At 66.8% G+C, this 57,671-nt stretch carries 49 protein-coding genes; 22 read left to right on the forward strand and 27 right to left on the reverse strand.

The window, feature by feature from the left end:
- Positions 1-235, forward strand: a 235-nt coding sequence (locus G8760_RS25205) for an IS30 family transposase (protein ID WP_166355612.1), incomplete at its 5' end; no start/stop codon positions are given.
- 440 nt (positions 236-675) lie between these two features.
- Positions 676-1,170 carry a GNAT family N-acetyltransferase gene (locus G8760_RS25215; RefSeq protein WP_166355613.1) on the forward strand — a complete coding sequence of 165 codons (495 nt, stop codon included), beginning with the start codon at positions 676-678 and terminating at the stop codon, positions 1,168-1,170.
- A 117-nt stretch (positions 1,171-1,287) separates the two neighbouring features.
- Here the strand turns inward: G8760_RS25215 and G8760_RS25220 are convergent, their stop codons facing one another.
- Together G8760_RS25220 and G8760_RS25225 are read right to left on the reverse strand one after the other, a co-directional pair.
- Positions 1,288-2,271: an MsnO8 family LLM class oxidoreductase gene (locus tag G8760_RS25220; RefSeq protein ID WP_166355686.1), complete on the reverse strand. Its 984-nt coding sequence runs from the start codon at positions 2,269-2,271 to the stop codon at positions 1,288-1,290.
- Between the two features lie 11 nt (positions 2,272-2,282).
- Positions 2,283-3,110, reverse strand: coding sequence for an LLM class F420-dependent oxidoreductase (locus G8760_RS25225; RefSeq protein ID WP_166355614.1), 828 nt, complete (start codon positions 3,108-3,110; stop codon positions 2,283-2,285).
- A 186-nt stretch (positions 3,111-3,296) separates the two neighbouring features.
- On the opposite strand from G8760_RS25225, the gene G8760_RS25230 reads away from it, so the two are divergent.
- Entirely contained in the window at positions 3,297-3,887 is a 591-nt protein-coding gene (locus G8760_RS25230; protein WP_166355615.1) for a hypothetical protein, read from the forward strand.
- 6 nt (positions 3,888-3,893) lie between these two features.
- On the opposite strand, the gene G8760_RS25235 is transcribed toward G8760_RS25230, so the two are convergent.
- Positions 3,894-4,358, reverse strand: a complete 465-nt coding sequence (locus G8760_RS25235) for a nitroreductase/quinone reductase family protein (protein ID WP_166355616.1) — start codon at positions 4,356-4,358, stop codon at positions 3,894-3,896.
- Positions 4,359-4,553: 195 nt separating this feature from the next.
- Here G8760_RS25235 and G8760_RS25240 point away from each other — a divergent pair, with 195 nt between their 5' ends.
- Positions 4,554-5,309: a 3-hydroxybutyrate dehydrogenase gene (locus G8760_RS25240; protein WP_166355617.1), complete on the forward strand. Its 756-nt coding sequence runs from the start codon at positions 4,554-4,556 to the stop codon at positions 5,307-5,309.
- A 32-nt stretch (positions 5,310-5,341) separates the two neighbouring features.
- On the opposite strand, the gene G8760_RS25245 is transcribed toward G8760_RS25240, so the two are convergent.
- Positions 5,342-5,764 carry a hypothetical protein gene (locus G8760_RS25245; protein ID WP_166355618.1) on the reverse strand — a complete coding sequence of 141 codons (423 nt, stop codon included), beginning with the start codon at positions 5,762-5,764 and terminating at the stop codon, positions 5,342-5,344.
- A gap of 93 nt (positions 5,765-5,857) precedes the next feature.
- On the opposite strand from G8760_RS25245, the gene G8760_RS25250 reads away from it, so the two are divergent.
- Complete coding sequence (locus tag G8760_RS25250) at positions 5,858-7,822, forward strand: helix-turn-helix domain-containing protein (RefSeq protein WP_166355619.1); 1,965 nt, start codon at positions 5,858-5,860, stop codon at positions 7,820-7,822.
- Here the strand turns inward: G8760_RS25250 and G8760_RS25255 are convergent.
- Both G8760_RS25255 and G8760_RS25260 read right to left on the reverse strand, forming a co-directional pair.
- A complete protein-coding gene (locus G8760_RS25255; protein WP_166355620.1) occupies positions 7,760-8,644 on the reverse strand; it encodes an alpha/beta fold hydrolase in 885 nt (294 codons plus the stop codon). The genes G8760_RS25250 and G8760_RS25255 overlap by 63 nt on opposite strands.
- Positions 8,641-9,714 carry an alpha/beta fold hydrolase gene (locus G8760_RS25260; protein WP_166355621.1) on the reverse strand — a complete coding sequence of 358 codons (1,074 nt, stop codon included), beginning with the start codon at positions 9,712-9,714 and terminating at the stop codon, positions 8,641-8,643. The genes G8760_RS25255 and G8760_RS25260 overlap by 4 nt, the downstream gene beginning before the upstream one ends.
- A 170-nt stretch (positions 9,715-9,884) precedes the next feature.
- On the opposite strand from G8760_RS25260, the gene G8760_RS25265 reads away from it, so the two are divergent.
- From G8760_RS25265 to G8760_RS25285, 5 genes are all read left to right on the forward strand, one after another.
- Complete coding sequence (locus G8760_RS25265; protein WP_166355622.1) at positions 9,885-11,543, forward strand: FAD-binding dehydrogenase; 1,659 nt, start codon at positions 9,885-9,887, stop codon at positions 11,541-11,543.
- Between the two features lie 17 nt (positions 11,544-11,560).
- On the forward strand, positions 11,561-12,403 hold the full coding sequence (locus G8760_RS25270; RefSeq protein WP_166355623.1) for a hypothetical protein: 843 nt from the start codon (positions 11,561-11,563) through the stop codon (positions 12,401-12,403).
- A 262-nt stretch (positions 12,404-12,665) separates the two neighbouring features.
- Positions 12,666-13,394: a class I SAM-dependent methyltransferase gene (locus G8760_RS25275; protein WP_166355624.1), complete on the forward strand. Its 729-nt coding sequence runs from the start codon at positions 12,666-12,668 to the stop codon at positions 13,392-13,394.
- A gap of 365 nt (positions 13,395-13,759) precedes the next feature.
- Complete coding sequence (locus G8760_RS25280; protein WP_166355625.1) at positions 13,760-14,236, forward strand: methylglyoxal synthase; 477 nt, start codon at positions 13,760-13,762, stop codon at positions 14,234-14,236.
- Between the two features lie 103 nt (positions 14,237-14,339).
- Positions 14,340-15,488, forward strand: a complete 1,149-nt coding sequence (locus tag G8760_RS25285; RefSeq protein WP_166355626.1) for an endonuclease/exonuclease/phosphatase family protein — start codon at positions 14,340-14,342, stop codon at positions 15,486-15,488.
- Here G8760_RS25285 and G8760_RS25290 read toward each other — a convergent pair.
- Positions 15,469-17,424 (reverse strand): hypothetical protein, encoded by a 1,956-nt coding sequence (locus tag G8760_RS25290; protein WP_166355627.1) that lies wholly within the window; start codon positions 17,422-17,424, stop codon positions 15,469-15,471. The genes G8760_RS25285 and G8760_RS25290 overlap by 20 nt on opposite strands.
- Before the next feature lie 97 nt (positions 17,425-17,521).
- Between G8760_RS25290 and G8760_RS25295 the strand changes: the two genes are divergently transcribed.
- A complete protein-coding gene (locus G8760_RS25295) occupies positions 17,522-18,526 on the forward strand; it encodes a LacI family DNA-binding transcriptional regulator (RefSeq protein WP_166355628.1) in 1,005 nt (334 codons plus the stop codon).
- Positions 18,527-18,651: 125 nt separating this feature from the next.
- On the opposite strand, the gene dgoD is transcribed toward G8760_RS25295, so the two are convergent.
- From dgoD to G8760_RS25325, 6 genes are all read right to left on the reverse strand, one after another.
- Entirely contained in the window at positions 18,652-19,803 is a 1,152-nt protein-coding gene (dgoD, locus tag G8760_RS25300; protein WP_246222683.1) for a galactonate dehydratase, read from the reverse strand.
- Positions 19,804-19,857: 54 nt separating this feature from the next.
- Positions 19,858-21,159, reverse strand: a complete 1,302-nt coding sequence (locus G8760_RS25305) for an enolase C-terminal domain-like protein (RefSeq protein ID WP_207782713.1) — start codon at positions 21,157-21,159, stop codon at positions 19,858-19,860.
- Positions 21,156-22,067: an NAD-dependent epimerase/dehydratase family protein gene (locus tag G8760_RS25310; RefSeq protein ID WP_166355629.1), complete on the reverse strand. Its 912-nt coding sequence runs from the start codon at positions 22,065-22,067 to the stop codon at positions 21,156-21,158. The genes G8760_RS25305 and G8760_RS25310 overlap by 4 nt, the downstream gene beginning before the upstream one ends.
- On the reverse strand, positions 22,064-23,062 hold the full coding sequence (locus G8760_RS25315) for a carbohydrate ABC transporter permease (RefSeq protein ID WP_166355630.1): 999 nt from the start codon (positions 23,060-23,062) through the stop codon (positions 22,064-22,066). Before G8760_RS25315 ends, G8760_RS25310 begins: the two co-directional genes overlap by 4 nt.
- On the reverse strand, positions 23,059-24,003 hold the full coding sequence (locus G8760_RS25320; RefSeq protein ID WP_166355689.1) for a carbohydrate ABC transporter permease: 945 nt from the start codon (positions 24,001-24,003) through the stop codon (positions 23,059-23,061). The genes G8760_RS25315 and G8760_RS25320 overlap by 4 nt, the downstream gene beginning before the upstream one ends.
- A 63-nt stretch (positions 24,004-24,066) precedes the next feature.
- Positions 24,067-25,464: an extracellular solute-binding protein gene (locus G8760_RS25325; protein ID WP_166355631.1), complete on the reverse strand. Its 1,398-nt coding sequence runs from the start codon at positions 25,462-25,464 to the stop codon at positions 24,067-24,069.
- Positions 25,465-25,786: 322 nt separating this feature from the next.
- Here G8760_RS25325 and G8760_RS25330 point away from each other — a divergent pair, with 322 nt between their 5' ends.
- From G8760_RS25330 to G8760_RS25350, 5 genes are all read left to right on the forward strand, one after another.
- Positions 25,787-26,884 carry a Gfo/Idh/MocA family protein gene (locus G8760_RS25330; protein ID WP_207782715.1) on the forward strand — a complete coding sequence of 366 codons (1,098 nt, stop codon included), beginning with the start codon at positions 25,787-25,789 and terminating at the stop codon, positions 26,882-26,884.
- Positions 26,881-27,840, forward strand: coding sequence for a DUF6807 domain-containing protein (locus tag G8760_RS25335; protein ID WP_166355632.1), 960 nt, complete (start codon positions 26,881-26,883; stop codon positions 27,838-27,840). Before G8760_RS25330 ends, G8760_RS25335 begins: the two co-directional genes overlap by 4 nt.
- Positions 27,834-28,715 (forward strand): polysaccharide deacetylase family protein, encoded by an 882-nt coding sequence (locus tag G8760_RS25340; RefSeq protein WP_166355633.1) that lies wholly within the window; start codon positions 27,834-27,836, stop codon positions 28,713-28,715. Before G8760_RS25335 ends, G8760_RS25340 begins: the two co-directional genes overlap by 7 nt.
- Positions 28,712-29,857, forward strand: a complete 1,146-nt coding sequence (locus tag G8760_RS25345; RefSeq protein ID WP_166355634.1) for a TolB-like translocation protein — start codon at positions 28,712-28,714, stop codon at positions 29,855-29,857. Before G8760_RS25340 ends, G8760_RS25345 begins: the two co-directional genes overlap by 4 nt.
- A gap of 379 nt (positions 29,858-30,236) precedes the next feature.
- The gene (locus G8760_RS25350; RefSeq protein ID WP_166355635.1) at positions 30,237-33,638 is read left to right on the forward strand and encodes a hypothetical protein; all 3,402 of its coding nucleotides are present in this window, start codon (positions 30,237-30,239) and stop codon (positions 33,636-33,638) included.
- A 91-nt stretch (positions 33,639-33,729) separates the two neighbouring features.
- On the opposite strand, the gene G8760_RS25355 is transcribed toward G8760_RS25350, so the two are convergent.
- The gene (locus tag G8760_RS25355; protein WP_166355636.1) at positions 33,730-33,990 is read right to left on the reverse strand and encodes a hypothetical protein; all 261 of its coding nucleotides are present in this window, start codon (positions 33,988-33,990) and stop codon (positions 33,730-33,732) included.
- 998 nt (positions 33,991-34,988) lie between these two features.
- Here G8760_RS25355 and G8760_RS30995 point away from each other — a divergent pair.
- Complete coding sequence (locus G8760_RS30995) at positions 34,989-35,237, forward strand: pentapeptide repeat-containing protein (RefSeq protein ID WP_343074460.1); 249 nt, start codon at positions 34,989-34,991, stop codon at positions 35,235-35,237.
- Here G8760_RS30995 and G8760_RS25365 read toward each other — a convergent pair.
- Positions 35,217-35,414: an IclR family transcriptional regulator domain-containing protein gene (locus tag G8760_RS25365; protein WP_166355637.1), complete on the reverse strand. Its 198-nt coding sequence runs from the start codon at positions 35,412-35,414 to the stop codon at positions 35,217-35,219. The genes G8760_RS30995 and G8760_RS25365 overlap by 21 nt on opposite strands.
- A 14-nt stretch (positions 35,415-35,428) precedes the next feature.
- On the opposite strand from G8760_RS25365, the gene G8760_RS25370 reads away from it, so the two are divergent.
- Complete coding sequence (locus G8760_RS25370; protein WP_281355185.1) at positions 35,429-35,839, forward strand: SDR family NAD(P)-dependent oxidoreductase; 411 nt, start codon at positions 35,429-35,431, stop codon at positions 35,837-35,839.
- Between the two features lie 30 nt (positions 35,840-35,869).
- Here the strand turns inward: G8760_RS25370 and G8760_RS25375 are convergent, their stop codons facing one another.
- On the reverse strand, positions 35,870-36,700 hold the full coding sequence (locus G8760_RS25375; protein ID WP_166355638.1) for an inositol monophosphatase family protein: 831 nt from the start codon (positions 36,698-36,700) through the stop codon (positions 35,870-35,872).
- 230 nt (positions 36,701-36,930) lie between these two features.
- Between G8760_RS25375 and G8760_RS25380 the strand changes: the two genes are divergently transcribed.
- Positions 36,931-37,665, forward strand: a complete 735-nt coding sequence (locus tag G8760_RS25380) for a GntR family transcriptional regulator (RefSeq protein WP_166355639.1) — start codon at positions 36,931-36,933, stop codon at positions 37,663-37,665.
- 57 nt (positions 37,666-37,722) lie between these two features.
- On the opposite strand, the gene G8760_RS25385 is transcribed toward G8760_RS25380, so the two are convergent.
- The 5 genes from G8760_RS25385 to G8760_RS25405 all read right to left on the reverse strand — a co-directional run bounded on the left by G8760_RS25385 (position 37,723) and on the right by G8760_RS25405 (position 44,252).
- The gene (locus G8760_RS25385; protein WP_166355640.1) at positions 37,723-39,144 is read right to left on the reverse strand and encodes a histidine-type phosphatase; all 1,422 of its coding nucleotides are present in this window, start codon (positions 39,142-39,144) and stop codon (positions 37,723-37,725) included.
- Positions 39,145-39,181: 37 nt separating this feature from the next.
- Positions 39,182-39,970 carry an HAD family hydrolase gene (locus G8760_RS25390; protein WP_207782716.1) on the reverse strand — a complete coding sequence of 263 codons (789 nt, stop codon included), beginning with the start codon at positions 39,968-39,970 and terminating at the stop codon, positions 39,182-39,184.
- A complete protein-coding gene (locus tag G8760_RS25395) occupies positions 39,967-41,112 on the reverse strand; it encodes an ABC transporter ATP-binding protein (protein WP_166355641.1) in 1,146 nt (381 codons plus the stop codon). The genes G8760_RS25390 and G8760_RS25395 overlap by 4 nt, the downstream gene beginning before the upstream one ends.
- Before the next feature lie 8 nt (positions 41,113-41,120).
- The gene (locus G8760_RS25400) at positions 41,121-42,932 is read right to left on the reverse strand and encodes an ABC transporter permease subunit (protein WP_166355692.1); all 1,812 of its coding nucleotides are present in this window, start codon (positions 42,930-42,932) and stop codon (positions 41,121-41,123) included.
- 99 nt (positions 42,933-43,031) lie between these two features.
- A complete protein-coding gene (locus tag G8760_RS25405) occupies positions 43,032-44,252 on the reverse strand; it encodes an ABC transporter substrate-binding protein (RefSeq protein WP_207782718.1) in 1,221 nt (406 codons plus the stop codon).
- Positions 44,253-44,533: 281 nt separating this feature from the next.
- Here G8760_RS25405 and G8760_RS25410 point away from each other — a divergent pair, with 281 nt between their 5' ends.
- Positions 44,534-44,953 carry a hypothetical protein gene (locus G8760_RS25410; protein WP_166355642.1) on the forward strand — a complete coding sequence of 140 codons (420 nt, stop codon included), beginning with the start codon at positions 44,534-44,536 and terminating at the stop codon, positions 44,951-44,953.
- 52 nt (positions 44,954-45,005) lie between these two features.
- On the opposite strand, the gene G8760_RS25415 is transcribed toward G8760_RS25410, so the two are convergent.
- Entirely contained in the window at positions 45,006-46,487 is a 1,482-nt protein-coding gene (locus G8760_RS25415; RefSeq protein WP_166355643.1) for an FAD-binding protein, read from the reverse strand.
- A 193-nt stretch (positions 46,488-46,680) separates the two neighbouring features.
- On the opposite strand from G8760_RS25415, the gene G8760_RS25420 reads away from it, so the two are divergent.
- Both G8760_RS25420 and manD read left to right on the forward strand, forming a co-directional pair.
- Complete coding sequence (locus G8760_RS25420) at positions 46,681-47,535, forward strand: alpha/beta fold hydrolase (protein WP_166355644.1); 855 nt, start codon at positions 46,681-46,683, stop codon at positions 47,533-47,535.
- 262 nt (positions 47,536-47,797) lie between these two features.
- Positions 47,798-49,024, forward strand: coding sequence for a D-mannonate dehydratase ManD (gene manD / locus G8760_RS25425; RefSeq protein WP_166355645.1), 1,227 nt, complete (start codon positions 47,798-47,800; stop codon positions 49,022-49,024).
- Here the strand turns inward: manD and G8760_RS25430 are convergent.
- The 5 genes from G8760_RS25430 to G8760_RS25450 form a co-directional block, all read right to left on the reverse strand.
- A complete protein-coding gene (locus tag G8760_RS25430) occupies positions 48,995-50,128 on the reverse strand; it encodes a LacI family DNA-binding transcriptional regulator (protein ID WP_166355646.1) in 1,134 nt (377 codons plus the stop codon). The genes manD and G8760_RS25430 overlap by 30 nt on opposite strands.
- Positions 50,125-51,624, reverse strand: a complete 1,500-nt coding sequence (locus G8760_RS25435; protein ID WP_207782719.1) for a mannitol dehydrogenase family protein — start codon at positions 51,622-51,624, stop codon at positions 50,125-50,127. Before G8760_RS25435 ends, G8760_RS25430 begins: the two co-directional genes overlap by 4 nt.
- The gene (gene uxaC, locus G8760_RS25440; RefSeq protein ID WP_166355647.1) at positions 51,621-53,033 is read right to left on the reverse strand and encodes a glucuronate isomerase; all 1,413 of its coding nucleotides are present in this window, start codon (positions 53,031-53,033) and stop codon (positions 51,621-51,623) included. The genes G8760_RS25435 and uxaC overlap by 4 nt, the downstream gene beginning before the upstream one ends.
- A gap of 344 nt (positions 53,034-53,377) precedes the next feature.
- Entirely contained in the window at positions 53,378-54,403 is a 1,026-nt protein-coding gene (locus tag G8760_RS25445) for a LacI family DNA-binding transcriptional regulator (RefSeq protein WP_207782720.1), read from the reverse strand.
- Positions 54,404-54,557: 154 nt separating this feature from the next.
- A complete protein-coding gene (locus G8760_RS25450; RefSeq protein ID WP_166355649.1) occupies positions 54,558-57,476 on the reverse strand; it encodes a carbohydrate binding domain-containing protein in 2,919 nt (972 codons plus the stop codon).
- Positions 57,477-57,671 lie beyond the last annotated feature (195 nt).

Consider the following 57,671-nt stretch of genomic DNA (forward strand, 5'->3'; position numbering starts at 1 on the left):
CGCCGTCCCGTACTCATCCTGGCAGCGTGGCACCAACGAGCACTTCAACGGCCGCATCCGCAAATACCTGCCCAAACGAACCCGCCTCGACACCATCACCGACGACGAACTGGCCGACATCATCACCGAGATCAACAACCGGCCACGCAAAGTCCTCGGCTGGCAGACCCCAGCCGAAGTGTTCAACCACCTATGCTCGACCCCAGCCACACCAACCGTTGCACTTCAGATTTGAATCCGGGATCGCGGTTCGAGTACCAGCACCACTATCGGCGCCGCAACCTGCCACAAGGGGGCTGTTCCTCGTTGAGGGGTGTAGGGATGGCTGGCGGGTGCGGTCTCAGCAGGTCGTGCGCAGTCGGTCTCATGACATCAGTGGTCCCTGAGAACCACGCGAGTAGGGCGCCGCGCCCGCGGTGCCGATCGGTGGAGGGGTTTTGGGGGGGGGGGGGGGGGGGGCGCCCCCCCCCCCCCCCCCCCCCCCCCCCCCCCCCCCCCCCCAAAACCCTCCACCGTTACCCTGCACTCCCACCCAGATACGGCAGCCCGCCGCGGGGCAGGAATGCCCACAGAACCCCCTTCTGACTTCTTGCACGACCGAGAAGATCGCAGCCCTCCGGTCCGCCCATCGGCGCCAGAGGCGGCGCGTCCGGCCAGGCGTGGCAGATTGGGACGGTGGTCGAACTGCGGAATCTGGAAGACGCGCACGTCGACGAGCTGTCCCATGTGTTCGCGGGCTGGCCGAAATCGCGCGCCCAATTTATCGAGTACGCCGAGATGGTACGGGCGGGCACCCGCGACGTGATTGTGGCGTGGTCCGATTCAGGCCCGATCGGCTACCTGACCATCGCGTGGGATTCGGCTTATCCACCGTTCGCAGCGGCGGGCATCCCGGAAGTCGTCGACTTTAATGTGCTCGCACTTCATCGTCGACGCGGCGTCGGCGCAACTTTGATGGACGAGGCGGAGCACCGGATCGCGCGTCGATCTGAACATGCCGGGATCGGCGTCGGGCTCAACTCCGACTACGGCAACGCGCAACGTATGTATGTCAAACGTGGCTACATCCCTGACGGCGCCGGGGTGGTCCTTGGAGGCCATCCGGTCGCGGCCGGCACAATCATCGCGCTCGACGATCGGCCGTCGCTCATGTTCACCAAACAGCTGTGACAGCGGGCGATATCGAGCATACGAATGGGTGCCGAGGTGGGTGCCAACGCTGCCGAGCCTTGAACCGGGGATTGCGCTTGCTGATCACGGACGTTCGGCAACGGCGCCCCACCCGCGTCAGCCGGTGATACCCATTGCGCGGGCCAGGATCTGGTAGGAGCGGATCCGGGACTCGACGTCAGGGGTATTCGTCACCACCATGATCTCGTCGGCCCCAGTGTGGGTGGCGAAGTCCCGCACACCCGCTCGGACGTCGTCGGCGTTCCCTACGGCGGTGTGCTGCAGCATGGACCGGACCTGCTGCCCCACCGGTGAAGCGAGCAGCGTCTCGTCGCTCACTTCGGGCACCGGCGAACCACTCCGGGTGACCAGGCTGCGGGCCATCCGGACCAGGTTGCCGGTGAGCAGGGTGTGCGCGGCCTCCTGCGTCTCCGCGGCGTAGACGTTCATCGCCACGATCACATACGGCTCGCTGAGCTGCTCGGAGGGCTGGAAGTTCTGCCGGTACGCCACCAGAGCGTCGTCGAGAGCGGCGGGCGCGAAGTGTGAGGCGAAAGCGTACGGCAGACCCAGCGACGCCGCCAGCTTCGCGCCGAACAGCGACGAGCCGAGGATGTAGATGGGGACGTTGGTCCCAGTCCCCGGAATGGCCCGCACCCGCTGGCCAGGCTGCGCGGGACCGAGCAGATCGCGCAGCTCGGCGACGTCCTGCGGGAAGTACTCGGCAGCGGCCGGGTCGCGGCGCAGCGCTAAAAACGTCTCTCGGTCCCCACCTGGGGCACGGCCGACACCTAGATCGATCCGGCCAGGGTGCAGGGTCTCCAAGGTGCCGAACTGTTCGGCGATCACCAGCGGCGAGTGGTTGGGCACCATGATGCCGCCCGAACCGACCCGGATGCTCGACGTCTGCGCCGCAACGTGTCCGATGAGGACGCTGGTGGCCGACGACAGGATCGATGGCATGTTGTGGTGCTCGGCGAACCAATAGCGGAGGTAACCCAGCTGCTCGGCTTCCCTCGCGGTGTCCACGCTGGCCTGGAACACCTGCCGCGGCTGCTGCCCCTCGGTGATCGTGGCCAGGTCCAAGACCGACAGCCGCATGGCGGCCGCGGTCACCGGAGCACCGTCGCCAGTTCGCGATACCCGGCCATCGCGGCGTCACCCACGACCTGGACACCCACATGATCGGCGCCAGCGTCCACATGAGCTGTGATGCTGTGCGCGACGCTCGCGGCATCACCATGGGGGGCAAGCTCGTCCACCAGGCGGTCGCTGCCAGCACCGCCCGCGATGTCGTCGTCGGTGTAACCGAACCGCCGCAGGTTGGCGACGTAGTTGGTGAGCTTCAGGTAGGGGTTGCTGACGGCGTTTCGGGCCACCTGACGGGCGCGGCGGGTATCCGTATCGACGACGACCTTCTGCTCGGGCGCCAGCAGCGGACCGTCTCCCATCACCTCCCGCGCCCACCGCGTGTGTGCGGGTGTGGTCAAGTACGGGTGTGCGCCGGCGCTTCGCTCGGCGGCGAGCCGAAGCATCTTCGGGCCAAGCGCGGCCAACACCCGGCCGGCCACGGGGACGCCTTCGTCGTCGAGTGTGTCGAGGTAGGAGACGACGGTGTCGAACGGACGCTGGTAGGTGTGGGTCGCCTCGGGGTGGCCGATACCCACGCCGAGGAGGAATCGGTCGGGATGCCGAGCCGCGATGCGGTGATAGGACTGCGCAACTGTATGGGCGTCGACCGCCCAAATGTTCACGATGCCGGTAGCGACCACGATGCTGCTGGTGGCGTCAAGGAGTTCTTCGGCCAGGCGTAGGTGGCCCGGTGGCGAGCCGCCGATCCAGATGGTGCCGTATCCGAGCGCTTCGATCTCGGCGGCAAAACCGCCGTTCAATGCACCTGCTAGTTGCCAGACTCCGATGGTTCCAAGGTCGACCGCCATGTAGTCATAACCCGGGCAACGGCCACCTTCATTCCGTCATCGCACGCCCAACCCTTTCGGTGATCGTTGCCGGGTTAGTGCTGCGAACCCACAACCACAGTGCGCCAACGATCACCGTTGCGCGGCATTACACCGCCAACGATCACCGAAGCTGAGGCTGGTAGTGGAGTGTGCGAAGGTACGGCTGTGGACGCTCCCCTGACCAACCGCGACCTCTACCGGGACGTGCTCAGCGCGGCCGACGACACCTCCAGATCACTGGAAGAGTATTTGACAGCTCTCTGGGCGCTGGGCCGGGCCCATCGGGAACAAGCATCGCTCGCCCCGGAAACGTTCGCAGCTGTGCTCATCCAGGCGGCCACCGCCCCAGCGCCGCCCTTCGACGACGCGTGGCGTACCGCCGATCTCGGGTTGTCCGACGCCGACGACGGTTACGACGCGTGGGAGAAAGTGATCATTTCGCAGGTGGCTGACCTTCGCGATTTCGCCGAAGGCGCACCCCTCTCCTATCCGGAACTCGGCGTAGACGCGCCCCGCGCTCCGGGCAGTGGTTTCCGCGCGGCCGGGCGGCGCTGGTACAACCACTCCGTGCCGAGTTATCTGGAGTGTGGATTGGCCGGCGCATTTGGCGGCTGGGACCCCGATGATGGCATCCGCAAGGAGCTCGACGGCCCAACGACGCAGCTCCATCCGGAACCGGACGGCGAAACCGACCTGCCACCACTCACGTGGCCCGAGCTGACCGAATTCCTTGTCTGCGGCCAGCAGTACGAGTAGGCGGAGTCAGCGAGGAGTCAGCCGGATCACCGGGTACTCCCGGTCCGACTTGCTCTGGTACTTCGCGATCCGCGGTGCTGCCGCGGAGATGAGCTTCCACGCCCGCTCCCGGTCAGCACCCTCCAGCTGGCTCGGCGTCACCGGCACCGCACCCCGGCCCGGGAACTCGACCGACACCTGATCCGGACCTGCCATGAGGTTGGCGTGCCAGCCAGGATGTTGGCTTCCGCCGCCGGATGCGACGATCAGCCAGGCGTCATCGTCATCGGCGAACCAAGCCAGCGGCGTCTCCCGTGGTCGCCCGGTCCGTCGTCCCACCGTGTTCAGGATCAGCACCTCCATGCCCATGAAGGTCCCCCGGCCGCGCCGGACCTTACGGGTCATGCGGGCATTCATCTTCCGCTGCATCCAGAGAGAGAACGCGCCAGGTGTTCCCGGCTTACGCTGCCCCTTCTGCTGGTCCGGTGTCATCGCTGGCCTCCCGTTGTTCACAACCTGATATCGACGACGCCGACACTAGGCGCGGGTCAGGCACGACGACTTCTCGATTCCTGACCGATCCCGGTGACCTCTCCACGGCTGGGCCGGCACACCTACATACCGCGGGTGACCGCTGTGTGCCATGACGCCATGTGCATCCGCCGACCACCCGCCTAGGGTGTGGGCATGAGTTCCACGGCGGACCTGTCGGGCAAGGTAGCGCTGGTCACCGGCGCGGGAAGTGGCATCGGCCGGGCCTGTGCGCTACGGCTGGCTGCCGACGGTGCCCACGTGCGTGTCGTCGACATCGACCAGGACACGGCCAAGGCGGTCGCCGACACGGTAGGCGGCGCGGCCGTGGTGGCCGACCTGACCGACCTCGACCCGGCTTCTGCGCTGGCTGCGGACGTGGACATCGTCGTCAACAACGCCGGCGTGCAGACCGTCAGCCCGATCGAGGACTTCCCGCCCGAGCGCTTCTCGATGATGCTACGGCTGATGGTGGAAGCACCGTTTCGGCTGGTCCGCGCGGCGCTACCGCACATGTACGCGCAGGGCTGGGGGCGGGTGGTCAACATCTCATCCGTACACGGATTGCGCGCGTCGGCGTTCAAGTCGGCGTACGTAACCGCGAAACACGGAATCGAAGGGTTCTCGAAGGTGGTCGCCCTCGAAGGTGGCCCCAGGGGTGTCACGTCTAACTGCATCAGCCCCGGCTATGTGCGTACGCCCCTGGTGGAGAACCAGATCGCCGCACAGGCCGAGACCCACGGAATCTCCACGGACCAGGTGATCGAAGAAGTTCTGCTGGCCCGCAGCCCGATCAAACGGCTCGTCGAACCGGCCGAAGTAGCCGCGGCCGTCGCGTACGTGTGCGGGCCCGACGCATCGTTCATCAATGGTGCGTCGATCACCGTCGACGGCGGCTGGACCGCTGGCTGACTGACGCCAGCGTCGAGTGACCTTTTCCCCCGTCAGGCCGCCATGAGCTTCAGGTCCAGCATGCGCAAGGGGCGAGTCTCCATCTGTTCGGTGATCGCCCGAATCTGCTCCTGCGCAAAGATGCCGGAGCGCTCTTCATGAAGAACAACAGCATCCGGCGCAAGCGCCCGCGACCTCGCTACCGACCCGGCCTGACCGAGATCCATGAGATCCACCTGGTCGTAGCGGCCCGCATCGATCAGCTCGTTAGTTAATCCGACTCTGTCGCCCCTTGCTCCGATCCGACCACGAAACGCCAGGTCAAGATCTCGCGGCTCGACATCAAGGCGGCTCTGGACGACGCTGCCGTGGACGACAAGCAGCGCGACCTCGTAGCGATCGCACAAAGTAGCAAGATCACCCGCCACGGCCAGCTGCCGCAGCGTTTGAAGCCCCTCCAGTGCCGTGCGCTCCATACTCGAACAGAGTACCGTCCGATCCGAGAGAATACGGTCACGCTCGGCTTCCGACATCCACCGGCGAGCTGACCGACGACGTAACAGGGGCCCATGGGGAACGAACGCAGCGAAGATGGCCATCGCGACAACCGGCGGCCGCAGGCGCCGGGGAGCGTCGCCGCCACCATCGCCGGATACTTCGACCTGCTCCTCCGCGATACGCCGGCCGTCGAGTACGAACGGCTGGCCATCGAAGCACGTTCCGCGGGTTCGGCCGGAGCCGACCTCGCGGCGGTGGAGGACGCCAAGCTCGCGGCGCTCAAGGTCCGCACCCTGCTACACGACTACCGGCGACGGGAATCCGAGCTGGCCGCCCTCTACGAAACCGCCAACGACCTCGCCGGGATGCGCAACCTGGACCAAGTACTTCGCGCCATCGTCGACCGGGCCAGAGCCCTGCTCGGCACCGACATCGCCTACCTCACCCTCCGCGATACACATTCCGAGGACACCACCATGCGGGTCACCTCGGGGTCGGTGTCCGCGCAGTTCCAGCAGGTCCGGCTGGCTCCCGGCCAGGGATTGGGCGGGCTGGTCGCCACCACCTCACGCCCGTACGTGACGGCGAACTACTTCACCGACGAGCGGTTCACTCACACCGCGCCGATCGACACCGCGGTACGCGAGGAGGGCCTGGTGGCCATCCTCGGTGTGCCGCTCGAACTCAACGGCCAGGTGATCGGCGTGCTCTTCGCGGCCAACCGGCGCGAGCGCCCATTCGTGCCAGCGGAGATCGCGCTGCTCCGGTCGCTCGCCACCCACGCGGCCATCGCCATCGATGCCGCCAACCTGATCGACCGCACCCACACCGCGCTCGACGAGCTCAACACCGCGAATGCCCAGCTTCGGGCCCGCACCGAGGAGGTGGAACGGGCCGCCGATGCGCACGACAAACTCGCCGACCTGCTCCTACGGGGCGCGGCCGCCGACGACATCACCGCGGCCGTGGCGGCGCTGCTCGACGGGCAGGTCGAGCTGGTCGATCTAGCCGACGCCGACACTTCGGCCAGCGACGACGACACACTGGTCGCAGCCATCACCGAAGCACTGGCCAATGCCCGCGTAGCGCGAACCGGGACGGACCACGACACGTGGGTGGCGACAGCGGCGGCAGGCAACGAACCGCTCGTCGCGCTGACTCTTCGCCGAACCACCGCCCTGGACGCCGCGGAGCAACGCATTCTGGAGCGTGCGGCCGTGGTCGCCGCGCTCTTACTGCTGCGGCGCCGGTCGGTGAGCGACGCCGAACACCGCGTCCGAGGTGAGCTGCTCGACGAGATGCTCGATACACCTCGGGGCGACCCCGAAACGCTGCGCCAGCGAGCCCGACGGGTGGCCACCGACCCGGAACAGCCGTACGTCATCGTCGTCGCCGACGCTCCGGACGCCGACCCCGAGCGGTTGTACGCCGCGGCCCGGCACATCGCCGAGGTCCGTCGTGGTCTGGCCACCCGGAGGGATGGGCGGGCCGTTCTGGCGTTGCCCGCGGACAACCCGAAAGAGTCGGTTGATGCCGTCGCCGCTGACCTACGCACCGCCGTCGGTGTCGGGCTGACCGCGGCCGCGGCCGGACCAACCCATGGCCTTGCCTCGTTTCCTACCGTGCACCGCGAAGCAGTGCGTTGCCTGAAAGCGTTGCACGCTCTCGGTCGTACCGGTGCGGCCGCGGTGCCGGCCGACCTGGGGTTCCTCGGTGTCCTGCTGGGTGATCGCCATGACGCCGCCGCCTTCGTTACGGCGACCATCGGACCGCTGGTGGACTACGACACCGAACGCGGCACCGCGTTGGTGGAGACACTCGCCGCGTACTTCGCCGCCGGGGGCAGCTTGACCCGGGCCAAGGACGCCTTACACGTCCATGTCAACACCGTCGCGCAGCGCTTGGACCGCGTCTCCCAGCTTATCGGCGCGGGCTGGACCGGACCCGACCGAGCGTTGGAGCTTCAACTGGCGTTACGCGTGCACGGACTGCTCCGCCACGGCGTCGATCTCGGTGACGATCTCCCGGACGGCTGAGGAGAACAGGATCGAATAATGGTTCTCCCCGGCCAGCTCGCGCGCGGGCATGGCGGCGTTCAGATCGGCCAGCCGCTCGGCCGTATACAGCCCAGGGGATTCGTTCATCAGCCCGCGCGATGCCCAGAGCAGCCGGGCCGGCCGGGTCAGCTGGTGCGCAGCGCTCAGCGCCTCCGTGGAGCGCAACACGTCGGCGCCGTCGGCCCGGATCGCGGCCTCCACACACGCCGAGCGCAACGTCGGTGGCTCGCCGGTGAGGTCTCGCTGGACGTAGGCGTCGGTGAACTCGTTCCACCGATTCACGAACGCCGGATGTGCCTGCCAGAACTCGCGGTAGGCGTCGACGCCGGCGAACGTCATCCCCAGCCGCGCCATCGCCGGGCCGAGGACCGTGTCGATATCGGTGCCCTCCGGTACGGGCAGCGCGAGCCCACCATCAACCAGCACCACTCCCCCGACCCGTTCCGGATGCCGGACGGCCGTCAAACCCGCGACGAACGCCCCCATGGAGTGACCGACCAGGATCACCCGGCCAATCTCCAAGTGGTCCAAGATGGCGATCAGGTCGCCAACGTGCCGAGCCAGCCCGAACGGCCCCGGCAGGTGAGCACTGCGGGCGCGCCCGCGCAGGTCGGGGGCAATGAGCCGGCGACGGCCAGCAAGCTCAGCGGCCAGCCGCCCGAAGGCGGCGGCGTTCGCGGTGATGCCATGGACGGCCAGAACCGGCAGTCCGTCGCCGGGGGTCGGCCGCACCGACTGCGGCACCGCCCACGTCAGCGCCGCCAGGTCGCCGCCATCCACCGGAACGGCGACACCCCTCATCCGGTGCGCCGGCCGGCGTCGAGCCCGGCCACCAGTGCGGCCATGAACTCCTTGGGGCGTTCGATGTGCGGACTGTGGCCCGCGTCGTCGATCACGGTTTCGGTGAACGCCCCTCCGCCCGCCGAGTACAGCTCCAGCCCATGCCTGGTCTGGGCCACCATCGGCTGCGGGGGTGCGACGTCGGCGCCGGGCCAGCCTTCCACCGCGCCGATGGAGCCCAGGTAGGCCAGGTCGAACAGCGACGTATCAGAGACGATCACGTCCGACGCGCCGCGGATCCAGACGACCGGCGGCTTCGGGTCGATGACATGCAGGTCGTCGATGCGAAAGTGCAGCGGAGACATCGCGTTGAGGACACCGCGATCTCCAGGGGCCAGCCCCGGCCAGGTGTCAGTGGTCCGGGTGTCGCCGGGATAGTGGCCGTCACCGATCCGGGTGGACAACATCGAGTCCAGGTACAGCTCCACATCCGCGTCGTCGTTCGGGACGAAACCGGGCTGGACGTAGGCCCCCTGAAACACTGCCCGCGGTGCGGTCTGCACGTCGGCGGACCGGTCGCCGGCTCCGAGCCGGGCCACGAAGTCAGGATTGGCGCACCCGCCACCGGAACCGGCACCAGAGGCATCGTTGAGCTGCCCGTCCGGCCCGTGGGTACCGCCGAACCCGTATGGCGACACCGGGTTGACCAGCGTCAGCGACGACACCCGCTCCGGTGTGTCGCGCAACAACTGCATCGCTACGCCGCCGCCCATGCTCCAGCCGACGAGGTGGGCCGCGGGCAGTTCCAGCTCGTCGAGGACCGCTCGCACGTCGTCGGCGTAATCCCGCAACCCGCGGGTAGCGTCCACCTCCCGCGCCTCGGTGTCCCCGAATCCACGCAGGTCAACAGCAAGCGGACGATATCGCGCCGGCAGATCCAGCATGTTTTGCTGCCAGAACGACGCCGACGACACGTTGCCGTGGATGAACAGCACCGGCTCGCCTGGCCGGTCGAGGTGCAGCATGTGCACGGACAGCCGCGGCGTGTGCACCGTGGTGGATACCACTCCGGGCCGCAGTCGCGTTGTCATGAGGTCGACGGTTCCTTTCACTCGGGCTTATGCCGTGCCGAAGAAACGCTGTGCCGCGATTCTTCCCCGACTCCGCCGCGAGCGACATGGTGTCGGCACACATGCCGCGCCATTTCTCCGTGTGGTCGGTTAGGCTGCCTGGCACCGTAGCTGGTGGGAGGTGGCGCCCGATGCCGTACGACGCCGACGTTGTGGTCGTGGGGGCAGGTCTGGCCGGGCTGGTCGCCACGGCTGAACTGGCGGCGGCGGGGAAGCGGGTGATCGTCGTCGAACAAGAACCCCCGGCATCACTCGGTGGCCAGGCGCACTGGTCCTTCGGTGGATTGTTCCTCGTCGACTCCCCGGAGCAACGCCGGCTCGGCATCCGCGACTCCGCCGAGCTCGCATGGCAGGACTGGTCCGGTTCGGCCGGCTTCGATCGCGCCGAAGACCATTGGCCCCGAGAGTGGGCACGGGCCTACGTCGAGTTCGCGGCGGGTGAGAAACGCACGTGGCTACACACCCAGGGCTTGCGGCTGTTCCCGCTGGTGCAGTGGGCCGAACGCGGAGGTCACCTCGCCACCGGCGCCGGCAACTCGGTCCCCAGATTCCATGTGACGTGGGGAACCGGTCCCGGGGTACTCGAACCGTTCGTCCGGGCGCTTCGCGCCGCCGAGGACGACGGACGGGTTGAGGTGCGTTATCGGCATCGGGTCAGCACACTCGTCACCGACGGCGGAACGGTCACCGGCGTCACCGGCGAGGTCTTGGCCCCCAGCGAGGTCCGGCGCGGTGCACCCAGCTCACGGGCCGTCGTCGACGAGTTCACGATCCGTGCCCAGGCGGTTGTGGTGACGTCGGGTGGTATGGGCGCCAACCACGAGTTGGTTCGCCACCATTGGCCGAGCCGCCTCGGCACCCCACCGCAGCATTTGCTGTCCGGTGTGCCGGACCACGTGGACGGCCGGATGCTGGGCGTCGTGAAGGACGCCGGGGGCGCGTTGATCAACATGGACCGGATGTGGCACTACCCGGAGGGTCTGGCGAATCACAGCCCGGTGTGGAGTTCCCACGGCATCCGCATCCTCTCCGGGCCGTCGCCGCTCTGGTTCGATGCCCGCGGCCGCCGGCTGCCGTCGCCGCTCTTCCCCGGTTTCGACACCCTCGGAGCACTCCAACACATCGGCACCAGTGGGTACCCCCATTCGTGGTTCGTCCTGAACCGGCGGATCCTCGCCAAAGAGTTCGCGTTGTCCGGGTCGGAGCAGAACCCGGACCTCACCAACCGGGACGTACGCGGGCTCCTCCAGCGCCGCGGAGCGGTCATGACCGGACCCGTCGGCGCGTTCGTCCGCCACGGCGCTGACGTCGTCGTCCGTCGTTCCGTCCATGAACTGGCGCACGGCATGAACCAACTGGTGGGAGAGGAGTTGATCGACGAGGCAGTGCTCCACGACGAGATCGTCGCCCGCGATCGCCAGGTGGCCACGGGCCTGGGCAAAGACGCTCAGGTGACCGCCATCCGCGCTGCCCGAGCCTACGTCGGTGATCGCCTCATCCGCGTCGTGGCACCACACGAACTCCTGGATCCGGACGCGGGACCTCTCGTGGCGGTGCGGTTGTCCGTCCTGACCCGCAAGACCCTCGGCGGCGTTCACACCGATCTGTCGGCCCGGGTGCTCGACGCGGCCGGCGAGCCGATTCCGGGACTCTACGCCGCTGGTGAGGTCGCCGGCTTCGGCGGTGGTGGCATTCACGGCTACCGCGCGTTGGAAGGCACCTTCCTCGGCGGCTGCCTGTTCTCCGGTCGGGTCGCCGGTCGGTCCGCCGCGGCCGCCGTGTCCGGGTGATCGTCTAGGCTCGCCCCGTGCGACTCCAGACCACCGGCAATGTGCAGCGACTCGACCTTGCCGGTGTACTCGACCTCATCCCGGCTCTGGTCAACGAGTGGGCGGATCTGCGTTTCGACGAGTCCGGCGCGGTAGTCCACCCGGACACGCGGGAACCGCAGCCACAGCTCACCCTCCGCGAAGGTCGGCACCGTACCCCCGGCACCCGGTATGACCTGCGGTTTCCCACCGTGAGACCGACGCCGGACGTGGCCAGCGTGACGCTACGACGGGACGACGAGGTGCAGCTCTCGCTCACGTTGACGGAGTCCCGGGACCGATGGACGATCGACGCCGATCTCCGGCACGGACGCCCACCGAACCTCGATCTGACCGCCCGCGCCGACCTCACCGGACTCATGCGCGACGGTGAGATCCCGGGCATCGTGGCGTGGCTGTTCCGCGGCATCGGCGACGTCGCGGTGCACGTCACCCCCGCTCCCCTGCTGGACGGCTCCGGCGAGGTTCTCAACGCCGCCGGGCACGCCGGCCGGCTCCGGTTCGGCGCCACCATCGAGGTCGCCAGCACATCGACGCACTGGGACGTCAAAGCGGCGTTCACCCTGTCCGCACGGGGCCTGGCCAGGCCCATACTTCTCATCGCCCGTCCGATCATCAAACGTAAAATCGCCCAGGCTGACGCGCGGTTCTGGGCGCAGGCATCGGCCGCTGTCACGGAGCTGCGCAAGGAACTCGACGAGATCGAGGAAGCCGTCGCGAACGAGGGCGGTCCGCAGCCCTTCGTACGCCGCGCCCTGTGGAACCCGGACGACCCGCCCGGCACCGACGCCGCGGTGAATCCCTATTCGCGGGGGCGCTAAGGCCGAGCCTCGAGAACCATGAAGTTCGGGCACTACCCGGTGATCGTTGCCGGATTTCCGCCCTCATCCCCGGTGATCGAACCCATAATCCAGTCGCTATGACGGCAGGAAGCCGACAACGATCACTTGCGGGTAACGACACGAAGTTGACAACGATCACCGGGCCATGGGGCGGGCTCAGGTGCCGGCAACCCGCCGCCATTCCGGTGCGTGGCTGATCGGCCCGGGTGCATGGCTGATCGGCTAGATAGTGTGTTGTGGCATGCCGGACGCCGTGTTCGCCCATCCTCGTCTCGCTGTCATTTATGACGCGTTCGACGGCCCTCGTGACGACCTCGACACCTATCTCGGGATCGCGGATGAGCTGAATGCTCAGCATGTACTAGACGTGGGGTGTGGGACGGGATCGCTCGCGTTGCGGCTGGCGAGTACCGGCCGCACCGTCGTCGGTGTCGACCCGGCGGCGGCGTCACTCGACGTCGCGCGGTCGAAGGTGGGCGCCGAGCAGGTCACCTGGCTGCATGGCGACGCCACGTCGGTGCCGGCCCTCCGTGCCGATCTCGCGGTGCTGACCGGAAACGTCGCCCAGGTCTTCCTGACCGATGACGACTGGTTACGGACGCTGCGCGGAATCCACACCGCGCTCGGGTCCCACGGGTACGTCGTGTTCGAGACCCGGCGGCCGGAGTATCGCGCCTGGGAGAAATGGCAAGACGCCCAGCGGACGGTCACCCTCGATGTACCCGGCGTAGGGCGGGTCGAGCAGACCTTCGAGGTGACCGACGTTGCCCTTCCGCTGGTGTCGTTCCGCTACACCTACCGCTTCGAGTCCGACGGCGCCGTCGTCAGCTCTGACTCCACGTTGCGTTTCCGTCGTCGCACCGAGGTGGAGTCCACGCTCGCTGCCGCCGGCTTCCGGGTTCTCGATGTACGCGACGCTCTGGACCGCCCCGGCCGCGAGTACGTCTTCGTTGCTCGACGAACGACGTGATCCACGCCGACCACCTGGCGTCCCGCGGGCCGTTTCGACGTCGACGATCTCCATTTGACGCAGCTGGCGGGCGCTGACCGACGGGCCCCCACCTCACACCTCATCCACCAACTCATCGACAAGGAAGACAACCAAGGCAACGACACCGCCGACGCCGCCTGACCGGAGCGGGTATAGCCGACCAACATCTGGCCACCCCGCATCTGGCTGATGCGTCAGCACAGCGGGCCCCGCGGCATCAACCGAACCGACGTTGAGCCGCGGCGGTCCGCTGTGCACGCACGTCCGCTGCGGCCCCGTGGATTCTTATCAGGACCTTAGCTGCCCGTAACGGCGCAGACACAAGAACCGTCCACACTGGCAATATGAGCACCAACCCTCGTCACATCGCACTCGTCGCCCACGACAACAAGAAGGCCTCAATGCTGGAGTGGGCAGCATTCAACCGCGGAACACTCACCCGGCACCACCTCTATGCCACCGGCACCACAGGCACCATGCTCCAACACGAGCTTGGGCTGCCCGTCCATCGCTTCTTCTCCGGACCAGTCGGCGGAGATCAGCAGATCGGCGCCAAGATCGCCGAAGGTGTCATCGATATCTTGATCTTCTTCTGGGATCCGCTCGAGCCGCAGCCACACGATCCGGACGTCAAAGCCCTCCTGCGCCTGGCCGCCGTGTGGAACATCGGTGTCGCCTCGAATGTCACGACCGCCGACATGCTCATCTCATCCCCGCTGTTCTCCGGGCTGTACCAACCCGTCCGGCCGGATTTCGGTGATGTGACCGGTGAACTCGTATCCGCCGCGGCGTCGCGAACCGGGGCGCCGGAACGGGAATGAACACGGCGTGCCGCGCCCCCTCGAATCGGCACGACCGGGCCATATCACCTGATACAGCGCTATTCTTCTGATATCGGGTGGTATGCGATCAGGTGAGGGCGGCATGGTCACAGTGGCGTCGTACAACCTGGAGAACCTCTTCGCGCGGCCGAAGGCGTTCGATCCACTCGACTGGTCGGCCGGCGAACCCATCGTGCGAGCCTACGGCGAGTTCAACTCGCTGATCACCGACGACACCTACACCGGCGCCGACCGGGACCGGATGCGCGAACTCCTCCTCGAGGTCGGCGTGTATTACCGCAACATCCACAACGCCATCCGCCGCCGCCCCAGCCCCACACCAGCCTGGGCATGGCTACGCAAGAACCGCGGCACCTTCGACCGCCAACCCCGCGATCCCACCAACAACGTCGAGATCACCGCCACCGGCCGCGGCGACTGGATCGGCTGGCTGGAGTTGGCCACCGAACCCACCGACGAGATCGGCACCCGCATGACCGCCCGCGTCATCACCGACGTCGACGCCGACATCCTCGCCGTGGTCGAGGCCGAAGACCGCCCGGCCCTGGTGCGGTTCAACCACGAGATGCTCGACGGACACTACCGCCACGTCATGCTCGTCGACGGCAACGACGAACGCGGCATCGACGTCGGCATCATGACCAAACCCGGCTTCCCCATCGGCACCATCCGCTCCCACGTCGACACCGAAGACCACCTCGGCACCATCTTCAGCCGCGACTGCCCGCAGTACGAGGTCACCACTCCCACCGGAACCGTGCTGCACGTCCTGGTCAACCACTTCAAGTCACAATCCGGCGGTGGTGGAAACAAACGCCGACGCCAAGCCGACGCCGTCCGCGACATCACCGACCGCCTCACCGCCACAGGTGAACACGTGATCGTCCTCGGCGACCTCAACGAAGGCCAACCCACCCTCGACGAACCACCAGAGAACCTCACCGCCCTGTTCGCCCCCGGCGGCCCCCTCGTCTCCTGCTACGACCTCGACGGCTTCGACACCGGTGACCGGCCCGGCACCTTCGACACGTGTAGCATCCGCAACCGCCTGGATTACATCCTCATCTCCCACAGCCTCGTTCCGGCGTTCACCGGAGGCACCGTGTTCCGCACGGGCCTGTGGGGCACCCGCAAGACCCGCCCCACCGCCTGGGACACCTACCCCGACATGACCGCCAACATCCACCAAGCCTCCGACCACGCCGTCGTCGTTATCGACCTGGACCTCTGACCGCGCCCACCGGTTGGTCCAGGCGCTGCGCGACGGGAGACCGGCCGTCGACGGTCGACAGGAGGGCTGCGGCGTGTTGAGCGCGGGTGCCGACTCTGGACCTGCACCGCAGCACGAGGTCGGCAGCCCCGACGTCCCCCACGACCGGAGCCCGCCAGACAAGTGTCACCATCTCCGGGTCAGCGCTGACCCGGACCTCTGAGCCGGGGGGCGTCTGGCCCGGACGTAACGGGGTCTCCGCCGGCGCCGCCCCGCCTGGCCGGGTCTCCCGCGGCGTCACCGTCATCGCTCCACCGACGAACACCCGGTCGACTTGGTCCAAGAACACCTCGACGGTCGCGGGCTCATCCACGAGGTCCACACCGACCCGGAGCACGTCGTCTTCGCGGGTGATCCGCCCGGCCGCGACCATGTCGCCCCAGAACGCGGCCGCGAAACAGAAGGTGAGCTGCGCGCCGGGCACCGCCACCTCGACGACGTCCCCTGCCTCGAACCTGACAGCCTCCTCCACCGGGTCGCCATTCACCCAGCACGTCGCCTCGTCGGCGCCGCCGACATCAAACACGACCCGCACCGACGACACCCGCATCGGCTCCCCCACATCGATGGTGTCCAGGTGTAAGTGCCGATCACCACCCGGGGCGGCCAGGGACACCCCCCACAGCACCGACCGGCCGGCCTGCACCGCCGAGAACGAGCCCGCCGCCAGGTCGAATCCGTCTTTGAGCACTCGTAACCGCACGTACCGCGCCGGTTGTCGCCATGGGGCGTCACCCGGGGCCGTCCAGTATCCGAGGAGGTTTCGACGTTGCAGCCAGGTGTCGGCCTGGTTGACGGTACCCAGGGCCATCCGCGGCTCGCGCCAGGTGCTGCCCACTATCTGTTCCACCGCGGTGCCGCCGGCCTGCTCCGGGGCTTCCGCCGCGGCATCGCGCAGCACGAACAACTCCCGGTACATCTCGCCGGCGGGCGGCTGGAGAAAGTGGTCGCGTAGCCGCTCCGGTACCTGCGGCTGGAGCACCGCGGGCAACACCAACGACGGATCAGCGGCCGGCACGGGCACCGCACCAAACGGGCTCGCCCCGGCCAACGCCTTACGCAGGAACATCAGCAGCTCTGGCATAGCGGCGGTATCGACCGGGTAGGCCCGCGACATCGGGCCGGCCAGCTGCCCGGTCGGCGCATGCCAGCGGCGCGCCAGGTGGGTCCAGGCCAGTTCCAGCAGCGCGCTCGTTTGCTCCCGGACGTCGTCGTCGACGACATACTGGTCGATCCCGGTCAGCGCCTCCACGGTGATCAGCCAATAGGTGGGGCTGTTGTACTCGGTGAAGCTCCCGCTGCGGGCCACGGCGGCAGCGAAGCGAGCCAGTCGGCGCGTCGCGTAGTGCCGCAGCTCTTCGTCGGCCAGGAGTTGTGCGGCGGTCAGGGTGACGAACGTGCCTTTGGCCGCGATATTCGTGTAGTACATCGACACGTCCCGTCGCACGATGGACCGCGCGGCGTGATGCAACGCCCGCTCGGCCCGCGCTCGCGTCTGAGCACCCAGCCGGTGGCGGTGGCGCAACAGCAGCAGGGCGAGGAGCCGCCCGCCAAAATCCGCCTGGTTCCAGTCCGGCGGCACCATCTCGGCAACCGGCTCCTCGGCGAAGTATCCCCATAACCCGTAAGTGGGCGACGCGGGGCCACTGTCCTGGCCGGCCACCACCCGATCCACGATGGCGGACGCCCTGGACCGGCCGTCGGTTGTGTTCTGCTCATATAGGGCGAGAGCGTAGGCGAGGCTGGGCAGATAGCGGTGCGCATGGCCGGAGACGATCCGGGTATGGATCGGGTTATAGGTGGCCGGCCCCCGGAGCAGGCTCCATGCGGGATCGAACGTTCCTTCTCCCGCGGCGCACACGGAGTTGATCAGGGCGTGGTCGAGAGCGTCGGGCACGGCGGTCTCCAGATCGTGGCGCGGCCAGGACAAGACAGAAAGCAAAACGTCTTGCTATCGCCGCTACGATACACATACACCCCGCGAGGAGGTCATGATGGCAAGGCGCCCACGCCCGTCCGGAATCGCCGACGTCGCCGCTCGGGCCGGCGTCAGCGTCACCACTGTCTCGCATTCCCTCAGCGGGCGGCGGCCCGTGGCGGAAGCAACCCGGCAGCGCGTCGCCGAAGCCATCGCCGAACTGGGCTACCAACCCAACGAGCTGGCCCGCAGCATGCGATCTCAACGCACCAACACCGTCGCACTGATCGTGCCGGACATCACCAACCCGTTCTACACGTCGGTGGCACGCGGGCTGCTCGACGTGCTGACCCCCGCGTCGTACGTCGGTATCGTCTGCAACACCGACGCCGATCCGGAGCTCGAACAGAAGATCGTCCAGCAGATGATCACCCGCCGGGTCGACGGCATCGCCTTCTCCGGCTACTACGAACATCACGACGACGTCGCACCCGCCGTCGCCGCGGGGATCCCCACGGTGATGCTGGGCCACCATTCACCCGCACCCGGCGTAGACGTCGTCAACAGCGACGATCACGCCAGCGGGGCTGACGCTACCCGGTACTTGCTGGGCAAAGGCCACCGAAAGATCGGTTTCATCACCGCCCCGGCCGGCTCCGGTGCTCCAGCTGAGCGAGTGCGTGGATACCAGACGGCCCTGAGCGAGTTCGGCGTTCCCCTGAACAACAACCTGGTAGTCCGGGCACCGGTTGGCAGAGACGGCGGCGCCGAAGGTATGCGTGCGCTCCTCGATCAGGACGAACCGCCCACTGCGGTTATCTGCACCAACGACATCGTCGCCATCGGCGCACTCGATACCGCTCGCGAACGCGGGCTTCAGGTACCAGACGACGTTGCCGTGATGGGCTTCGACGACATCGAAGCCGCCCGCCTGATCACCCCACAGCTGACCACCATGGCCTACGCGCCCCGCGAGATCGGGCAGGCAGTGGCGACGATCCTGCTGAATCGGATCGACGGTGCACCCGCAACACATCACCGTCGACGTGGCGCGCGGCTGATGGTTCGTGAATCGGCTTAGCGGCCGGACGCTACCAGAGCCGGCGGCTTCACAACCCCGGGCGCCAGGCCGCGGCAACGGCGCACCGGCCCGTGGTGGAACGGCGGCTACGCCACCCAGATGGGCTTCGAGGTCGGCCTCGCCGGCTACCACTCGGCATAACTTCCGTCCGGATAACTCCACACCGGTGAGCGCGTTGAATCCGGCGCGGCCGCGGCGGCGCGCAGCGCCTCTTCGTCCAGCTCGATGCCGAGACCGGGCCCAACCGGCCGCCGTCGGTAGCCGTCCTCGAATACCAGCGTGTCCGGCTCGGTCACGAAACGCATCATCGGATGTTCACCCGGCCGGTGCAGCCGCAGGTGTGACTCCTGGATCAGCACATTCGGAACGGCTAGATCGAGTTGTAGACCGGCTGCCAGCGCCACGGGCCCGGTCGCGCAATGGGGAGCCAAATGCACATGGTGGGTCTCGGCCAGCGCGGCGATCCGAAACACCTCGGAGATCCCTCCGGCGTGGGACACATCCGGTTGGAGCACTGCGATCCCCGAGCGCAGCACCGGGTCACAGTCCCACCGGTCGTACAGCCGCTCACCGGTGGCAATCGGCACGGTGGTGGCCGCGGCCAGCTCACCGATCCGGGCCTGGTGCTCCGGCGGTAGGGGTTCTTCGACGAACATCGGCATGAGTGGTTCGAGGTGGCGCAGCAGCACCCGGGCCATCGGTGCCGACACCCGAGCGTGGAAGTCGATGGCGAAGTCGATGCCGGGCCCGATCTCGTCCCGCAACGCGGTCCACCGATCGATGAGACCGTGCACGGTGGCCTGGGTGTCGACGAAACCCAGCGTCCGCGGCGGCGCGACCTTCACCGCGGTGTACCCGGCCTCAACCAGTGATCGGGCCTGGTCGAGCATCACCTCGGTTTCGTCGCCATGGGCCGGGCCGTAGATCCGCACCCGGTCGCGGACCGGTCCACCGAGCAACTCGTGCACGGGTACACCAAGGGCCTTCCCTTTGAGGTCCCATAACGCCTGGTCGAGTCCGGCCACGGCGGATCCGAACACCGGGCCGCCCCGGTAGAAGCCGGCTTTGACCAGCACCTGCCGGTGTCGCTCGATGGGCGCCGGATCCGCGCCGATCAAGAGCTGGGACAACTCCCGCACCGCCGCCTCGACGGTCTCCGCCCGGCTCTCCAGAATCGGCTCGCCCCAGCCGACTAGACCGTCGTCGGTGCTGACCTTGCACACCATAAACCGCTGCGAGACGCGGAACGTCTCGATGGCTCGAATCCGGGTCCGCACATGTCCTCCGCATCTGATGCGTTGAAGAATCCGCCGCTCCGACACACCCGAACGTCACGGCGGCAGGATGCTCCCGTCCGGCGCCCGCACCCCCAGTGCCCAGGCATCGTGGCCGGATCGGCCCGCCGGGTACGCCGCGGCCGCGCCCTCGTCGACGTCGATACCCCAGCCGGGCGTCTCGTTCGGCCGCATCCAACCCCGCTCGATCCGCAACGTGCCGGGGAAAACCTCGTGCACCGGGTCCGGATACACGTGCCCTTCCTGGATGCCGAACGCCGGTGAGCTGACGTCAAGGGCGACGTTCGCCGCCGCTCCCACCGGCGATACGTCGGCCGGCGAGTGCCAGGCCGTGCGCACCCCGGTTAGCTCGCTCAACACGGCTAGCTTGCGGGCCGGGGTGAGACCACCGATGGCCGAGATGTGGCAGCGGATCAGGTCGACGCCGCCGTCCCGCACCAGCCGCACCGCCTCGACGAACGACGTGGCCAGCTCCCCCACCGCGATCGGCACCGGCGACGCCGCCCGCACCTCCGGCAGCCGGTCGAAATACTCCGGCGCCAGCACGTCCTCGAGGAAGAACAGCCGATACGGCTCCAGTGATCTGGCCAGGATCACCGCCTCCTTCGGCGTGAGCCGCGAATGCACGTCGTGCAACAGCTCGATGCCGTCCCCCAGCTCGGCCCGGGCCTGGGCGAACAGCTCCGGCGTCGTGCGCAGGTAGTGGCGTACGTCCCAGCCGTCCGGGTGGGCGGCCGCCGGATAACCACCACGAGAGCCCGGAGCGCCGTAGGTCCCGCGGCCGGGCTGCCCCACCTGAAGGCGCACGTGGGTCCAGCCGGCATCGATGAAGCCGCGGGCGTCGGCCAGCGTCTCCTCCACCGTGGCCCGGCCGGCATGGGTGTACGTCGGCACCGCGGACCGGACCCGGCCGCCGAGCAACTCGTACACCGGCAGCCCGGCCCGTTTCCCGGCGATATCCCACAGCGCCATGTCAAGCCCGGAGATCGCGTTGTTGCCCACCGGGCCGTGCCGCCAGTAGGCGGCGTATCCGACGCTGCGGGTGATGTCCTCGATGTCGGCCGGATGCCGACCAACAACGATGCGCGCCACGTGCTGCTCCACGTAGGCGACCACCGCCTCCCACCGCTGGGTGAAGGTGGCGCAGCCGAGCCCGTACAAGCCCGGTTCGTTGGTGTCGACTCGCACCACAACCAGCGGAGTTCCCGCAGGTGCGGTGGCGATCGCACGGACGGCGGTGATCCGTGTCCCGTCGCGGTGCGGCCACGGCGGCGCCGCCGTCGGCACCTCCACTTCTCCGGCCATGCTTATCTCCGGGCGGGGCGTCGACACGGTCATCCTGACCTCGTCTCAGGTGGTAGGGAACGGATCTCGGCGTCGGGCAACAGATGGCGGGCGGTGAAGCCGAGTAAGTCCGCAGCGCGGCCGAGATCTACCGGTGCCTCCCGGCCCGAGAACAATCGCCGCCGCGGCACGCCGGGGTGGTATCGATCGAGCAGATCGCCGGTGCGATACGGCACCCCCGTCGTCGGAGCGGCGACGAACACCACATGTGCTCCCGGCACGGCCGGACGCAACGCCAGCTCCAACGCCCGGGCAGCGTCTCGGCTCTCCAGATACAGCCAGCCGTCGCGTGCACCGCGCCAGGGCTCGGCGGTGACGGCCTTGGCCCAGCTCGGCAGCCGGCCATCAACACCCGCCACCTCACCCAGCCCGCCGACCATCGGAAACCGCAGCGCAACGATGGTCATGCCGTACCGCCGGTGCATGCCGGCGGCCGTCATCTCGTCGACCTGCTTGGACAACGAGTACGGGTCGGCGGCCCGGCTAGGCAGCTGTTCGTCGAGCGGAAACCACTCCGGGTGGACGTCGGCGTGTGGTGAGTAGTGATACCCCAGCGCGTTGATGCTGCTGGCGACCGCGGCGTGCCGGATGCCACGCTCTCCAGCCGCGTCGAGCACGGTGAACGTCGCGGCGACGTTACCGCTGAAGACCTCGTCGGCGGTGCCCAGGTTCGGTGCGGCCCGCGCCGCCAGATGAATCACCGCGTCCACGCCGTCCAGCCCCGCCTCGACGGCGGCCCGGTCTCCCGCGTCCCCGACCACTACCCGGTCGACGTCGAGGTCGCCGGGGTCGTCGAGCACCAGCCCGGTGATACGTGTTCCGCGCTGGCGCAGGTGCCTGGTGGTGGCCCGGCCGATCAGCCCGGCCGCGCCGGTGATGAGGACGTGGTCGATGACGGTCATCCTTTCAATGCACCGGCTTGGCCGGCTCCGCGCAGGAACTGACGCTGGAAGAGGAGGAAGAGCAGGACGGGGACGATCACCGAGATGAACATACCGGCCATGAGCAGGCTGACCTCGGCGGTACTCTCCAGGCGTGGTAACGCCACCGACAACGGCTGCATGGACGGATCGGGGAGCACGAGCAGCGGCCAGAGAAACTCTTTCCAGGCCGCGATGATGGTCAGCAACGACAACACCCCCAGGATCGGACGCGACATCGGCAAGACGAGGCTGACGAAGATGCGGTAGGGGCCGGCTCCGTCGATCCGGGCGGCCTCGAACAGGTCATGCGGGAGGTTGTCGAAGAACCGCTTGACCAGCAGCACATTAAACGCGTTGGCCGCGGCCGGCAGCCACACCGCCCAGAAGGTATTGATCAGGTTGACCCGCACGATCGGCACGTCGAGGATGATCAAATACAGCGCGACGAGCGAGATCACCCCCGGCACGAACAAGGTCGCGAGAACCGCACCAGTGATCACCGGCCCATACCGCGGCTTCAGGACGGACAACGCGTACCCACCGGTGGTGGCCACCAGCAGGCCGAAGAACCACGACCCGGCCGCCACCCACGCCGTGTTACCGAGATACCCGGCGATGTCCACCCGGGTCCACGCCTCGCTCAGGTTCTGCCACTGGATCCCGCTGGGCCACAGACTCAGCGGTTCCCGCAGGATGTCCTGGCTGGTGGAGACGGCCGATTTGAACAGCCACAACAGCGGCCCCGCGGCAACAACCGCCAACCCGCCCACCACTACCGTCGTCACGATCCATAAGCCGGCCCGGACCACCGGGCGCCGCCGGTCGTTGGCCGACAGGATGCCACGTTCGGTGGCATCCTGACCTGGCCGCCGCCGACACCGCCACCACCACTGGCGCGGCGGGCGGCCGCCGGTTGGTGGAGACGGCTCGTCGGTGACGGCCCCTTCAGCGCGCTGGCCTGCGGTGATCGTCATGTCTTACTCCAGGTGCGGGTCAGGAACAGATAGACCGCCGAGACGATGCTCAGCACCCCGGCCAACATCAGGCTCAGCGCGGTCGCCTTGCCGTAGTCACCCGCGATGAACGCGTAGTTGTAGATCAGCATCAGGATGGTCGTCGTCCGGTTCTCCGGGCCGCCGCCGGTCATGATGAACGGCTCGGTAAAGACCTGGAACGTGCCGATCAGCTGCAACAACAGCATGATCAGCATGATCCCGCGCAGCTGTGGCAGCGTGATGTGCCAGACCCGGCGCCAGATGCTGGCCCCATCCACCTCGGCCGCTTCGTACAGATCGGTGCGGACCGACCGCAGAGCGGCGAGGTAGATGATGGTCGTACCACCGAACCCCGCCCAGGTGGCCTGCACCACGATGCTCGGCATCGCCATGGTGCCGTCCTGAAGCCACGGGAAAGGCCCGAGCCCGAACCAGCCCAGAACGGTGTTGAACAGGCCGTCCGGGCCCGGGTTGTAGTACGCCTTCCAGAGCAGCACCGCCACCACCGGTGGGAGGATCACCGGGATGTAGGCCAGCGCCGACGCCAGGCCCCGGCTCTTGCGCAGCTCCCCGATAAACACCGCCAGCATCACCGGTACCGGGAAGCCGACGACAACGGCCAGCAAGGTGAACCACGTCGTGTTCCAGACCGCCGTCCACAGGAGAGGGTCGGCCAGCACCCGTTCGAAGTTCGCCAGCCCGACCCACTCCGCGGCGGTGACCAGGTTGGTCCGTTGCATGCTGAGCACCAAGCTCTTGGCCACCGGCAACCAGGAGAAGAAGCCGAAGGTGATCAGCAGCGGCAGTAGGAACACCACCGACGCCATCCCACCGGACCGGGCCCAGGTGACCGGGCTGCGTCGCCGACGCCGCCTCGGCCGCTGCCCCGGTTCAGCCGGAAGGTCCGGGCGCGCCGTCATCGCCACCGCATCGCTCCTCACTCGTCACACCATCGTCGGCGCCGGACAACCGGCCGCCCTGGATCAGCCCGCCGCGATGAAGTCGTTCACGTTGCGTTCGGCCTGGTCGAGTAGTTCGGCGAGGTCGGCGTCCTCCCGGGTGAGCACCGCTTGCACCACCGGGTCGAGGGCGGCGTAGAGCTCCTGCGCCTTCACGGGAGGCTCCGGCACCAGCGGGATATCCTCCACAGTGCTCAGGTACAGCTCGTAGTTGTCGCGGGGGACGTTGATGTAGGAATCGATCCAGCCCAGGTACGTCTCGTACTGCGCCGCGTCCACGATCGGCAGCTCCGGCGTCCCCACTGGGAGGTCGTCGGCGGCCCGCGACTCCGCCCACGTGACCGCCTGCTCCTCGTCGGACAGCCGCCCGAGGCGGTGGTATTCGATCCACTTGATCGCCGCCGCGACCTGCTCCGGCGTGGCGTTCGGGCTGACGATGTCGATAGCCCCACCACCGAGCGTGCCGATTCCGTCGGGGCTTTGCGGCAACGGCGCCACCCCGTAATGCTCGCCCGGCAGACCCCGGTTGACCACCATGTCACCGTAGACATCGGCGCCATGGACGAACATCCCGGCCCGTCCGGCGGCGAACTCGTTGCGGGCGTCGTCGATGTCCAGGAGGAAGTTCGCCCCCATCGACTCGTCCTCCCATCGCATCGCCCGCAGCAGTTCAAGGGCCTCGGTCGTGGCGGTCCGCGGCGCGGCGAATGATGCCAGCACGTCGTCGCCCGAGACCTCCTGCATCTGACCGCCGAAGGCGTACGACATCGTCGACAACACCCAGCCGCCGGTATTGCTGGCCGTCATCGAGATGAACCCTGGTTGCCCGGTCTGCTCGGTAATGGTCTTCGCGGCCGCCCGGACGTCGTCCCATGTTTGCGGCGGATCGTCCGGATCGAGCCCGGCCTCCTCGAACAAGCCGCGGTTATACACCAGGCCCATGGTGTAGGCCTGATACGGCACCCCGTAGATCCGGCCGTCGCGGGTGACGCTCTCCATCACCGTAGGGCTCAACGCGCTGATCGCGGCGCTGTCGGCGACCGCGTCGGTCAGGTCGGTGGCCTGTCCACGCGAGGCCAAGGCCTGGATCTCGGTGAACGGCACCGCGGTGACGATCGGCAGCGTTCCGCCGGCCAGCATCGCGTTGAAGGTCTCGGCCGCCCATTTGGTCTCCTGGGCGTCGATGGTGATGGTCGGGTGGGCCGCCTCGAAGTCGGCGATCTTGTCCAGCATCGCCTGCCGCGACTCCGCCTGTTCCGTCGGCGGTAGATCGCTGACGGTGATGGTCACCTCGGCGTTCAGATCAGGCTCGTCGCTGGCGCCGGCGTCGTCGGTACTGCTGTCCGCCCCACAGGCGGCCAGGGCGATCATCATCGCGGTGCCGGCCAAGGCGACCAGTCCCCGGTGCACGGGTCTCACCATTGTTTCTCCTCAGGCGTAGCTCACTACGGATCACGACAGGTGACATGCACCGACATAGGCGCGCCTGATCCGGACGCACCGACGTCGGGAAGAACGAGATGTGACGCAAAACCTTTTGTGTCGCCTAAGTTGCCATACCGCGTCGACGGAGTCAACGTTCCGTGACGCTCACGTAACCATTCCCGGACCCTCACGGAACCCGATGGCCAGATTCCCCTACCGCACCCCCGGCGCGCACGGTCTTGCGTCGGGGTGAGCTTCCTCGGGTAAAGTGCCACAAAACCTTTTGCGTTCTGTTGACCCCTACGTTTGAGGGAGTACCGTGCCGAGACCATCCGTGCCCCCCATCCGCACCGCGATCGTCGGCACCGGACATATCGCCGACGCCGTCCACATGCCGACGCTGCGCTCACTCGGGGCCGACGTGGTGGTCGAGGCCGCCATGGATGTCGACACCAATCGACTTACCGCGTTCGCCACGAAATGGGGCATCACCGCTGCCTACGACGATCTGGCCGGCCTACTCAAAGAAGCCCATCCGGACCTGGTGATCATCTGTTCACCGCCGGTGTTCCACCGGGAGCAGGTGCTCGCCGTGCTGGACGCCGGCGCATGGGCATGGTGTGAAAAACCTCCGGTCCTCTCCCTCGCCGAGTACGACGAGATCGTCGCCGCCGAACCCGACGGCGGACCATACGCATCCGTGGTCTTCCAGCAGCGTTTCGGGTCGGGGGCACGCCACACCCGCCGGCTCCTGAGCTCCGGCCGGATCGGCCGGCCCCTCGTCGCCCACTGCCAGACCACCTGGTATCGCGACGACGCCTACTACGACGTCGCCTGGCGCGGCCGGTGGACCGGCGAGGGCGGCGGTCCAGCCATGGGGCTGGGCATCCACCAGATCGACCTGCTGCTCGATCTGATCGGCCCGTGGTCCGAGGTGCGCGGCCATGCCGCGCGACTGGCTCGAGACGTACAGACCGACGACGTCACCACCGCTACCGTCCGGTTCGAGACCGGCGCGCTGGCCACCGTGGTCAGCTCGGCGGTGTCCCCTCGCCAGACGAGCTACCTGCGCATCGACTGCGAAGGCGGCACCATCGAACTCGACCATCTCTACGGCTACCACGACGACGATTGGACCTACACCCCCGCACCCGGCACCACACCCGAGGTGATCGCGTCGTGGAAGCCACCCGGTCCGGACGAACCGAGCACCCATCTGCCCCAGCTCACCACCCTCCTGGCCGATATCCGGGCCGGCCGCCGCCCGGCGACGAGTGGACCGGGTGGCCGGGAGGCCCTGGAGTTCATCACCGCGATGTACAAGTCCGCCTTCACCGGGCGGCCGGTACAACGCGGCGAGATCGTCCCCGGCGACCCCTTCTATGCTGCCGTCAACGGAGGTCACGACATCAGATGACCCATCTCAGCGCTACTCACCGGATCGGCGGCCACGTCGCCATCACCACTGGAACCGGCACCGGCCCCGAGGCCGCTAGCTGCGTCGCTGGCGAGGTCGCCGGCGAGGTCGAACTCGCCAGGTACGTTTACGAACCACACCCCGTCCCGTTCGAGGCACCGAAACCCTACGTCCACCCGCTGCGGACGCTGGCCGGCGACGTCGTGACCGCCTACCGGCCCCACGACCACGTCTGGCACAAGGGCCTGCAGCTCACCGCCACCGACGTGTCCGACGTCAACATCTGGGGTGGCCACACGTATGTCGCCGGCGAGGGTTACGTCGCTCTCGACAACATCGGAGCGATGCGGCCCGACGAACCGGCACACGTAGCCACCAGCGGGGCCGACGTCACCATCCACCAAGACCTGACCTGGCTGGACGCGGCCGCCCACCCACTCGTCCACGAACAGCGCACGCTCCGAGCGCACACGGTCGACAATGCCGCCGGATACTGGGTACTCGACATCACCACCGCCGTCACCAACGTCCGCGGCCAGCCGTTGCGCTTCGGCAGCCCACACACCCGCGGCCTGGCCGGGTCCGGCTATACCGGCCTGTGGTGGCGGGGCCCCCGATCCTTCACCGGCGGTGCGCTGCTGACTGCCAGCGGTCTTGTCGACGAGGACACGCTGCGCGGTCAGAGCGCACCCTGGGTCGGCTACGTCGGCCGGCACGACGAGGTCGACCGCTCGTCGACGCTCGTCTTCTGTCACGCACCGGAGAACGACATCGACTCGGCCCACTGGTTCGTCCGCACCGGGCAGTTCGCCGGCGTCAACCCGTCGTGGGCATTCCACCGCAGCTTCGACCTACCGCCGGAAGACTCGTTCCGCCGACGGTACCGGGTGGTGATCGGCACCGGCGCATGGTCGGCCGAGCACACCGCCCACGTCGTGGAGGCCATCCCGTGGTGAGACCACCGGGGCCCTGCGGTTGGGCGATCCACTCCCGACCACCATTGGGGAGCAGATCACGTGCGCTCCGCTCGAGCGGCGCACCTCGCGGCGGGATCCTGCTGACCTTCGACGACCGGCATGTCCGATCCTGGGCCCAGTGTCGGCCGCTGTTCGACCGGTTCGGTGTACGTGCGACGTTCTTCATCTGTGAACCTGACCTGCTCGATGCCGAGGAGCGACGCCTCGTGTGTGCGCTCGCTGCGGACGGGCACACCATCGGCGCACACGGCCTGCGCCACCTCGACGCACCGCGGGTGATCGCGGACGAAGGCGCCGACGGATACCTGGCGCGGGAGATCGCCCCGTGCCTCGACGCCCTGGCTGGTCTGGGCCTGACCGCTCGCACGTTCGCGTACCCGAACAGCCGGCGCGATGCCGCCAGCGACGCGGCCCTGACCACGGTGTTCGACCGGCTGCGCAGCGGTATACCCAGGACTGACGACGCCACGACGGCGGCGCGGCACGTCGTCCCCGCGGCCAGGATCGATTCCACCCGGGTGCTGATCGGCCGGGGTATCGACACCGCTCGCGGCGGCGTCACACATCCCGACGATCCGGACGTGGGTGTGTTGCTCCAGGTGGCCGCCGACGCTCCCGGCTACGTCACCCTCTACGCTCATGACATCGCGGCGACGAGCGCGGCCCATCATGTGCGGCCCGAGCGGCTGCGATTCCTCCTCGAACTCGGCTCGCACCTCGGCCTGCCGTTCCTCGGGTTCGACGACCTGCCCCCACCTCTCCCCCCTCCCGGTGATCATTGGCTTTTGACTACCGAATTCGGTAGTCAAAAGCCAATGATCACCGGGAGGGGCAGGGATCGGGGGGAGCCGTGACTATCGTTCGCGCGGGTGCTCATTTGACCTATCCGCACACCAACGGCTTCCACGACGACGGACAGCACCTCGCCATCGCACGTTACGACCCGCGCGAAGGCACCATCGGGATCTCCACCATTCCGTGGCCCGCCGGCGCAGCCAATGGACCGGCGGGCTCGGCACTCGACGATTCACCGGCGGTGGAACGTGTGGTCTGCGCCCTGCCATGGGCCGGCACACCACATCCGGTCTGGTTCGACGTCGCCGCCGACGCCAACCTCATCGTGTGGGTCCGAGACGACGCCCTCCATCTACGGGATCTCACCCAGTGGACAGCCGCCGTGCGTCTATACGCCGCACCGGCCGGTGCCGTCCTCGATGGACTGTGCAGCATCACCGCCGACGGGCGGCGGGTCGCCGTCGTCGAACACCACCCACCCGACGGCTCGTATCGGCTACTCGAGATCTGCTCGGCTACCGGGGCCGCTCAGGAACTGGCGCGGCTCCCCTGGCACGCCAACCACGTTCAGTTCAGCCCGCATACTCCGGACTGGATCGGCTTCGCCCATGAAGGACCGGCGCGGCAGACACCCGACCGGATCTGGGCATGCCACGATCCCTCCGGCCCCGAGCCGCGGTGTGTGGTCGATCAGTGGCGGCTGTCCGAGCAGCCCGGAGGCTTCGTCGCGGCCGGCCACGAACGCTGGATGTTCCACGACGTCGGGATGGTCTTCTGCGCCTACGGCGAGAGCGACGCCGGCCCGCGCGGCATCTATACCGCCTGGCCCGATGGCCCAGCACCGCGACTCGTCGTCCTTGGTGATCGGTTCTGGCACTGCGATATCAGCCGGGATGGACAGTGGATCGTCGCCGATACTCAAGGTCCCTACGACGGAGCCAGCTCCACCACGGATGTGCATGCCTCGTCCAGCCGTGGCCCGAGGTCCACCACAGGTCACGTGTCCGACGTGGTGCTGGTGGACGTCCAGTCCGGGCACACCGCGCACCTCGCCCGTACGTGGGCGTCCCGCCACCCCCACCATCCGCACCCGGTCTTCTCCCCCGACGGTCAGGCTGTGCTGTACAACCACACCGACCGCGCGACGGGCGACGTGTCCATCGCCAGCGTCCCGATGCCTTTTCCTCCAAAGGTGGCGTAGGTGCTGGCATTGATCATGAGCGAGTTTTCCCCCTTCTGGGGGGTGTAGGTCGCTCATGATCAAGGCAAGCTTGGTGCCGCCACCGCGAGCAAGGACGCCAGGGCACGCGGGCCCGACGGAGCCCTATTCGCGCGATCTTTCAACCCGCGACCTCTTGATTCCGAAATATGTCGCGCTGATGTCTTGTGCGTAACCGATCGAGCCCAGTATGGTCATGCAAAACCTTTTGCGATCGCCGGTATTCCCTCGCTTCAGCGGGTCCACCGCAGCGGGGTGGAGACCTCGGCCGTGCCTGGCTCCGGGCCAGCACAACACGGGCTGGCCCCGGCGCCCAGAGCCGCAATCCCGCGGCTGACCGTCAACCGTCAAGGAGATGCTCATGCACTTCCGCGAACCAGGTGTACCGAGATCGGGCCCGTGGCCCGGTGCCGCCGAGCGCAGGCCAACCACCCGCCGGCCAGCCACCGCGGCCGCCGCGCTGGGCGGCAGCGCCCTACTCGCACTCGGCTTGCTGGCCGGGCCAGGGGCGGCCGTGGCGTCGGAAAACGAGTCGCCGAGCATCGCCGCCGCGGCTCCCGGCAGCGCCAGTGTGGTTCTGTCGAATCCGCCGGTCTACGACGGGGTGGTAGCCGCCTGGCCGGGTGACGCGGACAAAGACCCCGCCAACGCCGCCACCGAGATCGACGGGATCGCCTGCTGGGCGACGTCCGGTGACCCCTACGTCCGGTACCTGTACGTCGACGTCGCCGACGACGTGATCCCCGACGACGCGGAGAAGGCGCGGGTCACGGTCGACTACTTCGACGGCGGCGCCACGGGTATGGACATCCACTACGACAGCCAGTCCAGCCCGTGGACGGGAACCCCGAACCTGCCCCTGACCGGTGACGGAACCTGGAAGAGCCACGAGTTCGCGCTCAACAACATCAGGTTCGAGAACCGGTCCAATGGGGCGGACTTCCGCCTCAACATCAAGGCGAACGCCGACGTCATGCCCGAGATCTGCTTCAGCCGCATCGAGGTGGCCTTCGGTGATGAGCCGGATCCGCTGGCGGTGACATCACCGACGCTGGTGTTCGATGAGGGCTCGGGTGCGGTAGAGGTGTCCTCGACCGCGAACGAGGTCGACTGGACGATCGGGGACGCCAACGGGGTTGCGCTCACATCCGGGACGGCCCCCATCAGTGGTGGCGCTGGTGCCGTCGACGTCAGTGGTTTCGGACCGGGGTATTACACGGTCGAGGTCAGCGCTGACGTCAACGGCGAGACGGTGACCCGGCGGACGTCGTTCGGGATCGTCACCCCAGCACCGGAGGGTGCGCTCGACCCGGACAACTACTTCGCCGTCGCACTCCACTACGGCTGGCAGAAACCGGAGGTGGAAGCTGCGCTGCTGGACACCATCGCCCGCATCGGCTGGGGAAACGTCCGCAGCGACGCCAACTGGGCGTCCATCGAACGTGAACCCGGGGTCTACAACTTCGATACCTACGCATTCGACAAAGGCGCCCGGCCCGCAGCGGAGCTCGGGATCACGTCGATGCCGATCACCGGGTACCGGAACCCGTTGTACGACGACGGAAAGACCGCCAGCACCCCAGAAGGGCTGGATGCGTTCGCGGCGTTCAACGCGGCGACATCGATGCATTATGCGGACATCACCAACGACATCTCGGTGTACAACGAGTACAACTCCACTGGGTTCAACGATGGCGCCTGCGGCATCACCGCCGCGTGTTACCTCGACATGTTGACCCGGGCGTATGAAGCGATTCACGACGCAAACCCGGACGCCAACGTCGTCGCCGCCACCTCGGCCGGAACCCAGCTGGCCTGGCACGCCGACTTCTTCGACCAGGGCGGGCTGGACCACCTGGACACGTTCAGCGTGAACTTCTACGGCTACCAGTCGGGCGGTCCAGGCACTCCTCCGGAGGAGACGGTCATGATGACCGAGTTTCCGGAGCTGGTCGACATGGTCAAACAGAACCAAGGCGACCGTGAAATCCCGATCTGGATCACGGAGAATGGCTGGCCCACCCACACCGCCGGGTCCACCGAGACCCAACAGGCCGACTACCTCATCCGGGCCCAGGTCCTCGCCCAGTCCTTCGGCGCGGACAAGTACTTCTGGTACGACGCCATGGACGACGGCTTCGACGCTGGTGAACGTGAACACCGCTTCGGTCTGCTCCGCCGCCCCTACGACCACGGCTGCTACCCGGCCTGGGTGTGCGGCCCCGGCGACAGCGACCAGAGCATCATGAGCATCGCCCCGAAGCCGGCCGCCATCTCCAACGCCGTTCTCATCCGCCAAGCACTCGGCAAAGAGCTCGACGACCGCGAGGACGTCGGCGACGACGCCGTCTACTCGTTCCCCTACGTCGGCCCGGATGACACAACTCGGGTGTTCTGGGCAACCGAGCCGCGGACAGTCGCGGTGGAGGCGTCCGGCCCGGTGGAGCTGACCGACCAGTTTGGACAGGTCAGCCAACTGGCACCGCACCGTGGCACGGTGACGCTGGATGTGGACGCCTCCCCGGTGTTCCTGACCGGTGACATCGACGCTATCGAGGTGGTGAACGGCTCCGGGTTCACCCTGTCCGCACCTGACCAGAGTGTCACCGGGGCCACCGTGCCGGTCACCGTCACCATCGACCGCAGTGAACAGTTGATCATGCCGTCGCGGATCACCGTCGACGTCGACGGCACCACCCAGACGGTCACCGCGCGGCCGGGACGCACAACGGAGGTCACCCTCGACCTGCCCGCCACCGGACTGACCGGTGAACGTGATCTCACCGCGACCATCACCTCCGACGAACACACCGTGGCTCGATTGCGTGCCACCACCACCGTCGTCGACCCGTTCACTGTCAGTGCCCAACCAGCCATCACCGGCGACGGCAGCGACGGCTACGCCTACAACCTCGACATCGCCGTCACCAACAACCACCCCACCGACGACCTCGACCTCACCAGCCTCGACTGGTCGCTCGGTTCATGGGCCGGCACCATCACCAACGACCTCACCGTCGACGCCGGCGGCACAGGTACGTTCACCACACCCATCACCGACGCCGAACCGTTCACGTTCTACCCCTACACGGTGACCGCCACTAGTCCGACGTTCAAGGCTGCCGACACCGCACGGCTGAGCTTCACCCCCATCGAACCAGCCGACAACACCACCCTCGACCCAATCGATCTGCAAGATCTGGGACGCTGGATCTCACTCCGCGGCGGCCAGCACGGCGGCCCCGACGATCTGTCCGGCACCATTCAGTTCACCTACACTGACGACGCCCTCGTGCTGGACGCGGTGATCAACGACGACACCCACCTCGGCGACCGCACCGACCCCGCCACCATGTGGCAGATCGACTCCATTCAGTACAGCGTCTACGACACCCTGCCCCACGTCATAGACGGCACCCGCACCGAGGTCGGCGCCGCCCTCCTCGACGCCGGTCCCGCCACCTACACCTGGGCACCCGCCCCCGGGAACACCCCCGGGCCGATCCCCGGCGCCGACGTCGACATCATCCGCGACGACGAGGCCGGCACCACCACCTATAGCCTGCACGTGCCTTGGACCGCCTTGGCCTACCCCGACGGCCCGCCCGGCGACATCTTCGGACTGTCTTTCCTCGTCAATGATGCCGACTCCCCCGCCACCAGTGACGCCCGCAAGGGCTACTACGAATGGGGCTCCGGTGTCGGCGCCGCCCCGAAGAACCCCGCCCAGTTCCACACCGCACAACTCGTCGGATCCGACTGATCAACCACCCTGGGACACCTGGGCGCGCCGCAAGACTTCCGACATCGTGGTGGCCATCACCACCACGATGTCGGAAGTCCCAGCAGTGCCGTCACCTGGCTCTCCCCTCCCACCGCACCCCGCGGATGGTGATCTCAAAGGAGTCTGCATTCACCACATCGGATTTCTCGATGATCACAATCGAACCGAGCTCATTGGTGTGATATTTGACGCAGACCCCACCACCTCGGCCAATGACCTGCTCCCACGTCACCTGGCGGGTCCAAACCTCGTTGCGGTCACACGTCCCGAACTCCACCATGGTGGCGGGGTCCAGCAGACCGAACAGATACCACTCGGGTCTGGCGGACATGCCCTGCCAGGTAAACCGGATTGCCGGCAGGTCAACCCAGGTGGCCGTCGTCCAGGTGTGCGGATCGATATACGGGCGCAGGGCCGCTCCTCCGGGGTCAGGACTATCAACCCCGTAGAATCCACCGGTGCGTCGAAGTCCATGGGAGTGACGGTGGCGGGCTGGTCAGTATCCTCATCCCGCGTTCCGCTCCGACTATCCGCGTAGCTGGATTCCTCTCCGTCGACCGACGCCTCCGCCGGTGACCCATCGGTACGTCCGGCCAGCGTCACATAGGTCATCCCTAAAAGAAGGGTGGTGACCATAAGGAACACAAACGCCGAGTCCAGAGCCTTCCGCGCCGCCAGAACAGTTCCACGCCATATCAGCAGGAATCCGCTCACCACCGCCAGCGCAAGCACTAGCCGCTCAGCGGTGGAACCTCCAGGAACGATGTACATCACGATGGCGAGTACCAGGGCCAACCCAGAGAGAACGCCTTCCTGGGCGCTCAGAAGTGATTGACGCGTCGAACGCTCCTGCTCCATAGCACCGCCCACCAGGTTCGATTAGCAGCATCGTCGTCATGATCCCAGAAATGATCAGGTCGAAGTAGCCAACCAGACATCCGACATCGTGGTGGCCATCACCACCACGATGTCGGAAATCTCCGCAGTGCCGGGAGAAGAGTGACGGCTGGCCATCGATGCAATCGCGGGGTGAAGCATCGCACCCGGGCTTACCGATCTCCGGGGTCTTGATGCTGGTAAACCCGGTATCGACATTCGATACGTCACGCTGCAACATCTAGACCTGAGCTTCGCCCGGGGCATCCTGACGGTGTTCGAGTCCGAGCTGTCCGACTGCCGTTTGACTCCATCAGCCTCACCGGGCAGCCACGTTTCGATCGTCGCTTCCAACGGTGCAGCTTCCGCAACGCCAAACTTGCCCGGATCTCTCCCGGACGGCAGGTCCTCGACCGCGACTTCGCCTCTGCGAAGGCTCACCGGCTGCGCTCGATTCCCAACGCGGCCTTCGAACGGTGCACGTTCGACGAGTCCGACCTCTCCGCGGCCCAGTTCGAGGGCGCAACCTTCATCGACTGCACGTTCCGAGACGCCCTGTTCACGGAAGCGACCACCTTCAGCCGCTGCTCATTCGTGCGCACACGTCCCGACTTTCCGCCGCCCAGGTGTCGAAATCGACCGCGGATGGCACACCGCTACCGGACCAATGGGAAGGCGAAGCTACAGCAAACGCCGTGTTAGAACGATCCTTGCGAGGGCGCCCCTCAACTCGGCCGAGTCCACCACCATGTTCTCGGTAAATCGCTCCAGGGTAACGCCGTCCAACCATTCGTCCAGCTCTTCCTGGTCCACATAGGCCAACGACACCTTGCCCAAGCCCGTGGCGTGGGTGGGCAGCCGGCTGCCCACCTTGGACACCAGTTGTACTCGACATCAACCTCCGGGGCGCGTTCATCCTGTCGAAAGCCGTCCTCCCCAGCATGACCGCCTCCGGGTACGGCCGGATCCTGCACGTAGCCTCCATCGCCGGCAAAGACGGCAACGCTGGCATGGTGTCGTACTCGGCATCGAAGGCGGGACTGGTTGGCATGGTGAAAGCGATGGGTAAGGAGTACGCCCAGACCGGCGTCACCATCAACGCCATAGCACCTGCGGTGATCCGGACTCAGATGGTGGATGAGATGCCCGAAAGCCAGGTCGACTACATGCTCTCCCGCATCCCGATGAATCGATGCGGCACCCTTGACGAGGTCGCGGAACCCATCTCTTGGACGGTGTCACCGGCGGCCAGCTACACCACTGGGTTCGTCTTCGACCTCAGCGGTGGGCGCGCCGTCTACTAGCGCGCCGAACCCGGCCCCATGCGATGGCGATCATTCGCCTCCCCCGACCGTCTCACCCACATAACCAGCGATCCGATCGAGCACCTTAGGCTCCAGTGCTCGCGTTGAGGCCATGTAGGCAGGTGCGGCCCACACCGGTGTGTCGGCCGCGGCTCCCAAGGGGCGATAACTCCCGCCGGCCCGACGCACGAGAAGGATGCCCGCGGCCACATCCCACGGGTTAACCGCGGTACCGAACGCGGCGTCGACCCAACCGGCCGCCACGTGAGACAAGGTCAGTGCCGCACTTCCCGGCCGGCGGACGGAACTGTAGGTGTCGATCAACTCCCCTAACCGTTCCAACGCCACCGGGCCATCTCGGTCGAGGTCACGCGCCGTGGGGTATGCACTGATCAGCAACGCGTGTGCTTCGTCGCTGACGCCGCCGGAGTTCAGCCGGGCACCGTTGAGGTACGCCCCGGCCAGATCCGCCGTGAATAGGTGGTCGGCCATGGGATCCAGCACGGCTCCCGCGACGATCTCGTTGCCGACGACGGCCCCGATCGACGTGCAGAAGAAGGCGAACCCTGACACGAAGTTGGCCGTGCCGTCGATCGGATCGACATACCAGCGGATGTCGCCGTCTCCTTCGGCGCCGCGCTCCTCCCCGACGACGACACTGTCGGGGACACTCGCGAGAAGCACCTCGCGGATCCGGTCCTCCGCCAAGCGGTCGTACTTGGTCACCAGATCGTGGTTGTCGCGCTTATAGTCGACCTCCATCTCCTGGCGAAAGGCGGTGCGCAATTGCCCAGCGACAGCCTGTGCGGCCTGGCCAGCCACGTCACTGAGGTGCTGAGATAGATCACGAAGCTCGGACACGGATTTCTCCCTACGTTTCTCGGAATACCCATAACAAGCGGGTCGCCCACCAGCAGGAGCCACGGCCCGCGACGCCCTGACTACCCGGCCACTTTGTCTACACAAAGTGGCGTGTCAAGGCCGACCGTTAGGCTTCCCTATGATATGTTGTCTATACAATTCAGCCCATCGGGCGCGAGTGGTGCCGTCAGCCATCAAGCAGCCCTGACCACACTCATGGACACACCTTCATGAACCTCTCTGTCGAACTTGACCGGTCCGATCCTGTGCCGTTGTACTTCCAGGTCGCGCGCCAGATCGAAGCAGCCATCGTCGAAGGCCGACTCCGGCCGGGCGCACGCCTGGACAACGAGCTCGTGCTGGCCGAACAGTTGAGACTGTCGCGGTTGACCATCCGGCGCGCCATCCAGCATCTGGTCGACAAGGGCCTGCTGGTCCGCAAACGCGGCGTCGGCACCCAGGTGGTCCATGGCCAGGTCAAACGTGCCGCCACCCTCACCAGCTTGTACGACGATCTGGTCAAGTCCGGCCAGCAGCCCACCACCCAGGTACTCAAGATCGACCTGGTACCAGCGCCAGCGGAGGTCGCCGACGCGTTGGGCATCTCCGAAGGACGACAGGTCCTCGCCCTGGAAAGGCTCCGTAGCACCCAAGACGGCCCACTGGCCATCATGCGCAACTGGCTCCCCGCGAGTCTCGCCGAACTCACCACCGAACAACTGGAACAACGCGGACTCTTCCAGCTCCTCCGATCCAACGGAGTCCACCTGCGGGTCGCTTCCCAGCAGATCGGTGCCTCTAATGCCACCACCGCTGAAGCCCGACTGTTGGGTGAAAACCGGGGTGCCGCCCTGCTAACCATGGTCCGCACCACGTACGACGACGTCGGCCGCGCCGTCGAGTACGGGCGCGACTCGTATCGCGCTTCCAGGTACACCTTCGAGATGACCCTGGTGGATCGGTAGCCGCGCCCGCATCATCGTCGTCCCCTAGGTCGTGTCCGAGCGATCACGTTGCCACGGCTAGCCGGCGAGGCAGTCTTTGAGCTCGTCTAACTCGTAGAAGAGACCGCCATCCGAGTACGGTTGGCACTCCTCCTTGAATGGAGTCTCTGCCTCGTTGACCAGCATCCGCACCAGGTAGTCTCCGTCAGCGTTCGCATAGACATCCCATTGCACGTTGGCGCCCATCGGCGAGACTTGATCCCCACGCCACGGGTTGTTCTCATAGCTGAACAGTTCCCCCTCCGGCTGCTCGACGCCGGCCCCTGGCAATTGCATCAGCGCGGCGAGCGGCATGATCTGTTCGGCATGGGCGAACCGGAACACGGCCGCGTGCTCGCTGGCACCCGCCCGCACCGCGTCGATCTCCGCAAACAGGTCATCAAGCAAGACCTGAGCCATCCGGTAGGTAATGTCGTCACCCTCGAACGCCGGCCCCTTCTCGTAGAACTGCTGAGTATCCACGAAATACGCCATCATCTCCGCGTCCTCAGCGGTGACGTACTGATCGAATCGCCACCTCCCCTCATCGGGGATCCCCGGTGCGATGATGTACAAGTTGTACAAGTAGTCAGCCGCGCTGGCCACGTCATCCAGGACCGTTTCACCTTTGCCCCGGTCAACGAACTCGAACTCGCCAGCATCCAGCCGGTCGACGAAGTCGCGGTCGAAAAGCCGCTCCATCATCCGCCGGGCGGCGGCATGCACCTGCGGGTCGTCGGCCACCTCGGCCAGAGCTGCCAGAAGCCGCGGATCGTTGTCTTTGTAGTCCCGGTAGTCGGCGTTCCGCTCCGAGTTGTGGAAGTAGAGCACATCTTCGTCAACCACCGGGGTGTCGATCAGCCCGGCCAGCCCTGGCTCTGCCATCACCAACCCGTCAACGAAGTTGTCAGCGCTGTCGACGGCGCGGTCCTTGCCCGATGTGACGACGCCGATCCGTTGGCCGTCCTCAAGAGCGTGGTCGAACAACTCGGGGAGGCGTTCATGAACTCGCATCGCCATGTCCTCATGCTCACGAGCACCGAGTTCGGACAGGTTTCCGTACCCGAGGCGTTCATGCACCCGGATCAACCTGCGCACCTCCCCGCCAAGCCGTGCGCCAATCGGGGTCAACGCCTGCTCGTCGCGGGCGGCCTCCCACAGTTGCAGTGTCAGGTCGTCATACTTCTTACTCGACAGCAGCCGCGATCCATGCCGGGCGACGTGCTGGACGGATACCGGCTCGAATCCGTCCGGGGCATCCGTATAGTCCCCGGGCTGACCTTGTGGTTCGTAAGGTTTCTTTGTCGAGTAATGACCTTGTGGTTCACCGACGGCTGGTGCCTGACCATTGGCCACACCGGCACCGGTCAGAATCAGCGCGACGGCCGCGGCGGCGGCGATCACACTGGCCGTGGTGCGCCTGCGTACCTCACCCGGACTCCTGGTAGTCGTTGATCCCATTGCCTCGTGCTCCTTTCCTGTTGCGTGACTGGATCACTCACGATGGCGATGACTCGGCCGCACGGAGGACGGCCAGTAGTTCAGCCGGATCGGCGACGGTGAGATCCGGGGTGTCCCGCACTCGATACGGCGGGTCATAGGTGTCCTTGGCCACCATCAAGATCGTCGCCGCGACTCCGGCACGTCGCCCACACACCACGTCCCGGTCGAAGTTGTCGCCCACGTACCACACGTCCGCGCAACGGACGGAGAGCGCCTGAGCAGCCATATCGATAATCTCCGGGTTCGGCTTGCGGATGCCGACCTCGTCGGAATAGACCTGCACCTGGATCAGCTGGTCCAGGCCGAGTTCGCGAACCACCTCCCGATGTACCTCACCAACCAGGGCGTTGCTGACGATTCCGACCGTCACGCCGTTCTGACGTGCGGTTTCCAGCAGCTCGTGAATGCCGTCTCGGGGTTTACGTTCTGCCTGTAACTCCACCATCCGCCGGCATAGGTGTTGCGCGTGCGCCACCACCAGCGCACGTTCGGCCGGTGGCCAGTCCGCGGCCACGTACTCCGCCCAGAACTCACGATGGGTCGCCTCGCGCGGCGCATACGGCCGCGACATCGCGTTCTTCCAACCGGCGTGTGCCGCCCGGCCCGCGGTGATGTCGAGCTCGACGTCACCGCGGGTCAGCGCGGTATGGCCGGCCGCCCGAAGCGCCTGGTGCACCTCGGCCGCTAGTTCTCGGCGCCAGCCCGGGCGGCCGAACGTCTCGACCACCACCCCGCCGAAGTCCAGCAGCAACGCTCTCGGCATCGTCGACACTGCCGTCGTCACGCGTCGCTCCCCACCTGGATGGAACTGGCGGTCACTGCGTCGTCGTACGCCGTCATCCGGGTATCACTCTCATCGAAGACGTGCAGATCACTGGCGCGGGTCCAGCACGTCACCTCGTCGTCGGCGCCATGTTCGATCGGATCGGCCGATACCAGATAGAAGGTCCCATCAAGCACTCGCAGCTGAACCGTCCAGCTGGCGCCCGTTGGCAGCACTGCTTCTACCCGGGCCGGTGCGTGCCACGCCCCGGGTGGCACCGCCGTCGGTGCCGAACTCAGCCGCAGGGCCTCCGGGCGCACACCTACCGCCCCCACCGGGTCGGCCAACTCACCTACCGAGGCTGCATATCCCACCAGCGACGACGCCACTTTAGGCCCGCTCGTATCATCCCGGGCGACGTAGTTCATCGGCGGGTTACCGACGAATTCGGCTACGAATCGGTTCGCCGGACGGTCGTAGATTTCCATCGGCGAACCTAGTTGCTGGAGCACTCCGTCGTTCATGACCGCGACGAGAGTGGCCAGCGTCATCGCCTCGAGCTGATCGTGGGTGACAAAAACAATGGTGGTCCGCCAACGGTCGTGAATTCGTTTGAGTTCGGCCCGCATTTCCAGCCGGAGCCGCGCATCCAGATTGGACAGCGGCTCGTCGAGTAGGAGAACCGACGGGTTCACCGCCAGCATCCGGGCCAGGGCTACTCGCTGCTGCTGCCCACCCGAGAGCTGCGCCGGGAAACGGTCCTTGAGTTTGTCGATACGCAACAACGACAGCACCTCTTCGGTGCGTTCGGCACGTTCTCGACTAGGGATCTTCTTGATACGCAGGCCGAAATCGACGTTCTTCTGCACGGTGAGGTGCGGCCACAACGCGTAGCTCTGAAAGACCAGTCCCATCTGCCGTTTCTCCGGTGGGACGAAGACTCCCTGCTCCACCGAGTCCAGCGTCCGATCGGCTACCCGGATCTCCCCGGCTGTCGGCTGCTCCAACCCGGCGATCATGCGTAGTGTCGTGGTCTTTCCGCATCCCGAGGGGCCCAGCAGGCACATAAACGCCCCATCCGGAATCGCGAGGAACAGGTTGTCGACGGCCTTCTGTTCCCCGTCATAGATCTTGTCGATCGCGGTCAAAGTGATATGCGGCATAAATACCCCTATCCCTGAAGTCCGGAGGCGAGACTGCTGCCGGTAAGGCGCTGTGCGAGATACGTCGCGACAAAGGCCATGGCGGCGATGATGAGCACGACGGCGTTGGCTAGCTGGAGATAGCCGAAGTCCACCAAGTTCACCGATAAGGTGGTGAGCAGTTCGGTGTTCGAGGTGGCCAACATAATTACCGTACTCAACTCTTTTAGGCCGGAAATGAACGGCAGAATAATTCCGGTGACCAACGCGCCCTTTTGGATCGGCGTCACGATCCGCGTCATCCGGCGCCACCACCCGGCACCACTGACCTGAGCCGCCTCTTCCGGCTCCCGTCCGAGTTGCATCATCGCTGAGATCCCAGCCCGCGATGAATACGGTAGGTTCCCGATCACCATCACGATGACCAAGATCGTGAACGTTCCATACAACGCCGGGACCGGGCCGCGCTGCACGGCAAACAACGACAGATATGCTGCCGCGAACGCGATCCCGGGCACGAGATAGGGCAGGAACGATATCTGCCGCAACATCGACGACAATCGTGTTCCTGACGTGCGAACCACGACGTAGCCCACAAGAAGGCCCAACACGCCACAACAGACGGCGGCCAGCCCGACCACCCGGAAGCTGTTCCACATGGCCGAATAGAGTTCACCGCTCACCAGCACGCCCCTGGGGAACGCGACGCTGTCCAGGTCGGTGCCGATCCAGTACCTGAGAGTGAAATTGCTGAGCTCGAAGCGGCCGGGAATCCGTTGAATGGTTGAGAGGAACAACACCCCGATCGGGATGATCACACTCGCGGTAAACACGGTCATGGCCAGCCCCAGAGCCGGCATCCGCCATCGCCGCAGTTTGGTCCGGCGATCCATGGACCCCTTGCTGCCGACGGTGACGAATCGCCGGTACTCCTTCAGGATTTTCGAGTCGACCAGAATGACCAGGATGCCGACCACGATGACGACGAGGGCGATGACCGCGGCGACCCCGTTCTGACGGTTACGGATGCTCTGGAACAGCGATGTCGACATCACCTGGAAGTCCACCGGCAGCCCCAGGATGTAGGGCGTGCCGAACGTCCCCAGGATCTTCGCGAAGATCAGCAACACGGCCGACGTGAGGGACGGCAACATCAAGGGCAACACGATGCGCTGTGCGATCGTTCGCCGCCGTGCTCCCAGCACCCGCGCGGAGTCCTCGAGCTGAGAGTCCATGCGGCGCAACGCGTTGCCGAACAGGAGCAGCACGAACGGGTAATAGTGCAGGCCGAGGGCCACGATCGTGGGGAACGCTCCGTAGGCCAGCCAGTCTGGGACCTGGACGCCCATGGCCTCCAAGAACCCCTGCCGGCCCCCCATCCGCCGGTTCTTGAAGATCGTCAACCAGGCCAGGGCAAACGTCCAGGACGGCATCATGTACGAAACCACCAGCGCGGTGGAGAACCACTTCCGGCCCGGGAGGTCGGTGCGGGCGATCAGCCACGCCATCGCGCCCCCGACGACAAGTGCGAACAGCGTCGTGCCGACCGCGATGACGATCGTGTTGAGAAACGGCTGCCAGAACAGGATGGAGCTCACGTCGGACCGGAACACCCGCCACAGGTAGTAACCGGTCCAGGCGCCGGGCTCCTGCCCCGTATGAACGTGGTCGCCGAAGTGGACCCGGAATGCGTCGGACGCTACGGACAGAATCGGGGCGACGATGAGATAGAGAAAAACTATCGCCAGCAAGACCCCGATGAGCTTGGTTGGTTCGTGCCGAGCCACCGCGAGGTGATACTTCGTCCGGCCGAACCTTCCCCTCGGGGGCTCCGGCGGCATGTGCGCCGCCTCCCTGGGAAGCGTGGGTACAGCCACAGGCAACCTTCCTCGTCAAGTCACGAAACGAAGTGTTGTGCTCAAACGTTTGGGGTAGGCGCATCAGCGCCGGTGTACGCGCCAGAAGTCGTGCATGGCCTGCCGGTTGGCCCAGTTCTCGGACACCGTGGCGTTGTCGAAAAAGAAGATCTTGTCGGCGCGCTCCGCCGCTCCGCTGGGGTCCTCCTCGCTGGCCGGCACCTCTGGGTTGGACGAGAGCTTGCCGTCGTCAACCTGGGGTTTGATCCCTTCGGCGGTCATCGCGTAGTGGATGAACAGCTTCGCGGCGTTCGGGCTGCTCGTGCCCGACGCCATAACGATGGCTTTCGGCTTGGCGAAGCCGACCCAGGGTGCCATGTCTTCACAGACACCGAGGACGTAACCCTTGTCGTCGTTGTTGCGGAACTTCGCCGAACTCATCAGACCCATCGGCGGATCGGACTGACCGGGCGCTCCGACCGCCTCCGAGGCCTCTTCACTGCTCTTGGTGAGCAAGGGGCCGTTTTGCGCCAACCGCTTGATCCACTCGTGGGCGGCGCTGTCTTCCTCGGTTTCAAGGGGTTCGCCGTAGAGGTCCTCATAACTTTGGCGCAGTTGCTCATCCCCGTGCAGGCTCATCTCCGTCCACCAGTCGGCGTAGTCGGGCTGACCGAGGGGATCCTGAAAGACGAAACCGCCGGGCTCGACCAGCTCCGGGTCGGTGAGCGCCCAGACGTTGCCGACCGGGCAGGTGTCGTGAACCTCAGTGTTGTACGTGTACAGACTCGGGTCGGTGATGACAATCAGCGGGTCCAGCATGCTGCCGGGGACGAGATCGGCAACGTCGGGCGGAATCCAGTTCTCGGCCACTCCCTGCGGAAAGAGCTGTTCGGAGACCGAAGGTACATCGCTGATCAGGGCGACGTCGGCCGTCACGTTTCCAGCCTCGGCTTCCCTCGTCATCTTCTCGGCGATCTCCGAGCTATCCAGTTTGATGCCGGTGGCGTCGATGTCATACGTGGCTTGGAACTCGGCCGCCATTTGCTCGATCTTGCCGGTGCCGTCGTACACCGTGACGCTGCCTTCTTCGCGCGCCGCCGCGATGAGTTCATCAAGGTCGAAGTCCTCGTCGACCTCCGCCGCCCCGGCCTGTTCCTCCTGCTCGTCCTGCGCGTCCGCTGTTGCCTGCGGCGTTGACGACGGGGCACAGGCGGCAGCCAACAGGACCGCGACCGCCGTTGCCGCCATGATTGCCGCACGCCGCTGATCGAGAGATCGGCGGCTGGCTCTGTGGGTGTGGTACATCCGGCCTCCTCGTTGTGTCGCCCTGACACCCCTCGTGGCCGCCATCGGTTGCCACGTGTTAAGCGCGGGTTTCCACATACCCTTCATCAGGCTAGGTATATATGTCAATACATATAGCCTAAATTCCCATACTCCAGCACATCAGGCCAGTTCAGAAGGGCGACAGTAGATCGTTTTGCAGCAGAAGCGCCGGATCCACTCGAGGCGGACATAGGCTCGGCACACTCAGACTTCCGACATCGCGGTGACCATCACCACCACAACGTCGGAAGTCTGAGTGGTTGGCGCGAGCGCTGCCCATCGTTGCGTTGGTGGTCGTCGCTGCGGTGTCCGCCGCTGCCTGTGCTGGTTCGGACGGTCGGCTGACTGTCACCGCCGACGGGCCCGTGCTGAGCCACACGCCCCAGAGCGACGAGTCGAACGCCGCGGAGCTCAGCGGCGTTCTGATCATGGATGGCGCGTGCCTACGGGTGGAGGCGTCCGTACCCACGGGGCAAGAGGTCTGGACGGTGATCTTCCCCGCGGCGTCATGGGAGGGGGACTCCGACGTGTTGCGGACGGCTGACCTGACGTTCACCCTCGGTGGCCCGATCAGGGTCGGCGGCGGCTACTACGAACCCGGGTCGCTGGTCGATGACGACCCTGACCTTCCGTGTCTGACCGGGCGGTACTTCGTCGCCGGCAGCGTCGACCACGGTTGATCCTGCCTCTCACGGCAGGCACGTCGGCAGCATCCACCCACCCTGGGCCGTATTACCGGTCAGCGAGTTCGGTAAACACACCCGGACCCGGAGTCAGGATCCCGGCTGGGTCGTGCCGCCGTTTCAGCTCGACGAGGTGCGGCCAGCGGTCTCCGTAGTGCTGCTCCCAGTCGGCTTGGGTGAACTCGACGGACTCGATCGGATAGCGCACGCCGCCCAACCCCCGAGCGTGCTCGAACAACCGCCGGTTGCGGCGCATCATCGCCGCCACATACTCGGCTCCCGCGTCCGCCGGGCAAGCCGTCATGAGCGTGAACAGGTAGACCCAGTCGCTGCCGTCGGGGTCCGGCAACCGCAGCGACGGCCTGGTCAGCGCGGAACGTTGATGAACGTACATCAGCACGAAGCCGCCGTCTCCGACGTCGGCCGGCTCCAGTTCGGCGAGCACCTCGGTGACGTAGCGCTGGGCTTGCGACTCCGGCAGCCACACCGTAAACCATGGTTTGACCAGGTTGTCCCAGTCCATCACCGCACGCAGCATCTCGACCGCATCGTCGATCCGCTCCACGTGTGGCAGGTAGTCGTTCTCGGTGATCTGCGCGTCACTCGACGGTCTCGTCAGTTCCCTTAGAAGGTGTGTGTCGTCGGCTGGTGCATCGGAGTTGAAGAAGGTGAACGTGCTCAGGTGGTGGACCTCGCCTCGTTCACCCGGACGCCACCACTCGCCGTAGATCTCGCTGGCTTCACCGCGCCGGGTCAAGGTGCGGACGTCGGCGAAAAGCGACTCCGCGCTGGTGTACGACAGTTCGTGGCCGCGTACCTTCTGCCAGGTCGGCACCACTCGCACGGTGGCCTCGGTGATCACCCCGTACTGCCCCAGGCCGGCCAGCACCGCGTCGAACAGTTCCGGCTCATGCTCGGCGGAACAGCGCAGTACTTCGCCCGCTCCGGTGACGACCTCCAGTTCCAGCACGCTATCTACCTGGGCGCCGGTCCGGAAGGCAGGCGGGATCCCGCCCAGCGACAACGTGCCGCCGAGAGTGAGGCCGAGGTAACCGGTCAGCGCGGGGGCGGTGCGGCCGTGTTCGTGGGCGGCGCGGTTGAGCTCCAGCCACGTGGTGCCCGCACCCGCCGTGGCCCGGTCCGCCTCCACCGACCGGACGCCAGCCAGTGACCTTCCATCGACGAGCAGGCCGCCGACGAGTCCCTGCCCGTGGGTAGTGTTCGCCAGGCCCCGCGTCGCCACCGGGATCCGCAGCCGCTGGCAGAACCGCAGCATGGCCTGGACGTCGGCTACCGACCCTGGACGAAGTACCGCCTGCGGTATCCGGCTGAGGTAACGCCCCGCGTCGCGGGAGTACTCGCGCCGAGTGGTCTCGTCGACATGAAGCGTCCCGTCGAGCGGTGGGACCGCGTCGACGTCGCCGCCGGCCATACCTACGTCGGGTGTTGTCACCCACGAACGTGTCGCGGGATCGAACCCGACCGCGGCGGGGATGCCGGCGCCGGGTGTGATGCTGTCCGAACTGGCCATGGGATCACTCCTGCTGATCAATGACCAGCATGGCGGGAAACCGGTCGATGATCAACAGGCGCACGCCGAGCGACCGGATGGCAGTTTCTTGATGGAGTGTGTCATTAACGCCAATTGTGCCGGTGTCTCTGGTCTAACAGGATCGTAGACAACCCCTACTCATCTCCGACCCCTACGATCGCGGAGCCCCATGATGGCCACCTGGCAATTGTCCCGCACCTTCGACTCCCCTCAGGGCCAGATCCGGTGGGACTCCTTCGGCTCCGGCCCGCCCATCGTCCTGCTGCACGGAACACCGAACTGGTCGTTCATCTGGCGGCAGGTGACCGAGCACCTGGCGCCTCACCACCAGGTCTACGTATTCGACTGGCCGGGCTTCGGCAGCTCGGACCGCTTCGACGGACAAAACATCTCATGGGACGAACAGGCCCGCCGGCTACCCGAGCTGTTCGCGCACTGGAACATCGTCGCGCCCACCGTGGTGGCCTTCGACTTCGCGCCAATCTTCGCCCTACGCGCCCATTTCTTCGAGGGCCTCGACGTCGGCGCATTCGTCCTCGCCGACGCCGCGGTGATTCCGCCGTTCATCACCGATTTCTCCCGCCTGGCCCGCGAGAACATGGGCACCGTACGCCAGATCCCCACCCACATCGCCGAGGCGATGATCGGCGCCCACCTCACCCAGACAACCCACCGGCCCATGAGCACCGACACATTAGACGCCTACATGTCGCCATGGCGCGGACCCGATGGCGTCGCCGCCTACTGGCGTGCCGTCGCCCGATACGACGAGGACATGGCCGCTCCCCTGGTACCGCGGCTGAAGGAGCTGACGATGCCGGTGCTGCTCCTGTGGGGCGATCAGGACCGGTGGTTCCCGCCGCCCAAGGCGCAGGAACTCGCCGCGGCCATACCCGGTGCGGAACTCACGTTCATCCCCGGCGCCGGACATTTCTCCCCCGAAGACAATCCCGGCGCCTTCGCCGCGGAGATCCTCGCCTTCGAGCGGACCCTCGACCGCGCCGACGGCGCCCCCGCCCCCTGGTGATCGAAGTCCAGATCGGGTCGCTATAGCGACCTGATCTGGACTTCGATCACGGGCGTGATGGGCGGGACGACGGCGGCCGACGACGGGCATGACAAGAGTTGGCAACCGCTTGCTATCCCCCGGCTCGCCATGGCCCAATAGGGATGCCCGAGTAGCCCGGTCCAGCCTGCCGGAAACCGGCAGTAAGGCACCTGCCCGGGCATCCTGGCGGTTGATACCCCGGAGCCGTCCACGGTGCGCAGTCGAAGGAGATGACAGCCGCATGATCGTCACTCAGGCGGACGTGATGGTCACGAGTCCAGGCCGGAACTTCGTGACACTGAAGATCACCACCGACGACGGCCTGGTGGGTTACGGCGACGCGACGCTGAACGGCCGCGAGTTGGCTGTCGCCTCCTACCTCCGCGATCACGTGGCGACGCTGCTGATCGGCCGCGACCCGCACCAGATCGAAGACACCTGGCAATACCTCTATCGGGGCGCGTACTGGCGGCGCGGACCGGTCACGATGGCCGCGATCGCCGCCGTCGACGTCGCACTGTGGGACATCAAGGCCAAAGCCGCTGGTATGCCGCTGTATCAGCTGCTCGGCGGGGCCAGCCGCACCGGGGCATTGGCCTACGGACATGCCAGCGGGTTCGAGCTGCCGTCCTTGTTCGACTCCATCCGCGAACATCTGGAGCTCGGCTACCGCGCCATCCGGATCCAGAGCGGCGTACCCGGGCTGGACACCGTTTACGGCGTGGCCAAGAGCCCGGCGATGGGCGAGCGTTATGACTACGAGCCTGCCCGCCGGTCGGCCGCACCCACGGCCGAACAGTGGGACACCCGCGCCTACCTTCGCCATGTCCCCACCGTCTTCGAGGCCGTCCGCAACGAGTTCGGTCCGGAACTGCCCCTGCTGCACGACGGTCATCACCGGATGACCCCCATCCAGGCCGCCAAACTCGGCAAGGCGCTAGAACCGTACGACCTCTTCTGGCTGGAAGACTGCACCCCGGCCGAGAACCAGGAAGCCCTACGTCTGGTCCGCCGCCACACCACCACCCCACTAGCCATCGGCGAGATCTTCAACACCGCTTTCGACTACCAGACCCTGATCACCGAACAACTCATCGACTACGTGCGCTCCGCCGTCACCCACACCGGTGGCATCACGCCGATGAAGAAGTTGTTCGATTTCGCCGCCATGTACCAGATCAAGTCCGGTATTCACGGCCCCACCGACATCTCTCCGGTGGGAATGGCCGCGGCCCTGCATCTCGACCTCGCCATCCACAACTTCGGCATCCAGGAGTACATGCGCCACTCCCCCGAGACCCTCGAGGTGTTCCGCACCAGCTACACCTTCACCGACGGCCTGCTACACCCGGGCGAGCAGCCCGGCCTTGGGGTGGAGTACGACGAGGACGTAGCCGACAAGTTCCCGTACGATCCCGCCTACCTGCCGGTGAACCGCCTACTGGACGGCACGGTCCATGACTGGTGACGACGCCACCCCCAGGCGGACCGGTTCCAGGCGTACCGGCGCGGCGCTGACCGGACCAGTGGAATCACGCACCAAGAGCCGGGTCGGTAACACGATCGGCGCAGCCGGGACGGCGCGGCCGGCCGTCACCGCCAGCAGGTGACGTACCGCCGCGGCACCCAGGTCGAGCAGCGGCGCCGCCACGGTGGTCAACGCGGGTACACACCAGTCCGAACCAAGGATGTTGTCCCAGCCGACCACGCTGACTTCGGCTGGTACCCGCACACCCTGCCGGGACAGCGCCTGGATCAGCCCGATCGCCTGTAGATCGTTGTAGGTGACGAGGGCGGTGGCCCGGTCCGGCCTTGGCCCGGCGCGGTCCGCGGCTCGCCGGTTCGACGCGGCCCGTTCCGGCCGCAGTTCCTCGGTGATCGCCGCGGCCGATTCCTGCCCACCCGCCACGGTCGGCGGATACGGCCCGATTCGCCGCACCCGCATCCCCGCCGACGCGGCGGCATCCCTCAATGCCCGCCACCGGGTGGCGGCTGCCCACGAACCAGCGGGACCCGCGACGTGGATCAGCCGCCGATGTCCGAGTCCGGCCAGGTACTCCACGGCCTGACACATGCCGTGCTCGTTGTCCGGCAGAATACTCGGCACCTGCTGCGTCACCCGGTTCATCGTCACCATCGGACGACGACGTGCCACCATCCGGATGGCCGCGTCGGACAGTCTGGACGTCGCGAGGACGAGGCCGTCCACGTTCGGTGCCAGCTGGTCGAGCAGCTGACGTTCTCGCACCGCGGACTCAACGACGTCACACAACACCAGGGTGTAGCCAGCCGTGGCGGCAGCCTCCTCCGCGCCACGGACCATCGGCGCGTACACCGGGTTCCCGACGTCGGACACGATCATCGCCAGCGTTCCGGTGCGCTGTTCCGGGACGTGCCGGGCCAGCGGCGCCGACCGGTAGCCCAGCCGCCGCGCCACCTCGTGTACCCGCTGGCTGGTGCGGGCGCTGACCCGGCCAGGCTGGCTCAACGCGCGCGACACCGTCGACGGCGCTACACCGCACTCGCTGGCGACGTCGTAGATGGTGACGTCGCGGGACTCGGGTCCGCTCATCTCGTCACCGGCCGCTCGCCGCGCAGAACATCACTCACCCCATGTTCACGCAGCGCGGTATACCACGCGGTCACCGCGTCGCCGAAGGCCTCGTCGCCGGCCAGATCCGGGCCGAACACCTCGGTGACGCCCAGCACCTCACGCACTGTGTGCCGGTCCATGGCGGCGTCCGTCCCGGCCAGCAAGGGTCCCAACCGTCCGGCCATCGGGTCGGATACCTCGATCGTCCGGCCCGCGTCGTCGCGTCCGGACAGGAAACGCAACCAGGCCGCTACCAGCAACGCACCCATAACCGGGACTGCCCCGACAGCTCGGCGCTCGCGCACCGCGGACAACAACCGCTGTGGCAGCTTCTGGCTACCGTCCATACCTACCTGCGCGGTGCGATGCCCGAGCGCGGCGTTGGCGAATCGGGAGAGCACCTCGTCCCGATAGGAGGTCAACTGCACCCCCTCCGGAGCAACCAGGGTCGGAGCCTGGTCGTGGTCGATCAGATCCCGCGCCGCCTGCTCGATCAGCGGGTCGCCGACGGCCTCGGCGATCGTCTCGTACCCGGCGAGTGCGCCCAGGTAGGCGATCAGCGAATGAGTAGCGTTGAGCAGGCGGAGTTTGACCCGCTCGTAGGCGGCGACGTCGCCGGTCAGGGTGGCACCGGCCTTCTCCCATGCCGGGCGCGGCCCGTGGAATTCGTCGGCGATCACCCATTGGGTGAACGGCTCGGCTACCACACTCGCCTCGTCCCGCAGCCCGATCAGCCGCCGGACATCGTCGCGGTCGCGGTCCAGCGTGGCCGGTACGATGCGGTCGACCATGGTGCACGGGAAAGTCACGGCGGCGTCGATATATGTGGCGACACGGGCGGCGTCGGACCCGGGAAGCCGCTCGACGAAGTCATTCACCAGGCCGCGCAGCACCGTCCCGTTGTCGCTGAGGTTGTCGCAGGACACCACCGCGACCGGTCCGGCGTCGCCGCGGGCCCGGGCCATCAGCCCACGGACCAGCTGGCCGACCACGGTCACCGGAGGCCGCCCGGCGAGATCCGCTTCGACGTCGGCATCGCTGGCGAGGCGACCGTGCCGGGCCCGATACCCCTTCTCGGTCACCGTGAGGGTGACCACGTGGACGTCGGGGCTGGCCAGTGCGTCGACGATACGCTGCGGGTCTCGGGCGGCGCTCGCGGTGCGCCGTACTACCCCGACGACGTGCGCCGACGGTGTTCCCCGCGTGGGCCGCTCCAGCAGCGTGTACAACCCGTCCTGCGCGGATAGCTGGTCGGTCACGGCCGGGGACCGCTGGCTGGTGGCGAGAATCCCCCACTGGTGGTCGCCCAGCGTGGTGACCAGATGTGAGTACCAGGCCTGGTGGGCCCGGAAGAAGGCGCCGGCCCCCAGATGCACGTGCCCCACCCGCAACGCGCGCGGGTCATAGCTCGGCCGCGACGCGTCCGGCACGGTGCCCAGGCTGGCCAGATCCAGGCCGGCGAGTGCTTCGCTCACAGCTTGTATACCTCCTTGGCCCGCCCATAGGCGAGATCGTGCGCCGTCTGGTGCGCCTCGTCGAGAGAGAGTTGATGCTCGGCGACGAGCCGAGCCAGGTAGCCACAATCGATCCGGCGGGCGACGTCGTGCCGGACCGGAATGGACGGGAAGGCCCGGGTGTCGTCGTTGAACCCGGCGGTGTTGTAGAAGCCGGCCGTCTCTGTCACGAGCTCGCGGTATCGCCGCATACCGTGCGGGCTGTCATAGAACCACCACGCTGGTCCGAGCTGCATCGCCGGGTAGTACCCGGCCAGGGGGGCCAGCTCCCTCGAATACGTGGACTCGTCGAGGGTGAACACGACGACGGTGAATCCGGGGTGGTTCCCGAACCGGTTGAGCAGCGGCTTGAGGTCGGTGACGTAGTTGGTAGGGCCGGGAATGTCCGCACCCTTGTCCGGCCCGTAGCCGGCCAGCAGGGCGGGGTCGTGGTTGCGCACCGACCCTGGATGCAGCTGCATGACCAACCCGTCGTCCACACTCATCGCCGCCATCTGCATCAGCATGTGTCCGCGGAAGAGTTCGGCGTCGCCGGGCTCGGTTGGGCCCTCGACGATGCGCCGGAACAGCTTCTCCGCATCTGAGGTGGCCAGCTCCGCCGTATACGCGCTGGGATGGCCGTGGTCGGTCGCGGTGGCCCCCAGCTGTCGGAAGTAGTCCCGGCGCTGCCGCAACGCCGCCAGGTATCCGGGGTACGACGCGGTGTCCTCGCCGGTGATCTCCGCCAGCCGGGTCAGGGATTCGCGGAATCGCGGCTGATCCGGGTCCAGCACCTGATCCGGCCGGAACGTCGGGATGACCCGGCCGTCCCACCGCTCCTCCTGTAGAGCGCGATGCGCGGTGAGCTGGTCGGTCGCCTCGTCGGTGGTAGCCAGCACCTCGATGTTGAACCTGGCGAAGAGCGCCCGGGGCCGGAACTCCGGTTGCGCGAGCCGGTCCTGCAGCTCGTCGTAGACGTCATCCGCCGTGACCGCGGACAGCCGCGTCGTCACACCGAAGACCTCGGCCAGCTCGGCCTCCAGCCAGAGCCGGCTCGGAGTGCCGCGGAACCGGTGCCAGTGTTCGCAGAGGATCCGCCAGATACGTCGGGAATCGGTCTCTCGCCGGACCCCATCGACATCAGGAAGACCCAGATCGGCGTGGGAGACACCAGCCGAATGCAGCATCCGATGCACGTAGTGATCCGGGATTACCAACAACTCGGCCGGGTCGGGGAACGGTTCGTCGCGGGCCAGCAGGCCGGGGTCGACGTGCCCATGCGGACAGATCAGTGGCAACTCTCTGACCTGGTGATATAGCTCCCGCGCTAGCGCTCGAACGGTTGGTTCGGCAGGCAGTAGCCGGTCGTCGTCCAGCGTCACGTCACCCATGGCCCTCGTTTCGGCGTCGGTCCCGGTACCTAGCTTTCAACACGACGCCAGGCACTCTGACAGAGTATGAGAAACCGGTTCCTGACGCCAATCTCGGTGGCCACGAGAAGGGGTGACGACCCGGCCACCCCCGCCATAAGAACGCTTGTTGTCGCCCCAGCAGCAACAAGGAGGCTTACTGCACGGCGGCGGGCGCAATGCCGGCGGGCGGGCGCAATGCCGGCGGGCGGGCGCAGTGCCGGCGGGCGGGCGCAGTGCCGGCCGGCGGGCACAGTACGGGAGCTCGTGGTGGCGCAGGACACAGCGGACCGCCGACTCCGCAACGGCCAGCTCAGAACATCACCTCAAGCCGTGGGCGCGGGCCCGGTGCTACCCCGCACCTCGAGCCTCGGGCGGAGCCTGAGATCCGCCTCCGGTGCCCCGTCATTCATCAACGCCCACAACCGGCTCCACGCCCCCGGGCCTACATCGCCTATCGGCACGGAGGCGGTCGTCAGGGCCGGCGTGGTGTAGCGCGCGAAGGGGATGTCGTCGAAGCCGACGATCGATATTTGAGCCGGGACCCGCACACCGAGTTCATGCAGGCGACTCAATGCTCCAAACGCGACGAGGTCGTTGTAGGCGATCACCGCCGTCACGTCGTGATCGATCACGTGGTCAGCCGCCGCATGCCCATCCGCGAACGACACACCACACGCCAACTCCACCACCTCGACGGTGCCGGCCACGGCCACCTGCAGGGCCCGCACCCGGATCTGGTTCGACATGCTGGTATCAGGGCCGGCCAGATAGGCGATCCGGCGGTGCCCGAGGCCCCGCAGATGAGCGACCAGATCACGGATACCGACCTCGAAATCGATGGTCACCGACGGCACGTCGGCATCCGGTAACTCGCGGTTGACCAGAACCAGCGGCCTGAGCTTGGGAGCCAGCTCCCGCAACCGCTCCGTCGGCATCCGCGGCGCGCACAAGACAAGTCCGTCGCAGCGCCGCCGCGCCTCGACGGCGAGGACGGCCTCCTCGTCAAGGTCTTCCTGGGAGTCCGCGACCAGCAGCCGGTACCCCTGATCGCTGGCCGCACGGGTCAAGCCGTTGAGGACCCCTTGAAACGTCGGGTTGCCAAGGTCCGGGACCAGCATGGCGATCACCCCGGTACGGCCCAGCGCCAAGCTGCGGGCCACGGGGCTCGGGGCATAACCGAGCTCGGCGGCGGTAGCCCGCACCCGTTCGGCAAGCTCCGGCGCCACCGACGGGTTGCCGTTGAACACCCGCGACACCGTCGCCCGGGAAACCCCCGCGGTCGCGGCCACCAGCCCGATGGTCACCGGCACGCCCGCGCCCGACCGCCGCGAGCCGTCGCGTCTACCCACAGACCCCTCATCTCTCACAAGGACGAGAGTAACCGGTTCCCCACCCCCGCACCCCCTTCCCACCCTCCCGGTGATCATTGGCTTTTGACTACCGGATCCGGTAGTCAAAAGCCAATGATCACCGGGGGGGGGGGGGGGGGTGGGGGAGGGTGGTTCAGAGGGCGGAGCACTGCCCCCCGACTGAACCGCGGATCGAGTTCACCATGCCCTCGTCATCAGGCTCCGACGTGTTACCGGAGCAGCTCAGCGAACCACTCACGTCGTTGCCGGCGAAGACGAACGGCCCCGTCGTTCCCGTCACCGACACCGCGCCGCGGATCGAGCTCTCCCGCACCTGCAAACTCACCGCATCGGTTGCGACCAGGCTGCCGTGGATGGACGACGAGTTCTCGACGAGCAACGCACCGCCCGCTTCCACCGTCACCGCTCCGTTCACCTGGCCTCCGTCGAGGCACACCACGGCCTCCGCCACGACGTTGAGCCCATCGTCCACCGTGCCGGTGATCGTTTCGGTGCAGGTGAACTCATCACCAGAACCCGGCACGTTGTAACGGAACAGGTGCGCACCGGCGCTGAGGTAGACATCGCCGTCGTCGTCGACCGCGCTCCAGGCGAGCCCGTCCGCGATCCGGCGGGTCTCACCCGTGGCGGGATCGTGGACGCTGAACCGGTTGCCGGCGGTGACATAAATCTTCCCGTCGATGTCAGACCTGGTGACGGTGCCATAGGCCCAGCGCGTCGACGTGTAACGTCCCCCAACGGTGCCTTTGACCTGCGCTTCGCCGGCCACGGGATCATAGGCGAAGAGAGCCTCCTCCGCGACGCCCCAGACCAGGCCGTCAGGGTCGACCATCAGTCCGGTGATGCCCTGGCGCTCTTCTCCGACGGGGTCGATCGCCTCGACGACCGCGCGGGTCTCCGGGTCGAAGATGATCAGCTTGCCGGCGGTGTTCCCACTGGGATCGGAGCCCAGCCCGCCGTAGATAGTGCTGCCGATGTAGACCAGGCCGTCAACGGGGTTGTACGCGACCGAGACGACGTTCTCGTCCAGACCGATCTCGGTGGTCAGCCACTCGTGCGATCCGGTAGCGGCGTCCCAGATCGCAAGCCCGCCCTGGGTCTGCCCGTAGATCGCGACCGCCCCCAGGTAGATTTCGTCGCGCTCCGGGTTGTACGCCATGCCGTGGGGGCGATCCTGCCCCTCCGCGAGGCCGTCGAACAATCGCGGCACGGTGTTCGGGTTCGAGGGGTCGTAGGTTTCGGGGTCGAGCACCTCGAACTTGGCATGCCCGTAGGCGCCGAGGTAGAGCTTCCCGTCTCGCACCACAGCCGACTCATACTGACCGCGCTGCATCGTCGGGTCATGATCGACGCCGTCCTTGTCGACCTCGGCCAGGCCAACCATGTAACCCGACGCCCACACGGAGTTGTCGGGGCCGGTGAAGAGTTTCTGGATCAGCGTGGGTTGGGCAAACTCGATGGCGTTGTCCGAGACCAGCGTCTCGCTTTCGAGATCGGCGACGAACACCCCGGTCGCCGACGTCCCGTACAGCAGCGGAGTACCACTGGAGTCGTCCACTACCCCGTTCGAGAGGTACCCGCCGATGTTGATGCCGGTAGGGGTAAACGAGTTGTCGGCGCCGTCGTGGACTACCAGTCCCCCTCCTTCGGTCGAGAAGACCGCCGTGCCCGGCCGTGCGCCAGCGATGATGTGGTGGCCGAAGAAGTAGCGGGTCTGTCCGGCGTCCCAGTGGACGACGTTCCCGTCCAGGTCCAGGATCAACATGCGTAATCCCACCTGTGCGTAGAGCAAGTCCCCCACGATGTCCATGCGGCCCACCGTTGTGGCTCCCGCGTTCAGGCCAGGCGCGGTGGATTCATCGGCGATCAGCGTCTGGTCACCCCGTCCGCCGTCGTCGATCTTCCAGATCTGGGGGATCTGCCCGCCGGAGCCGACGTAGACGGTGTCGGTCTGCTCGTCGTACGCGATCGAATGAATGTAGTCCGCGTTCGGCGCGATCTCGCGCAGCAGCTCGATCTCATCGGTGACCGGGTCCACCTGGTAGAGCCGGCTGTCTGGGTAGACCCCCAGATACACCGAGCCATTGGGGCCGGGCGAGACGCCGAAGGCGTGGTGACTCCCGCTTGCCTCGCTGATGCGGCCCAGATCCGCGCAGTCGCCGGTGGCGGGGTCGTAGCGCCACAACTTCGAGTCGTAGTAGGTACCCCAGTAGACGCGGCCGTCGTCGGCGATATTGAGGTTCCGCACGTGTTCGGCACCCTCGACGGCGCAGGTCCGCTGCTGCTCCCCGGTCTCCACGTCGGTGACGGCGAAGGTCGCGGGGTAGTCGGTGTCCGGCGCTCCCTTGAACACCTGATACGACACGTGCCGTCCGTTCTCGAGTCCATGGGCGGCCTGGCTGGGGATCTGCGTGGTGACGGGCTCACCGAGATACTCCAGGTTCTCGTCCTGCGCGAGAATCTGCTCGACGCGGGATTCTTCGGGCTCCTCGACCCGTTCCCCAGGGCCGAAGAACACGCTGTCCACGTAGGTGTCGACCGTCACGCCACTTGGGTTATAGATAACCGGACGAGCCGCGACCGCGCCGTCAGGGGCGTCGAAGTAGGCGGCCGAACGCTCCCACGTGTGCGCCGTCGACCGAACCATCTCCCACGGCTGGGTCACGATGTTGCCATCGGCGTCGTCGAAGTAGACCGTGGCGCTGAGCGAACCGTCGACACGATACTGGTCGAAGCTGAATTCATAGGTTTCGCCAACGTCTACGGGCACCGGATCGGCGATGTACCCGCCGCCACGAGTGGTCGAGTCGCTGAAGACGTGGAGGCTCCGCACACCGTCGGTCGCACGCACATCGGTGAACGACACGAACTCCGTCCGACCCCACAGGGGCGACCAGCCCGGGGCATCGGTGACGTCGTCGCCCTCCTCGAAGCTCGTATTGGTCAGCAGATTCTGGGGCTCCGCACGCGGGTTCTCCTCGGCGTACACCGGAGCGCTTGCGCCGATGAGCAGTGCGCCGGCCAGCAAGCCGACCACGGCGAGCGCGGACATGGTTCTTAGAGGCCGCGCAGAATGGGGCGCCTGACAGCGAGCGGGGTCGAGCGCCTGGATGGCAAGGCGGAGGAAGGAGCCGCACTGGGTTTGTGCGACGACTGACGACAACGCCGCCAGCCAGGGTGCTCGGGCCCGCGAGCCAGGCGACTCCCATTCTGTGCGGCCTCTTAATCGCGTCATCGGACCTCATCT

The organism is Phytoactinopolyspora limicola, assembly GCF_011320225.1.
Taxonomy (GTDB): Bacteria; Actinomycetota; Actinomycetes; order Jiangellales; family Jiangellaceae; genus Phytoactinopolyspora; species Phytoactinopolyspora limicola.

Coding starts and splice junctions, on each gene's coding strand:
- G8760_RS25255 (WP_166355620.1), bottom strand. CDS start 8,644: ATGAGGGGTGTCGCCGTTCCGGTGGATGGCGGCGACCTGGCGGCGCTG.
- G8760_RS25280 (WP_166355625.1), top strand. CDS start 13,760: ATGAGCACCAACCCTCGTCACATCGCACTCGTCGCCCACGACAACAAG.
- G8760_RS25240 (WP_166355617.1), top strand. CDS start 4,554: ATGAGTTCCACGGCGGACCTGTCGGGCAAGGTAGCGCTGGTCACCGGC.
- G8760_RS25420 (WP_166355644.1), top strand. CDS start 46,681: ATGGCCACCTGGCAATTGTCCCGCACCTTCGACTCCCCTCAGGGCCAG.
- G8760_RS25310 (WP_166355629.1), bottom strand. CDS start 22,067: ATGACCGTCATCGACCACGTCCTCATCACCGGCGCGGCCGGGCTGATC.
- G8760_RS25415 (WP_166355643.1), bottom strand. CDS start 46,487: ATGGCCAGTTCGGACAGCATCACACCCGGCGCCGGCATCCCCGCCGCG.
- G8760_RS25355 (WP_166355636.1), bottom strand. CDS start 33,990: ATGTCCGCCAGACCCGAGTGGTATCTGTTCGGTCTGCTGGACCCCGCC.
- G8760_RS25320 (WP_166355689.1), bottom strand. CDS start 24,003: ATGACGGCGCGCCCGGACCTTCCGGCTGAACCGGGGCAGCGGCCGAGG.
- G8760_RS25430 (WP_166355646.1), bottom strand. CDS start 50,128: ATGAGCGGACCCGAGTCCCGCGACGTCACCATCTACGACGTCGCCAGC.
- G8760_RS25305 (WP_207782713.1), bottom strand. CDS start 21,159: ATGACCGTGTCGACGCCCCGCCCGGAGATAAGCATGGCCGGAGAAGTG.
- G8760_RS25245 (WP_166355618.1), bottom strand. CDS start 5,764: ATGGAGCGCACGGCACTGGAGGGGCTTCAAACGCTGCGGCAGCTGGCC.
- G8760_RS25350 (WP_166355635.1), top strand. CDS start 30,237: ATGCACTTCCGCGAACCAGGTGTACCGAGATCGGGCCCGTGGCCCGGT.
- G8760_RS25395 (WP_166355641.1), bottom strand. CDS start 41,112: ATGCCGCATATCACTTTGACCGCGATCGACAAGATCTATGACGGGGAA.
- G8760_RS25250 (WP_166355619.1), top strand. CDS start 5,858: ATGGGGAACGAACGCAGCGAAGATGGCCATCGCGACAACCGGCGGCCG.
- G8760_RS25450 (WP_166355649.1), bottom strand. CDS start 57,476: ATGTCCGCGCTCGCCGTGGTCGGCTTGCTGGCCGGCGCACTGCTCATC.
- G8760_RS25385 (WP_166355640.1), bottom strand. CDS start 39,144: ATGGGATCAACGACTACCAGGAGTCCGGGTGAGGTACGCAGGCGCACC.
- G8760_RS25380 (WP_166355639.1), top strand. CDS start 36,931: ATGAACCTCTCTGTCGAACTTGACCGGTCCGATCCTGTGCCGTTGTAC.
- G8760_RS25220 (WP_166355686.1), bottom strand. CDS start 2,271: ATGCGGCTGTCGGTCTTGGACCTGGCCACGATCACCGAGGGGCAGCAG.
- G8760_RS25325 (WP_166355631.1), bottom strand. CDS start 25,464: ATGGTGAGACCCGTGCACCGGGGACTGGTCGCCTTGGCCGGCACCGCG.
- G8760_RS25260 (WP_166355621.1), bottom strand. CDS start 9,714: ATGACAACGCGACTGCGGCCCGGAGTGGTATCCACCACGGTGCACACG.
- G8760_RS25295 (WP_166355628.1), top strand. CDS start 17,522: ATGGCAAGGCGCCCACGCCCGTCCGGAATCGCCGACGTCGCCGCTCGG.
- manD (WP_166355645.1), top strand. CDS start 47,798: ATGATCGTCACTCAGGCGGACGTGATGGTCACGAGTCCAGGCCGGAAC.
- G8760_RS25400 (WP_166355692.1), bottom strand. CDS start 42,932: ATGCCGCCGGAGCCCCCGAGGGGAAGGTTCGGCCGGACGAAGTATCAC.
- uxaC (WP_166355647.1), bottom strand. CDS start 53,033: ATGGGTGACGTGACGCTGGACGACGACCGGCTACTGCCTGCCGAACCA.
- G8760_RS25235 (WP_166355616.1), bottom strand. CDS start 4,358: ATGACACCGGACCAGCAGAAGGGGCAGCGTAAGCCGGGAACACCTGGC.
- G8760_RS25335 (WP_166355632.1), top strand. CDS start 26,881: ATGACCCATCTCAGCGCTACTCACCGGATCGGCGGCCACGTCGCCATC.
- G8760_RS25275 (WP_166355624.1), top strand. CDS start 12,666: ATGCCGGACGCCGTGTTCGCCCATCCTCGTCTCGCTGTCATTTATGAC.
- G8760_RS25405 (WP_207782718.1), bottom strand. CDS start 44,252: ATGTACCACACCCACAGAGCCAGCCGCCGATCTCTCGATCAGCGGCGT.
- G8760_RS25225 (WP_166355614.1), bottom strand. CDS start 3,110: ATGGCGGTCGACCTTGGAACCATCGGAGTCTGGCAACTAGCAGGTGCA.
- G8760_RS25285 (WP_166355626.1), top strand. CDS start 14,340: ATGGTCACAGTGGCGTCGTACAACCTGGAGAACCTCTTCGCGCGGCCG.
- G8760_RS25265 (WP_166355622.1), top strand. CDS start 9,885: ATGCCGTACGACGCCGACGTTGTGGTCGTGGGGGCAGGTCTGGCCGGG.
- G8760_RS25315 (WP_166355630.1), bottom strand. CDS start 23,062: ATGACGATCACCGCAGGCCAGCGCGCTGAAGGGGCCGTCACCGACGAG.